Genomic DNA, 56,144 nt, shown 5'->3' with positions numbered 1-56,144 from the left:
GGGGTTCTTGACGGAGACACTTGCGGTGCACGGCTTGGCGGAGCTCGCGGCTTCGGCGGGCGCGGCGTCGGCCACGGAGAGACCCGCGGCCAGGGCGAGTGCGAGGATGGTGGCGGCGACGGAACGGCGCAGGGGCGCGGTGGTGACCATGGTGGGTCCTTTGCAGAGGGGGCGCACTGGGGATTCTGCAGTGCTCGGTGATCGACAGCCCGGCCGATCCGTTCCTGCGCCCGAGGGTGATCAGAACAGCAGGATCGTAGCCCCGCCCACGGCGGACCGTGGGTTCGCGAGTGAAAATTACGCATGATTGCTCATGGAAAAACCTCACGACCCGACCGTGCGGACTGCGGGGGCGTGACAGTGCCCCTGCGACCGCCAGGTGGCGGCCACAGGGGCACGTCGTCTGGGCGAGCTGCTACCGGCCCGCCCGGAACCCGGCGATGGCCGGGTCGTGGTCCGAGGAGGCGGCAGCGTCGGGGCGGTAGTAGTCCAGCGCGGTGGTGCGGTACTGGGCGTACTGCAACAGGGGCGACTGACCGGAGTTGACGTTCCACACGTCCGCGCCCGTGGTGCGCTGCTGCAGGCTTCGCGAGACCAGGAGGTGGTCCAGGGAGCCCACCTGCCCGCCGTACACGTAGGTGTGCTCGGCGGCCGCGGGTGCGGAGACGAAGCCGGCCGAGTAGAGGACCTGCATGGGGTCCTCCTGCGTGTAGGAGTTGAAGTCGCCCAGCAGGGCCACGTCCTCGGATCCGGCGCGGTCCGTGAGCTCCGGGATCCAGTCCACCAGCGCCTCGGCCTGGGCCACCCGGGCCGCGTTCCAGGCACCCTGCCCGTCCCCGGCGTCCGCGTTGGGGCCGTTCTTGGGTCCGGAGCCCTTGGACTTGAAGTGGTTGACCACCACGGTGATCGGGTCGTTGGAGCCGCGACCCTTGCCCTGCGTGGCGGTGAAGGACGCCGCCAGCGGGGTCCGGGCGTTCTCGAAGGCCCCGCCGGCGCCCGCCTCAGTGCCGAGCGCCTGGGCCTCACCCATCAGGCTCGCCTCGGCGGGCTGGTAGATGATCGCGTTGGTGATGAAGTCCTGGTCCGCCACCGGCTGCAGCTGGGAGGCGTCCACGGGGGCGATGGCCCACTTCTCGTAGCCGGCCGCACCGTTGAGCGCGCCCACCAGGGCGGCGAGCGCCTCGTTCGGTTCTTCACCCAGCTTGGCGGAGTTCTCGATCTCCATGAGACCCACCACGGAGGCGTCCAGCTGGTTGATTGCCGCCACGGTCTTGGCCTGCTGGCGCTGGAGGTCCGCCGCGTCGTAGGCGCCGCGGACGTCGCAGCCCTGGGCCACGTTGTAGGTGCCGTCGGTGGAGTAGTTGCCGCCCTTGCACTTCTTCTGCTGTCCCGTGGTGGTGAAGTAGTTCAGCACGTTGAACGAGGCCACGGAGATCTGACCTCCCACGCGCGGGGTCTTGTCGGAGGCGGTGGTGAAGCGGGCGGGCTCAGTGCCCCGGGTGATCTCGGACGTGGGCTGGAACCGCCAGGAGTCGTGCCGATAGTCCACGATCACGGGAGCGGTGATCTTCGCGCGGTCGCCCACTTCCACGGGGTTCTGGGGATCCAGGTACGGGACGGTGCGCGCCTCCTGCTGGGGGCTCGCGGCGAAGCCCCGGTTGGTGCCGTCGTCCAGGGTCACCGAGATGGCGTCGTTGCGCGCGGCCTGCGCCTCCGCTTCGGGGCTGCGGGGCAGGGCGACGTCGGTGGGCTGGGCTGGGAGCGCCGAGCCCGCCGAGAGGCCGAGCTCCCCGTAGCGACCCACACCGTAGGTGTCCGCCACCCGGAAGTTCTCCCGGGGCTGGTACACCATGGACTCCAGGTTCTCCCGGTAGGAGGTGGTGGAGGCCCAGTCGGTGGTGACCGGCTTGACGGGTGCCACCTTCTTGACGACCTTCTTGACGCTCACGTTTCCCGAGAGCTGCGTGAGGCCCTTGTACTCGCCGGCGGTTCCGGTGACCTGCACGGCATCGCCCTTCTGCACGGTCACGGGCGCCTGCCCGGTGTAGACGAACAGCCCGGTGGAGGCCGTGGTCCCGGTGATCGTCCCTCCGGAGCCCGGCGTCTGGATCACGAATCCGCCGAGGGACCCGGGTCCTGGCGGGTACACCGCGGTGACCACCGCGGGTTCCGTGGTGACGGTCTGGCCCGCCAGGGGAGTGCTCTCACCGGTCCCCTGGATGGCGGCAATGCTCGTGGTGCTCGGCGCGGCCAAGGCGGGGGCGGCACCGAGTCCCGTGGTGAGCAGCGCGGCGCTGAGCGAGATGGCCAGCGCGCCACGGCGCACGGCGCTGGCGGGGGTGGCGGAGTGGGGTGTCTGCACGGTGATCTCCTGGGCATGGGCTGTGGAAGTGGTGCCGACGGGGTGAACGATCGAGAGGGGGCGACCGGTTCTTTCGGTCCAGCACTGCTGCCAGCGAGCGTAGGAAGAGCAAGAGACCAGGTCATGACGGGAAAGTGAACTCTCCGTGAGGTGCATCACGCTGCTCCCTGGCTCCCTGGCTCCCTGGCTCCCTGGTTCCCTGGTTCCCAGGGACGGGCTGCCGCGCACGACCGGGGGCACTGGGGGAGCACCCGCTCGGCCCCTGACGCACGGGTATTCTTCGCGCATGGTGGATTCAGCTCTTCCCGTGGCCCGCGCGGCGGTGGTCAGCCTGCCCGGCAGCGGCCGCAGGCGGGGCTTCTTCGCGCAGCCGCTGGCCGGCGTGTTCGAGGTGGCGGAGGCGTTCCACGGCGCCACCCAGGACTGGACCCCGTACTTCGACGCGGCGCGGTTCGCCGAGCACTACGGGCGCGCCCCGGTTCCAGCGGAGATCGGCTGCGCCATCAGCCACGCCCGGGTGATCCGGGACTTCGCCGCCGAGGCTGGTGCGGACTCGGATGTCCTGCTCGTTGCGGAGGACGATGCCAGGTTCACCGAGGACTTCGCGCGTGTGGGGCGCACCCTTCTCCAGTCCCCCCTGGGGCACGACGTCGTGGTGCTCGGTGATGGGTGGACCCGGCACCGGCGCACCGTGGTGCGGCGTCGGATCACGGCCATGTCCCAGGTGTCCTGGCTCTCACGGGTGCTGCGCGGGAAACGGCGGCTCTACCGCGTCGGCCGGTATGCGGGCCACGGGGACTGCGCGGGGCTGTACGCGATCACGCGCCGGGCCGCGAGGGCCTTCGACGACTACGTAAGGTCCCTGCCGGGCGAGAAGCTGGAGCATGTGGCCGATGCCTGGCCCGCGTTCCAGGAGCTGTGCGGGTGGGACGTCGCTCTCACTCGTCCCAGCCTGGTCACCTGGTCCGGCGGCTCCACCATCCTCGCCCCGGAGGACCTGGAACGGGAAGCCGCCGAGCTGGCCGCTGCTCCGCCCCTCACCCTCCGGGACCGGCTGGCACTGCGGGTGGCCGCGCGCTCACGGATCCGCGGCGCACGTCTGGCGCTGAGGGCCACGGTGGACGATCTCGCGTTCCGGCGGACACGGCGCGCCAGCGTGAAAGCGCAGCGGGGGACGAGCCGCAGATCGCCGCGGGAGTGACCTGCGGCGTCGTCGTTCCGCGGGGTGGCCGATGCGCGGTTCTCCCGCAGGCCGGTACGGTCACCGGGCGGGAGCAATGAGCACGGGGCCGGTGGTCTAGGTGGCCGGATTGCGGGAAGCCCCCGCCCCGGCAGCCCGGCCACCAGCCGGAACAGGTCAGTGCTTGCCGGGGACCTTCACGTCTACCCACACGAGGTGGTGGTCGGTGGTCGCTGCGGGGTCGCTCGTGAGCTCCGAACCGGGTTCGCCGAGCTTCGGCCAGAACACCCCGCTCCGGCACGCCTGGAGGTTCTTGGAGGGCAGCACGTAGTCCGTCCGCAGGTTGCCCGGGGCGGGGGTGTCGGAGAAGTCCCCGGTGTCGTACGCGGGATCGGAGACGTGGGTGCGGTTGGCGCCACCCTGCAGAGCGGCCGCCTGCACAGCTCCGGCTGAGGTGGGGCGCGGATCGCGGACCCGGGAGCTGTCCAGGAGCTGGTCGATCGCACCGGGGTAGGAGTCGCCGTCGTTCGGGTCCGAGTTGTAGTCGCCCAGGACCACGAAGCGCTCGCCGGGTGTGAGGCCGCCGCGCGCCCCGGCGTCGTCGTAGATGTAGCGCGACCGGGACGGGGAGCCCACGTAGTCGGACCAGAAGCGAATCTCGTCGTTGTTGCGGCGGCCGTTGCGGTCCTCGGGGCCGTCGAAGCTCGGCGGGGTGGGGTGGGCCGCGAGCACGTGGACGGTCTGGTGCCCCACCCGCACGGGGACGTCCCAGTGGGACTTGGAGGACAGCCGCAGCTTCCTCTGATGCTCCGGAGTGTAGTAGGACGTGGGCATCTCGTTGCCGGGCATGTCCTGCCAGCGGAAGTTCTGGAACGTGCGCACCTGCTCCCGGTCGATCGGGTACTTGGAGTAGACGACCATGCCGTACTGGCCGGGGAACTGGCCGAAGCCCCACGCGTCACCGGGCCCGCCCACGGAGCCGTTCTGGTCCAGGTCCATTCCGGAGGGCACACCCGTGTTCACGGGGGCCGTGTAGTAGTACGGGTAGTCCTGGGGCGCCTTGCCGTTCTGGCTCACGGACAGGTAGTTGTCACGGAACGCCTCGGCGGCCCTTCCGCCCGACACGTAGTCGAACTCGTTGACCAGCACCACGTCCGGCGCGTTGATCTGGATGACCTCCGCGATGTTCTGGGCCTGCTCGTTGTCCGGCGTGCTGAGATCACGGAGCAGCTGCCCCTCCGCGCCGCGGTTCAGGGACGCGTTGTACGTGGCCACGCGCAGCGGCGAGTTCCCCTGCTGGGCCTTCTGCCCCTGCTGGCCGTTCGCGGACGACGCCGCCGCTGTCGCCGCCGCGGCCCCGGAGGTCGCCGCCCCGGAGGTCGCCGCCGTGGCGGACGCCGGCACGGCGGGGGAGGCGAGCGCGGGGGTGGCGCACGCGAGGGGGAGAACGAGGCAGGTGGCTGCCAGGGCGGTGAGTGAGTTCTTCATGACTGCTCCCCGTGTCGGAACTGGTGCGCACGAGAGTAGGAGCTGCATCGGTCCAGGTCATGACCGCAGTGTGAAGTTTCGGTGCGTGTCGAGCGTGAGGTGCCGGGCCCGCCACGAGGCGCAAGCACCTGCGTCGAAAAGTGGCGGCGGGGCGGTTCACCGGGCGCCAGAACGAGTCCCGGGAGGAGCGCCAACGGGAGAGGCCCCCGCACCGGTGTGGTGCGGGGGCCTCTCGTGGGGGCCAGGGATCAGGACACCGCGCTCAGCCGCGGGGGCTGCTGGGGCAGCCGCACGGGGTGCATCTGGGCGTCGAACTGGGCGCCCAGGCCGCGCTGGATGAAGCGGACCGTGGCCATCGTGCGCTCCTGCTGGGCTCGAGAGCTCTCCACGGAGGTGGTGCGGTCCGCGGTGGAGGTCAGGGAGCCGTGCACCAGCTGGGACAGCTCGTGGGTGTCCCCCTCGGGCAGGTAGCCCTCGTCCATGGCGCGCCGCAGGATTCCCGCGAGCACGCCCTGCAGCTTCTGCACGTGCTCGCCGAGCTTGGCGAAGTCCTCGGGGGAGAGCACGGTGCGCATGGCCTGGCCGGGGGGCAGGTGGCGGCGGCTGAGGTCCTCGATCTGGTGCTGGATGTAGACGCCCAGCTGGTCCACGGGGTTCTCGGTGGCCGAGAGATCCCGGTTGAGGTCCGCGACGAAGCGCTCGGTCTTGTCCAGGGCGTAGGCCACGAGCAGCTCACCCATGTCTGCGAAGTAGTTGTAGACCGCGGTGCGGCCCACACCGGCGGTCTTGGCCACGCGGGTCATCGTCAGGTCCGTGAGCCCGTTGCTGTACAGCAGCTCGCCGAACGCGTCGAGGATGGCGCGCTGGGTCCGCTCGCGCTGAGCGGCGTTGCTGGGAGCTGTGATGCGAGGCATGACGACACCTTACCTTGTTCTGTCAGCAAAATCGGGTCTCGCTGACCACTCGTGCGGGTTCGATGTCCATTCCACCCCATGGGATCGGGGAATGCCCCGCAGAACAGGGCATTCCCCGAAGGCTCCCAGGAACCTCGGTGGCGCTGTCCGGCTATGCCTCAGCGGCGTATCCGCCCTGCCACAGGGAGTCGAACGGCAGGTGCGATCCCAGGCGGTGCCGGATGCCAGCGGTGACGAAGCTCTTGGCGGTGCGGGCGGCGTCGAGCGGGGTGGCCCCCTTGGCGAGCTCCGCCGTGACGGCCGCCGCGAGCGAGCAGCCCGCGCCGGACACGGGCACCTCGCCCACCTTGGGCTCGGTGAGGACCTCGAGCGTGGAGCCGTCGTAGAACACGTCCACGGCCTCCGCCCCGGCCAGTCGCACGCCACCCTTGGCGAGCACGGCCGCACCGGAGGAGTCGTGGATGCGCTTGGCGGCCTCCTTGAGGTCCTCCACCGAGTCGATGGACTCCATCCCGGACAGGGACAGGGACTCGAAGTGGTTGGGGGTCACGAACGTGGCCAGCGGCAGCACCTCCGCCTTCAGCGCCTGGTCCGTGTCCAGCGCGGCACCCGGCTCCTGGCCCTTGCAGATCAGCACGGGATCCAGCACCAGATGGCGGGGCTCGAGCTCCTTCATGGCCGTGGCCACGGTGCGGATGGTGTCCGGGTGCCCGAGCATCCCGATCTTCACGGCGTCCAGGTCGTAGGCCGCGGTGATGGTCTGCAGCTGGTTCGCCAGGGTCTGCTGGTCCACGGGGGTCACGCGGTGGCCCCACTCGTTCTCGGGGTCGAACGCGACGATGCACGTCAGCGCGAGGGAGCCGAAGACCCCCAGGGACGTGAAGGTCTTGATGTCGGCCAGGGCGCCAGCGCCGCCGGTGGCCTCGGAGCCCGCGACGGTCATGGCGACGGGCGGTTGGTTGCGTGTGGTTTCGCTCATGTTCCACATTGTGCTCCGAGCGGCACCGGACCCGCGAGTTTCGAACGCCGCACTACACTGGTGCGCGACGTCGGGTGGCAGGCGACGTCCCCTCACCGCACGCGACGACCCCAAGGACACCCGTGTCTTCCCACGCCACCCCGCCCCGCGGCTCCACACACCCCGCACCCGCCGACGCCGCCGCGCGCGCCGCGTCCCCGGCAGCCACCGCGCAGCCGGTCTTCGCCCGCCGCCCCCGCACGTACTTCGACGTGATCCTCGCGGCGTACTGCGTGATCCTGGTGCTCTCCAACATCGGCGCCACCAAGGGTGTGCAGTTCGGTCCGGTCATCACGGACGGCGGGTTCTTCCTGTTCCCCCTGGCCTACGTGCTGGGGGACGTGGTCTCCGAGGTCTACGGCTTCCGCGCGGCCCGCAAGGCGATCCTCACCTCGTTCTTCTTCGGGGCGTTCGCCTCGGTGGTGTTCTGGATCGTGATCATCCTGCCCCCGGCCCCGTTCTACGAGAACCAGGCAGCGTTCGAGGCGGTGCTGGGGCCCGTGCCGCTCATCGTGGTGGCGTCCCTGCTGGGCTACCTGGTGGGCCAGCTGCTCAACGCGTACGTGATGGTCAAGGTCAAGCAGCGCACCCAGGAGAAGCACCTGTGGGCGCGGCTGATCTCCTCCACCATGGTGGGCGAGCTGGTGGACACGGTCATCTTCTGCACGATCGCCGCGCCCATCATCGGCATCAACTCGTGGTCCGGGTTCCTCAACTACGTGCTCGTGGGCTACGTCTACAAGTGCCTCGTGGAGGTGGTGATCATGCCGGTCACCTACGCCGCGATCGCGTGGGTCAAGCGCCGCGAGCCCAGCTACTCGGAGCCCGTCCCGCTGCAGGGCTGAGCGCCCCAGGGAACGGCGCGTGCGGCGTCGTCGTGCGCTGCGCTCAGCGGTTCAGGTAGGCGAGCTGGGCGGCGATCGAGTGCTCGGCCGCGCGGCGCACCCCGGCGGGGACGTCCGCGTAGACGGCGTCCGTGACGGTCTCCACGCTCGCGGAGTCCCCCAGCTCGGCGACGACGCCGCGCACCTGCTCCAGCCGCTCCAGGCGGTGCTCCGCGAGCTCGTCGCACACGTCCTGCAGGTCCGGCAGCGGTGCGCCGTGGGCGGGCAGGCCCATGGCACCCGAGCGCTTGCCGAGCCGTTCGAGGGTGTGCAGGTAGTCGTCCAGGGTGCCGTCCGGGTGGTCGATCATGGTGGTGCCGCGGCCCAGGACGGTGTCGCCGGTGAGGATGGTCTCCGGCTCGTCGTGGTGCAGCAGGAGCGAGACGGAGTCCGAGGTGTGGCCCGGGGTGGCCAGCACGCGGATGCTCACGCCCGCGGCCAGCACGCAGTCCCCGTCCCGCAGGGGCTCGCCGCTGTCCCGGCAGAACTCGGGCAGGGCGGCGCGCACGGGGGCGCCGGTGATCTCGTGCAGGCGGTCGATGCCGTCCGTGTGGTCCCCGTGGCGGTGCGTCACCAGGATCAGCACCACCCTGCCGGTGGCGGCCACGGCCTGCAGATGGTCCTCGTCCAGGGGCCCCGGGTCCACGACGACGACGTCTGGTCCCGGCCACTCACCCCGTCCCTGAGCGGACGGGTGCTGGCCGTAGTCCGGGTGCTCGGGTCCGGTGCCGGGCGCGGAGAGGATCCAGGTGTTGGTGCCGTCCAGGGTCATGGGCCCGGGGTTCGGTGCCAGGATCATCCCGGCGCACGCGCTCACGCGGTGCAGCACGCCGGGGACGGTGAAGTCGGGCTGCGCGCTCATGCTCGGGCGCCCCGTTGCTCGGTCTCCGCGAGAACGACGACGCCGCTGCCGCTGGCTCGCGCGGCCCGGGTCACCGTGCGCGCGGGGCGGCAGAGCGGTCCCGTGGCCGGGATGCGCCTGGTCTCGCTCAACACGTGGGGCCCTCGAACCTGCGGATCCCTGAACCCCCGCCTGTTGCGGCAGAGGACCGGGTGGACCCACCGGGGCCGTGGATCCGCGTGCAGAGGACTCCCGGCGGGTTGAAGAAGTTCACGGCAGTCTAACGCGAGGGAAGGTCGTGCCAGGTCCGGGCGCACCCGCCTCAGCGCCGTACAGGCGGATGCGCCACCGCGAGTGGATCACCGGAGCCGGCCCCGCGGCGTCGTCGTCAGGCGGTGGGCTGGACGGTGCCGTAGTAGGTGCCCAGGAACTCGTCCCGGTACTCGAAGTAGGTGTCCGCCTCGATCGCGGCGCGGGCGCCGGCCACGAGGTCCAGGACGAAGCGCTCGTTGTGGATGGACGCCAGGGTGGCGGCGTTGCGCTCCTTGGACTTGAACAGGTGCCGCAGGTACGCGCGGGTGTAGTGCGTGCACGTGTAGCAGGGGCACGTGTCCGAGATGGGCGTGAAGTCCCTCTTGAAGCGGATGTTCGTGAGGTTGACCCGGCCGGTGGGGGTGTACACCGCGGAGGAGCGGGCCACGCGGGTGGGGGAGACGCAGTCGAAGGTGTCCACGCCGTTGTCGATCGCGGTGAAGATGTCGTCCGGCTCGGAGATGCCCAGCAGGTGCTTGGGGGTGTTCTCCGGCAGCTCCTCGGTGCACCAGCGCACGATCGTGCCCAGCTGCGACTTCTCCAGCGCGCCGCCGATGCCGAAGCCGTCGAAACCCATCTCCGACAGGTCCCGGCACGCCTTCCGCCGCAGGTCCTCGTACTGGGCGCCCTGGATCACGCCGAACAGCGCCTGGTAGGGCTTGTGGGCCCGCTCCTCCGTGAGCCGGCGGTGCTCCGCGACGCAGCGCAGCGCCCACTTGCGGGTGCGCTCCAGAGCGGTCTCCTGGTACTCGCGGGTGTTGTGGAGGGTGGTGAGCTCGTCGAACGCGAACATGATGTCCGCGCCGATGTTGTGCTGCACCCGCATGGAGACCTCCGGGGTGAACCGGTGCAAGTCCCCGTTGAGGTAGGAACGGAACCACACGCCGTCGTCGTCCACGCGCGCCATGCGCTTCTGGCCGGGCGCCATCTGGGAGTCCCCCAGGGGGTTGGCCACGGTGGACATGTCGATCACCTTGCCCAGCCCCGACCCCAGGGACATCACCTGGAACCCGCCGGAGTCCGTGAACGTGGGCCCGGGCCAGTTCATGAACGTGCCCAGCCCACCGGCCTCGTCCAGGACGTCGTCCCCGGGCTCGAGGAAAAGGTGGTACGCGTTGGCCAGCATGGCCTGGGCACCCTCCGCCGCCATCGACTCCGGCAGCACGGCCTTCATGGCGGCCTGGGTGGCCACGGGGATGAACGCGGGCGTCTGGATCTGCCCGTGCGGCGTGGTGATGGTGCCCGTGCGGGCCTGGAACTGTCCGCCGTTCTCGCCCACCCGCTCCTCGGGAAGGGAGGGGCTGTCACGCAGCCGGGTGTGGAGCTCGAAGCTGAACGGGGGTGTGGGATCTGAGATGGGCACCCGACCATTGTGCCGGGTCCGGCGGTTGAACTGTTCCGGAGGTTCCCGGCGGAGCCTCCGGGTGACGCCCGGCAACTGGGCCGTTCCGCCCTGGCCTCCGCTGCCGCATTAGCGCTGCATCATCTATGATGCAATTCATGCGCACTACCGTAGACCTTCCTCCGGCCGTCCACCGGAGGGCCCGGGACCTCGCGGACCAGCAGGGGCAGTCGTTGTCCGCCGTGCTGGCGGACCTCGTGGTGAGAGGTCTCGCGGAGAGGAACGAGCCAGTGACGGTCTCGGTGGATCCCGTGACGGGGCTTCCCTCCCTCTCGCTGGCCCGGACTCTCACGGACGCAGATGTCCGTGAGCTGCTGGACGAGGAGTGAGACCACATCTTCTCGACGCCAACGTGGTCATCGCGCTGGTCGTGACGGAGCACGAACACCACCACCAGGCGCGTACGTGGTTCCAGGACCAGGAGCGGTTGCTGCTGTGCTCGGTGGTTGAGGGCGCGCTCGTACGCATGCTTCTGCGTCTGGGGGAGCGGGGTGAGGCCGTGGAGCAGGTTCTGGTCGCGCTCCACGACCACCAGAGAATCGACTTCCTGGCGGATTCGCCGTCCTACCTGGGCGTGCCGCTCGGAACGCTCACCGGCCACCGTCAGGTCACGGACGAGTACCTCGTCATGCTGGCCAGCCACGCGGGGGCGAGACTCGCCACTTTCGACCGGGCATTGAGCGTCAGGTACCCGGAGCAGGTCACGGCCCTGGCATGACATCGCCGTCCCTCCAGGACGGCGGAGACGCTCAGCGGCCCCAGCCGGCGTGGGCGATCGCCTGGCGGATGAGGTCCTCGCGCCCGCCCTCGAACTCCTCCTGGACGTCCAGGGACAGTGCCTCGTCCGGGGTCATCCATGACAGCTGCAGCGCGTCCTGGCGGGGTTCGCACTCGCCGCGCACGGGGACGATGTAGCTCAGGGCCACGGCGTGCTGGCGGTCGTCGGTCAGCCCGGTCTCGGACGGGGACGGGAAGAACTCGGACACCGCGAACGGCACGGTGGTGGAGGGCATCTGCGGCATAGCCAGCGGGCCCAGGTCCTTCTCCAGGTGGCGCAGCAGCGCGGCGCGCACGGTCTCCCGGTACATCACGCGCCCGGAGACGAACGTGCGGACCATCCGGCCCTCGTCGTTGGCAGTCAGCAGCAGCCCGATCTCAGAGAGGCAGCCCAGGGGGTCCAGGCGCACGGGAATGGCCTGGACGTACACGATGGGCAGCGTGGCGCGGGCTCGGTTGAGGTCGTCCTCGCTGAGCCAACCAGGGTTCGGGTCCGGGGTGCGTACTGAGCTCATGCCTCGTTTCTACCCCCGGCACACCCCCGCGGGCCAGAGTCCTCCCGCGTGGCGGGCCCGGTTCAGCGGTCAGCCGAACGCGCGGCAGCCTCCAGCACCGTCCACGCCTGCACCTGGGTGCTCAGCTCCACGGGGGCACCCGTGCGCTGGGCCTGGTTGGCGTGCTGCGCGGGCTCGGGGGAGAACACGGCCACGGTCTCGCCGCCGCTCGCGCCAGGATTCGAGAAGTCCTCGTCCGGGTCGAACTCGCGGCGCCCGTCCCACAGGGCGTCCGCGGTGTCGCAGACCAGCGCCTTCGCCGTGCGGCGTGCCTCGGCATCCAGCTCGGACGACGACGCCGCCTCGCCCAGGTAGCGCGCCAGGATCCCCGTGAACAGCCCGGCATCCCCACCACCCTGGCCCGTGAGCACGGGTGCGCCGTGCGGGCCGGGGACCGTGAACTGCTGCGCCGCCCCCTGCACGAGCTGGGAGGCGCGGGAGAGCCAGAGCTCGCGCTCGGCGGCGTCGTCCGTCACGCGGGCCAGCTCGATCGCGGCACCCAGCACAGGGCCGCTGTTGTAGGTGTACACGTGCCGATCCACCGCCGTGATCTCCGATCCGGAGCCCGCGGCGACCATGCGGATGCCGTCCAGGAACACGCCCCGCTCGGCGTCGAAGAGGGTGTCGAAGAGCCACGTGAGCAGCGCGCGGGCCTCGTCCACCCGGTGCATCCGCAGGAACGTGAGGGCCACCGGGGCCGTGGACGCGGTGTTCTTGTAGTCGCGGGTCATGTTCCACCACGCGCCACCGCCCAGGTTCCCGTCGCACCCGGACTCGAGCCGCTTGGCCAGCGCCACGCCGTCGTCCTGCACCGTGCGCGTGGTGCGGCCCGTGGCCGCGACGTCCTCGTGGCGCAGCCGGCCCAGGGCGAGGGACAGCCACGCCATGTCGTCGAAGAACACGTTGTTGGTCACCCGGCCGCCGCTGTGCACGGCGATGCCCCGCAGCAGCTGGTGCGCGCGGGAGCGGGAGCGGGCGGCGTCGTCGTGCTGGCCGGCCGCGCGCTCGCGGGCGGCGGCGTCCACGAACGCCTCCATGAGGTGCGCCTGCCACCAGTAGTGCCACGGGCCGCGGCGCGGGTGCGGGAACGCGACGGCGCCCAGGTACGTGCCCGGCACGCGGAACGCGCGGCTGCCGAACAGCCGGTCCACGGAACGGGCGGCCGTGGCGGCGCGGTGGGCGGGGGACTCGGACATGGCGGGGCTCCTGCGGGACGTGGCGGGGTGTGGCAGAAGCCTAACGGGCCGAGTGGGAGGGGCGCGCCGCGACAGATCCGCGGCTACTCGACCGACGGCGTCGCCGTCCCCGTGGAGGGGACGACGCCGCCGTGTGCCGGGTCCGGTGCCCAGGAACCGCTCGTGGGACTACTGCCTCCGTCCGTCCACCAGGCGGGGCAGGCCCAGAGGGTTGGACTCACGCAAGGACTCCGGGAGCAGGTGGTCGGGGAAGCCCTGGTAGGCCACGGGCCGGAGAAACCGCTCGATGGCCGCGGTGCCCACCGAGGTGGTGCCGGGCGCAGTGGTCGCGGGATAGGGCCCACCGTGCTGCTGGGCGTACGTCACGGAGACCCCCGTGGGCCACTCGTTCCACAGCACGCGCCCGGCGGTGCCGGCGAGCACCTCCACCAGATCGGTGACGTCGCAGTCCTGCTCGCCCTGGACCGTGGCCGTGAGCTGGCCCTCGAAGGTTCGGGCGAGCGGGACGAGCTGCTCGGCGTGGTCGTACTCCACCACCAGCGCAGCGGGCCCGAAGCACTCGGTCTCCAGCTCGTGGGGCGCTGCCAGCAGGTCCGCGGCCGTGGTGAGCAGCAGCGTGGGGGAGGGCGGGTCCGCCAGCGGGGCGGGTCCCTGCGCGAGCACGCTCACACGGGAGTGCTCCGAGAGCTCCTGCAGCGTCTGCGTGAACCCGGACTGGATGCGGTCGTTGAGCAGGGGTGCGGCATCCGGGAGAGCTGCGGTGCGGAGCGTCTCCACCATCTCCGACCCGGCCGGCACCACGATGGTGCCGGGTTTCGTGCAGAACTGCCCGGCGCCCATGGTGAAGGAGCCGATGAACTCCTCGGCGATGCTCTCTCCGCGTGCTGCAGCCGCCCCGGGAGTGACGAAGACGGGGTTGTTACTGCCGAGCTCACCGTAGAACGGGATCGGCTCCGGTCGGGAGGCGGCGATGTCGAACAGCGCCCGACCGCCGGGGATCGAGCCGGTGAAGGCGCCGGCCCGGATCCGCGGGTCCTTCAGCGCGGCGGCCCCGGCCTCAGTTCCCCGGATCAGGGCAAACACGCCCCGCGGTGCACCAGCAGTCTCCAGTGCTCCGCGGAGCACATCGGCCGTGCGCTCCGACAGTTCCGGGTGACCCGAGTGCACCTTCAGCACCACCGGGTTGCCTGCGGCCAGGGCGGACGCGGTGTCCCCGCCCGCCACGGAGAACGCGAAGGGGAAGTTGCTGGCGGCGAACACCAGCACGGGACCGATCGGGCGGGCCACACGCCGCAGGTCGGGGCGGGGCGCACCCATGGGCCACTCGGGATCCGCGTGGTCGATCCGGGCGTCCAGGTAGCCGCCGTCCCGGAGGACCTCCCCGAACAGCCGCAGCTGGAAGGTGGTGCGCTTGAGCTCCCCCTCCAGCCGTCCTCGGGTCAGGTGCGTCTCCCTCTCCGCGATCGGGATGAGCTGGTCCGCTGCGGCGTCCAGGGCGTAGGCCGCGTGCTCCAGCACGTCGGCCCGCTGTGCTGGGCGCAGAGCGGCCCACGGCGCGGCGGCCGCGGTCGCCTGCGCGAGGATCTCGTCCAGCTGATGGGTGGAAGTGGTCACGGTGTCTCCTCCGGGATCGGGTGGGTGAAAGCAGGTGTTTCGGGAAGGGGCAGGGGGTCGCGGCTATCATCCAGGGCGGCGAGCCGTCCGAGTGCCACGGGCGCGGCCATGGGGCGTTTGGCGCTGGCGAGCAGGGACCGGTGGATCTGGCTCTCGCTGCCCCCCGCGGTCAGACAGGTGCTGGCGAACCCGCACACGCGGCCCTGGCACCAGCCCATGCCTACGCGGGTCGTGCCCTTGGCGCTCCTGGAGTCCTCTGCTCCGAGGGTCGTGGTGGCTCGTGCGAGAGTTCCACTGGCCACCTCCTCGCAGCGGCACACGAGCGTCTCGTGGGTCAGCCACTGCGCCCACTGCGAGGGCACGGGGTGGGCCGCGTGCATGCTCGCCGCAAAGCGTCGATGCGCTCGCCGTGTCCGCAGCGCGCGGTTCGGAGCGGTTGCCCCCGCGGCCACGGCGCCGGCGATGGCCCCCTCCGCCCCCGCAAGGGCTGCCCCGCCGACCCCGGTGACCTCACCGGCGAGGAACACACCCGGAACGCTCGAACGCTGGTACTGATCCGTGGCCCCCACCAGGGACCCGTCCACGTCCACGCGGGTGGCCACACCGAGGGCGACGGGGAGCTCGAGCTGCGGGGTGAATCCCCAGCCCAGTCCGACGACGTCGACGTCCTCGACCACCCGTTCGGTGCCCGGTCGCACGCGGCCGCAGGAGTCCACGGAGGCAATCCGCACGCCGCTCACACGGTCCTCGCCCAAAACGCGGGTGACGACCGTGCGGGTGCGGTACGGCACACGGTGGCGCAGTAGGGCGGCCGCGTACTCCAGTCCTTCACGGCCCTTGGACGGGACGGAGGCGGCCGCGCCGAGGTGCGGGGCCCATCCCGTCAGCGACGAGGACTCGTACACTGCGGCGACCTCCCCGCCCGCGTCGAGGATGCCCGCCGCCACGGAGAGCAGGAAGGGGCCGGTTCCGGCCACCACCGCCCGCCGTCCTGGCGAGCGGCCGTTGACCTTGATGAACGCCTGCACGCCGCCCGCCGCCATGACCCCGGGCAGTTCCCAGCCCGGGACGGGAAGCTGACGGTCGTACGCGCCCGTGCACAGGATCACGGCCGGAGCGAGCACCGCGTCCGGGGTGCCTGTCGGAGCGTGGCTGCCGTGCAGCAGCTCCGGGGTGGGGGACAGCCGCAGGACGTGCTCACCGCCGGGATGCGGTTCGGCGGACCACACCTGGGTTCCCTGCAGGCGTGTCAGCCGCCCTGTCCGTTCGGCGCGCTCACACCGTGCCCGTAGACCAAGGTAAACGCACCAGTCGTGGTGACCGCGCGGACGGGGGTCCTCTCCCTCCGCCTCGGCGGCGTGACGCCAGTACTGCCCACCGGTCTGAGGAGCCAGGTCCACCACGACGACGCGCCGGCCCGCCTCGCTGGCCGCGGCTGCGGCCGAGAGCCCCGCAGGTCCCGAACCGACGACCACCACGTCTGTGCGCAGGACCTCCTCGCCGGTGCTCATCTTCGAATGCGTCATGCGGAGTCCCCCTCGATCGTCATGCCGTCCTGCACCGTTGCCAGACAGGCTCGCTGCCCGGACTCGCCGTCCACGGTCACGAGACAGTCGAAGCACACACCGATCCCGCAGAACAGCCCGCGCGGTCTTCCCGCACCGCGTGTGGCGCGCCACGACACGATGCCGTGGGACATCAGCGCGGCGCCGATCGTCTGCCCCGCGGCGACGTCCAGAGGGCGACCGTTGAAGGTGATCGTCACGGGTGGCGTGGTGGTCGTTTCGGCTCTCATGCGGCACTCTCCTCGTGCGTTGGTCCGGTGTTCTGGCGGTCGAAGCGCTCGGGGGCGAAGGGGGCCAGGTCCATGTCGGTCTGTTCACCCGCCAGCGCCTGTGCCAGGAGCTTGCCCGTGGCGGCGGAGAGCCCGATCCCGGCTCCCTCGTGACCGCAGGCGTGCCACAGCCCCGGGGCGCGGGGATCCGGGCCGAGCACGGGCAGGTGGTCGGGGCAGTACGGGCGGAAGCCGTGGTAGTGGCGGATGATCCTGGTGCGCTCGAGGAACGGGAAGAGGGCCACCGCGTTGGCGGCGATCAGGCGTAGGGCCTCCACGTTCAAGGACTGGTCGAAACCGACCCGCTCCCGGCTCGATCCGATGAGAATGCTGCCCGCGGGGGTGCCCTCCACCACGGGCGAGGCCTGCAGCCCCTCGTCCGAGCTGCCCACGTTGTCCACGTACTCGGCCGCGTAGACCTTGTGGCGCACCATGGGTGGGAGGGGTTCGGTGACCAGGACGTAGCCCCGTCGCGGGTTCACGGGGACGTTCACGTGTGCCAGCTCCGCCATCCGGGCGGCCCAGGTCCCCGCGGCGTTCACCACGGCGCGGCTGTGGAAGTCGCCCGCGGGCGTGCGCACCCCGGTCACCCGGTCCCCGTTGCGCAGCATGGCGGTGACCTCCGCCCCGGACACGAACTCGGCGCCGCTCTCCTGCGCGAGCCGCAGGAGGTGGGAGGCCAGGAGCATGGGCTGCACCTGGCAGTCCTCGGGATAGAACGCCGCGCCGCGCGCGGTCTGGGTCACGTGCGGTTCCAGCTCCCGCAGACGGGTCGGGTCCAGCTGCTCCACAGCCACGCCGTAGGAGGACTGTGCACTCATCAACCGCGCGAGAGAGGCCATGCTGCTCTCCTGGGACGCCACGATGACCCCGCCCTTGGGCTCGAACTCCCAGAGGTGGCCGTGCTCCGCGAGATCGCCGTGCCAAACGGACAGCGAGTACCGCATCAGCTCCAGCTCTGGACCGAGCTCCTTGTCCGAGACGAGGATGTTCCCCTCGCAGCGGGACGTCGTGCCGCTGCCCGGTGCGCCCCGGTCCAGGACCGTCACGGACAGGCCCCGGAGGGACGCGAAGTAGGCGATCGCGGACCCCACGGCGCCTGCTCCGATCACCAGAACGTCACTCGTGGTGCTCATGTGTCACGATCCCTTCACGGATGCGGGCGGTGCCTCGACGTTCAGGGTGATGCCGGGGACGTGCAGGTCTTCGCTCTGGTCGTTGCCGCTGGCCCACAGCCCGCGGGCGTGACCGATGTGTCGCGCGAGCAGCTGGTGTGTGCCCGCGGCGTCCCCGGCCTCCATGAGGTCCAGCAGCGTGTGGTGCTCCCGGGCAGAGTCGGGGAGCACCCCGCGCTCCACCAGCAGCTTCAGGCCGTACATGCGGGTGCGCGTGCGCAGCCCTGTCGCGAGCTCCACGAGCTGGGAGTTGCCGGCGTAGCTGAGCACCCGGGCGTGGAACTTGCGGTCGCCCACGAGGTAGGCCTTCAGGTCTTTTTCCTCGGCAGCGACGACTGTCTCGTCCGCGAGCGCGCGCATGGCAGGGAAGTCCTTGACCGGGATGCTCCCGACGACGCTGCGGACCACAGGGGGTTCCAGGAGCAGACGGATCTCGGTGATCTCATCCAGGTCACGCTCCTTTACGGCGGTGACCCGGAACCCCTTGTTCTTGACTGTCTCCACAAGACCCTCGCGTGCCAGGTCCATCATGGCCTCGCGCACCGGGGTGGCCGAGACGCCGAAGGCGGCGCCCAGGGAGGGGGCGGAGTACACCACCCCTTCCTGCAGGTCACCCACGATGATGGCCGTCCGCAGGTGCTCCGTGACGGTCTGACGCAGGTTTCGCACGGGGCTGATGGGGGTGAGGGGAAGATCGTTCTCAGAGGACAAGAGGGCTCCTGGTAGATTGTGCCGGGCCTGTGCCTCCCGTGCAGGACGGGGAGCGGCGGCAGTATTCGCATTGTGGTTCATCGACCCGGGTGGGTGCACTGTGCTCAGAGCACGAATCCCTCGGGGAAGGGATCGGTGGGGTCCAGGAAGTACTGGGCCGTCCCTGTCACCCAGGCCCTGCCCGTGACACGGGGGATCACCGCATCTGTGCCGGCCACCGTCGTCCGTCCCACGAGCCGTCCCACGAACCGTGAGCCGATCAGGGACTCGTTCACGAAGTCCTGCTCCAGGGCGAGCTCGCCCCGGGCATGCAGCTGGGCCATGCGAGCGCTGGTGCCGGTGCCGCACGGTGAGCGGTCGAACCACCCCGGGTGGATGGCCATGGCGTGACGCGAGAGCTCTGCGTCCGACCCGGGGGCCTTGAGGTAGACGTGGTGGCACCCACGCACGTCGGGGCGTTCCGGGTGGACGGGTTCGTCGGTGGCGTCCACGGCGGCCATTACCGCGAGCCCTGCCCTGAGTAGCTCGTCCTTGTGCGCCCGGGAGAACGGGATCCCCAGCTGCTCCAGGTCCACGATGGCATAGAAGTTGCCTCCGAAGGCGAGATCGTAGGTGACCTGGCCGTGCCCGGGGACGTCCACCACGGCGTCGAGCCGGTCCACGAAGGAGGGCACATTCTCGATGGTGACGCTCTCGGCGCGCCCAGCCACCACGTGGACCCGGGCCACCACGAGCCCTGCGGGGGTGTCCAGGCGGATGGTCGTGACGGGTTCTTGCACCTCGACCATGCCCGTCTCCACCAGCACGGTGGCCACGCCGATGGTGCCGTGGCCGCACATCGGCAGCAGGCCGGAGACCTCGATGTAGAGCACGCCGAAGTCGGCGTCCTCCCGAGTGGAGGGCTGGAGGATGGCCCCGCTCATGGACGCGTGACCGCGGGGTTCCTGCATGAGCAGCTTGCGCAGTCCGTCCCGGTGCTCCATGAACCAGAGCCGCCGCTCGGCCATGGTGCGGCCGGGAATCGGACCCACCCCACCGGTGACCACCCGCGTGGGCATGCCCTCGGTGTGGGACTCCACGGTGTGAAAGATCCTTGTGGTTCTCATGGTCTCGTGTCTCCGTTCGGGGTGGCGGCCGGGCCGTGCGGGCCCGGCCGCCGGTGGAACTGCAGTGGTGGGGTCGAGGTGCTACAGCGCTCCCGCGAACTCCGGTGCGTAGCCGTTGGCGACGGCGGCCTCGGTGTCCCGGACCACGCGATCCCGGATCTCGGGCGACAGCGGTCCCCGCGGGGGGCGGCACACCCCGCCGTGGCGGCCCACCACGTCCATGGACAGCTTGATCGCCTGGACGAACTCGGTCTTGCTGTCCCACCGCAGGAGGGAGTGGAGCCCGCGGTAGATCTCCCGCGCCCGGTCCAGGTCGTTCAGGTCCCCCGAGGTGGAGAGCTTGTAGAGCTCCACGGTGGAGGTGGGGATGGCGTTCGGGTAGCCGGCCACCCAGCCCACGGCCCCGGCAAGCCCCATCTCCAGGACGGTGTCGTCGGTGCCGATGAGCAGGTCCATCCCGGGGGCGAGCTCCTTGATCTCGTAGGCACGGCGTACGTCGCCGCTGAACTCCTTGACACCGACCATGAGTCCTTCTTCGTGGAGGCGGGCGATCAGGCGGGGGGTGAGATCGACCTTGGTGTCGATGGGGTTGTTGTAGCCCACGATCGGCAGTCCGGCCTTCGCGGCCATCCGGTAGTGCTCCACGACGTCGTCGTCCGTGGCCCGGTAGGAGTTGGGGGGCAGGAGCATGAGGGCCGACGCGCCGGCCTCCGCGGCTTGCTCCGCCCAGCGCTGGGTCTCCATCCCGCCGTAGGCGCCGGCGCCCGGCATCACGGTGAATCCTTCGGGGGCCGCTTCCACGGCCGTCCGGACCACCTGGGCGCGCTCCTGCTCGGTGAGGGTCTGGTACTCCCCGAGCGAGCCGTTGGGCGCCACGCCGTCACAGCCGTGCTCCGCGAGGAAGTGGACGTGCTCGGCGTAGGCGTCGAAGTCGACCGAGAGGTCGTCCTTGAAGGGCAGGGCGGTGGCGACGATCACGCCGTGCCAGGGCTTGCGGGTCTCATTCATGACGGTGTCCTCTTTCAGGGTTGGAGCTGCGGGTGTGAGATGTGCGCCACGGTTAGAACGGTATGTGACATTGCACAAGGGGTCAAAGGGATTTGGGTGCTTCCGTGCGGTCCCCCACGTCGGTGCTCTGCGGGGCGTCCCCGTCCGGTTCGGCGTCGATCCTGGGGAGGAGGCACGTGCGCTGCGACGTCCAGTAGTCGGCGCCGGTGATCCCCAGGCGGGTCGGGTCGAAGTCCGGGTCCAGGCCCTGCCTGCGCTGGGCGTCATAGTCCTTGACGACCTTCCGCACCACCGGGGCAAGCAGCAGGATGCAGATCATGTTCAGCCAGCCCAGGGTGCCGTAGCCGATGTCGCCGATGGCCCAGATGGTGCTCGCGGACTCCACCGACCCGTAGAAGATGATCGCCAGCATTCCCAGCTTGAGGACCCAGGTCAGGGGGCCCCTGTTCTTGCCCGTGAGGTAGGTGAGGTTGGTGTTCGCGATGTAGAAGAACGCGATCAGCGTGGTGAAGGCGAAGAAGAACAGGGCCACGGCCACGAATCCCGGACCGATGCCGGACGAGAGGGAGTTCAGTGCGTTCTGCGTGTAGGCAGGGCCGGCCTCGAGGTCCGGGACGTTGGTCACCAGGGGCGTTCCGTCCGGAGCCACCACGTTGTAGGAACCGGTCATGAGGATCATGATCCCCGTGGCGTGGCAGACGACCACCGTGTCGATGAAGATCGAGAAGGCCTGCACCAGCCCCTGCTTCGCGGGGTGGCTGACCGCCGCCGCGGCCGAGCCGAAGGTGCCCTCGCCCACGCCGGCCACGTTGGAGAACACGGCACGGCGCACACCCCACGCCACGGCTGCTCCGGCAATGCCGCCGAAGACCTGGTGGGTGCCGAAGGCACTAGTCATCACCAGGGAGATGGTGGGGGCGATCAGGTCGGCGTTGAAGGCGATGATCGCCAGGGCTGCCAGGATGTAGCCGATCGCCATGACGGGAACCATGGCCTCCGCAGCGCGGACGATGCGCTTGGTGCCGCCCAGGATGACGAAGGCGAACAGGGCGGTCACACCCACTGCGGAGATCCAGGTGGGCACCTGGAACGCACCCTCGATGCTCGTGGCGATGTTGTTCGACTGCACTCCCGGGAAGACGAAGCCGTAGCCCACGAGAGTGATCACGGCGATGACTGCCGCGAGCCACTTCAGCCGCAGGCCGTGCTCCACGTAGAAGGGGATGCCGCCGCGGTGCTCACCGTCCACCTTGCGTTTGTAGACCTGGGCCAGGGTGGACTCGGCGAACGCGCTGGCCGAGCCCAGCAGTGCGCAGACCACCATCCAGAAGAGGGCTCCGGGTCCGCCGGCCGCGATGGCCGTTCCGACGCCGGCGATGTTGCCCACTCCCACGCGGCTGGCGAGGGTGAGGAGCAGTGCCTGCATGGGGGCGATGCCGCCCTTCTCCTCGCCCTTCTGCACCATGGCGCGGAACATGTCCGGGATGCGGCGGAACTGCACTCCCGCGGTCAGCACCGTGAAGAAGAGCCCCACAGCCAGGGCGAAGTACGCCATGGGGTTCCAGATGAAGTCGTTGATGGTGGTCAGCACTTCCATGAAGTACTCCTTTGCCCGCGGCCCCGAGCGGTTCGGTGGCTGCGACGGTCCGGTCGTCGAGATCGACGGTGATACACATCACTGTAGAGATAGGAATATGACATGTCCAGTGTGACATTGCACAGTTTCGGAAGGATAGCCCGTGGACATGGTCAACCACCACGCATCGCGGCACGGCGCCTGATCTCATCCGGGCCGTGAAGTGCGAGCCCCCGTCAGCCCAGCGCCTCCCGCAGCGCGGCCTCCCGCACCTGGTCCCCGAGCCACGGGCTGAACGCGTAGGGCGCGGACTCCACCGCCGCGATCAGGTCCTGCGGTGCGGTCCAGGCGTACTCGGCCACCTCCGACTCCGCGGGCTGCGGGTCGGCGTCCGTGACGGCCACGAACACGGGGCAGAACTCGTTTTCCACCACGCCGGTGGCGTCCGTGGCGCGGTACTGGAACTCGGGGACCACCACGGTGAGGTTGCGGATCTCCAGTCCCAGCTCCTGGCGGGCGCGGCGGGCGATCGCGTCCTCGAAGGACTCGTCCGGCCCCGGGTGCCCGCAGAAGCTGTTGGACCACACGCCGGGCCACGTGCGCTTGCTCAGCGCCCGGCGGGTCACGAGCACCCGGCCGTCCGGGTTGAGCACGTGGCACGAGAACGCCAGGTGCAGCGGGGTGGCCTCGGTGTGGACCTCGGACTTGAGTGCGGTCCCGGTCGGCTGGTGCTGCTCGTCCAGGAGCACGACGCGCTCCGGGGTGCTGTTCTCGCTCACGGTCCCGCCTCACGGTGGTGTGTTAGGTTCCTGGCCATGGTATCGGCCGGGGCGGACACGCAGTGAGGCGCCGCGTGGCCCCTCCGCTGCCCACCGTTCGCGGGGTGGGCCCCACCCGGGTGCGGATGCCCGGCCCGGGCGCCCCGGACCCCGTCCTGGACTCCCTCCCCGGTCTGCCCGCCACCGCGGTGGCCTACGTCCGGGCCCGTTTTCCCGACGACGCCGCGTGGTTCGCCGAGCAGGTGGCGGCCGGTCGCGTGGTCGGGGACGGCGGCGTCGTCGTGACCCCGGAAACGCCCTACGAACCCGGGGTGTCCGTGTGGTTCCACCGCCCCGTGCCGGACGAGGACGCCCCGCCCGTGATGCTGGACGTGCTCCACGAGGACGAGTGGATCGTGGCCGTGGACAAGCCCCACGGGCTGTGCAGCACACCCAAGGGCGAAAACGTGCGCCGCTCGGTGGTGGTGGCCGCGCGCTGCCAGTTCCGCAACGACGAGATCTCCGCGCTGCACCGCCTGGACCGCTCCACCGGCGGGGTGCTGCTGCTGTGCAAGCGGGCCGAGGACCGGGGCGCGTTCCACCGGATGTTCCAGGCGCGCACGGTGCGCAAGACGTACTGGGCCGTGGCGGGGGTGAACGAGCGCGTGGGGGAGCAGACCGTGCGCGTGGAGTCCCGGATCCGCAAGATCCAGGGCGTGGTGCAGGCGTTCGAGGAGCCCGGGGAGGTCAATGCGGTCACGGACGTCCGCCGCGTGGAGACCTTCACGGACGCGGACGGCGCGTGGGGGCTGTACGAGATCGCCCCGCTGACCGGGCGCACCCACCAGATCCGGGTGCACATGACCTCGCTCGGGCTGCCGCTGCGCGGAGACAGGCTCTACCCCGAGCCGCGCGAGGACTTCGACGTGGAGGACCCGGACAACCCCCTGCAGCTGATCGCCCGCTCCGTCGAGTTCGTCCATCCCCGCACTGGACATGACGTGCGGATCGACTCGCGCCTGACACCGAGCAGCCACGCGGCAGCCACCGGAGCCGTCACGTAACGATTGCGTAACATGTGACGGGTCGCACCCGAGCATGCCCCGCCGGGGTACCGTGGCCCGCGGGTCTTCCCTCCGTTTCCGGGCCCACGCCGGACATGCCGCTCACGGGGCATGAGCGGCACCAGTCGGCGCCTGCCGACGCGAGCTGTCCCCGCAGCGTGCACCGCCCCGCCGCACCCCGCGGCGGGATCCCTGCGCGCCCGAAGACGAAACGACGCCACATGCCTCCTCGCCACCTCGCTGTCCGCACCGGGCAGAGCTCCTTCCAACGTGCCGTCACGGCGCTCACGGCATCCACCGCGGCGGCCGCCGTGGTCCTCGCCGGCGGGCTGTTCACCGCGCCCGCGGCCAACGCCTCCTCCTCGGACATCGTCTCCGTGTCCTCCGGCACCCGGAACGCGGACGCCCAGAAGATGCTCGGGCAGATCAACAGCCACCGGGCCGCCCGCGGTCTCAAGCCCGTGAAGTACTCGCCGTCCCTCTCCGGGATCGCCCAGGGCCAGTCCAACCGGCTGGTGAACCAGGAAGTCATCAGCCACACCAACACGTTCCTCACCGACTCCCGGGCCGCCGGCTACGACGCCGCGGGGGAGATCCACGCGCTGTCCTGGCAGAACAACGTCACGGAGCTCACCACCTGGTGGAAGGGCTCGCCCGCGCACAACAAGGTGCTCACGGATCCTCGCATGGAGGTGGTGGGCATCGGGCTCACCTACGTGGACGGCAGCCTGGGTCGGACGGGGCAGGGCTGGCGGCTGGTCGGCACCGTGACCTCGTACGGCTACCCCGCCGGCCGGGCACCCGCCGACACCCGCACCAGCGTGACGGGTGGCCCGGTGGCGCCGCAGTCCAAGCCGTCCACGGGCGCGGCCGCCGCCAACTACCCCGTCACGGGCGGCATCCGCGCCCGGTACAACGCCCTGGGCGGTGCGGCTGTGATCGGCACCCCGGTGACGCCCGAGCGCGGCGGACTTCCCGGCGGGGGCGTGTACCAGAGCTTCCGCGCCCCCAACGGCGCACAGTGGAAGATCCTGTGGTCCCCCCGCAGCGGCGCGCACGCCGTGAAGGAGACGGGCGCGATCGGCAAGACCTGGAAGGCCCGCGGCTACGAGCGCGGCCTGGGCTATCCCGTCACGGACGAGTACCGCTCCGGCTCCGAGGTGCGCCAGCGCTTCTCCAACGGCTACACCGTGCACTGGTCCCGCACCACCGGCCGCACCTGGATCGCGCGCTGACCCGTCTCTCCACGACGACGCCGCCCCGCGGACTCCCTGCCTCGGCACGGGTCCGCGGGGCGGCGGTGTGTCAGGTCGCGGCCTGGCAGCGGGGGCACCACGCGATGGTGCGCAGGTGCTGCACCGCGGTGCGTGAGGGGGTGGGGTCCACGGTGAGCAGGGCGTCGTCGATCTCCCCGCGCTTGAGCTGCGTCCCGCAGCGGCGGCACGGCTGACCGTCCTTGCCGTACGCCCAGAACAGGGGGCGGCCCTGCGGCGCCTGGCCCACGGTGGAGCGCATGGAGCGGTCCTTGTTCAGGTGCAGCAGCTTGTGGGCGAGCGTGACGATCTCGCGCAGCTTGCCCTCCGGCAGGGAGTCCACGCGGGCCCACGGGTTGGTGCGCGTCATGAACAGGGTCTCCACGCGGTACACGTTGCCGATCCCCGCGAGGTTGCGCTGGTCCATCAGGGCGGTGCCGATCGCGCGGTCCGGCTGGGCGCTCAACCGTTCCAGCGCCTTCTCCAGATCCCAGTCCGGGCCGAGGATGTCCGGGCCCAGGTAGCCCACGAGCTCCGGCTCCTCCAGCCGGGTGGGCACCAGGCGCACGTCCTTGACGTCGAAGCCCACGGCCTCCACGTCCTTGGTGCGCAGGATCGCGCGGATGGTGTGCGAGCCCTGCCCGATGGCCACGTCCGCGCTGATGCGGGTGCGCGCCTCGGCGGCGGAACGTACGCTGCCGCCTCGGCGGGCCTGTCCGCGCGGGCGGTAGGGGCTCGCCCCGGGTCGGCTCCGTCGCCGGCCGGGGCGCGCGGCGGCGTCGTCCTGCTGCCGGTCGAAGACCCGCCAGGTGCCGTCCATCATGAGGTGCGAGTGCAGGGTGAGGGGCTCGGCGCCGGACTTCAGATCCGCCGCGTCCGGGGCGGCCGAGAGCCGGATGAGGATGTGCTTTCCGCGCGGCACCACCGCCACCACGGTGCGCCCGGCGACGTCCGAGGTGGCGAGGGCGGGCACCCGGAAGTCCGAGCTCTCGATCACGGCACCCTCCAGTGCCTCGCGCAGCATCTTGCACTGGCGGTAGACGGAATCACCTTCGGGCACGGGGCCTCCTCGGTTCGCGGTGGGGTGTTCAGCGTATGCCGTGACTGCTCGCGAGTGGCCGAATGGCCATTGTGGACGGTGGCGAACCGTGATGTCGTGGATGGTTCACCCCCACGTGAGGAGAGTCGAATGTCTACTCGGAAGAGCACTGCACTGGGGCGGGAGAAGACCCGCGCGCTGGCCGTGGGCCTGGGGCTCGTGGCGCTCGCCGGTCTCGTGGTCGCATACTTCGCGGCCACGGACAGCACGTTCTACCTGCGGGTGATCGGTTTCCTGGTCTTCGCAGTGGCGGGTCTTGGCTCAAGCGTGACCTTCATCCGCAGTCGCAAAGCACCCGCCGTCGGCCACGATAACGGCGCATGAGGACTGCTGAGACCGCGCGAAATCCCGAGAGCTGGTCCCCGCCTCCCCTGTGGGCGGCCGGTGTCCGGGCACCTGATGATGGGTGCCCTCAAGGTTCCGGTGATCCTCCTCCTGGGTGGTCTGCGGGGCGGTGTGGCGCTGGGCGCCGCGTACGCCGTGGCCACGGCGGGCGAGGTGATCCTGTCGAAGTCCTGGCTGCCCGGTGACACCCAGGCCGAGTTCGATGAGAAATGGCGTCGGACCAAGCAAATGACGCACGAGACGTTCGACGACGACGTGCAAGACCTCAAACGGCAGGCCGGTCAGAAGGCCCGGGACAGCTACTACAAGCGCAAGGGAAACGAGTGACGCAGGAGCAAGCGGGGTCCATGGTCCACACGTAGGCCTACCTCCGCCTGTGCATGTACGGTCCCGCCTATGGTGACGAGATGATCGACATTGAAGCGCTGAGGCAGTCAGCCCGGCGGCGAGCAGCCGCGCGGCCACGGTCACTATTTGACGGCATGATCCGCGATGAGCACGTGGGCGGCATCGCGACGCGGTCCTACACCCCGCACGAGAAGATGACCGATGCCATCGTCTACTTCTCACACGGTGGATACGGGGTGTTCGGTGATCTCGACCTCCAGGACGCCTACTGTCGTCGTCTCGCAACAGTCTTGCGCCGCCGAGTCGTTGCCGTGGACTACCGCCTCGCGCCCGAGAACTCGTTCTTCGATGCAGTCGACGATCTCGAGAGCTGCATTCGGGGCCAGGCAGGGACCACGGGCGTCATTCTCGGTGGAGATTCGGCCGGGGGTGCCGTGAGCGTCGCTGCAGGGGATCGGATCGGAGCCACGGTTCGGGCTTTGATACTCACCAACCCGAATCTTGACCTCACTCTGCAGTCCTTCGACCGTCAGGCTCCCCAGGGCCCGGACTGGGAACTGTTGCACCGGGCTTTCACCCTCTGGTCACGGCCGCTGCCGCTGCAGGAAGCCCCGGAGTTCCACCGACCGGAGAAATCGCCGCCACCCATTTTTCTTGCTGTCGGAAGCGAGGACTCTCTGGTTCCAGAGGCGCGTCTACTGGCAACTATCTGCGCGAGCCGCGGATGGGACTGCGAACTGAATATCGTGAACGGGCGCGGTCACGGTTTCATGAGTGACCCTGACAGCGCGGACCTCGTGATCAGGCGGGCTGACGCTTTCATCCGCAGGCATCTTGCCGTGTCCTGATCACGCACTCCCGCACAGAACAGGGCGAACCTCCACCGAGGTTGCCGCGCCTCCGCAAGGTGCCCCGTGGAAACAGCCCCGGGCCGTCACCCTCTGCCCCCACCCACCGGCGCCCGCATCCGCACACCCTTCGGGGTCTGGTAGAAACCGCCCGCGAGCAGCCCGTCCCGGACCGCGGTGACCAGCTCCTCCGAGGAGAGCACCGAGTCCCCGTTGACCTTCTCCACCACGAGCGAGTCCACGGCTTTGCGCTGCACCAGGCCGGCCACCGCCTCCGCCGCGAGGTGCAGCAGCGCGTGGTCCGAGACGAACGCCAGCGCCGTCTTCCCACCGCGCTCCAGGTACAGGGTCAGCGCGCCGTCCACGAGTACCACCACGGCACCGGCCTTGCGCCCCGGCCGGTGCTTCGTGCTGGACTCCAGCACTACCGCCTCCGGCCAGTCCAGCGCCGCGCCGTACGGGTTCGCGGGGTCCGTGGCCGCAAGGGCGAGGACCTGGGGCTCGGCCTTGCGGGCGGCGTCGTCGTCCGTGAAGCTGCGCAGCACGTCAACCGTTGCCGGTTGCGTGAACTGGGCGGCCCCGAGGCCCTCGATGAAGTAGCCGCGCCGCGCCCGCCCCGCGTCCTCCAGAGCGCGCAGCACCTTGTAGACGGTTGAGAAACCGCCCGGCACGTCCTCCACCGCCACGGGCCCGCGCGTGAGGATCCCGTAGCGGTCCAGCAGCAGCTCCGCCTGGGCCTGCGCGCGCACGGTGGGGTTCAGCGGCTCGGGGCGCAGCACGGACCACCGGCCCGCCGTCGTGCGCTCCTCGCCACCCCCGGAGGCGCGCACCACGCGCGTGCCGGACGGAGCGGCGTCGTCGGAGGAACCCGCGGGGTCGAAGCCGGCCGGACCGCGCCCCACGGCGCGCAGCCGCGCCGCACCCCGGCGCCCCGCGGAGCGGGAACGCCCCGGCCGCTTGGGCGTCTTGTGCGCGGAGTGCCCCCCGGAGATCAGCGCGCGAACCGGGGCGTACGTGTCGTTGGTGATCAGCCCCGCCCACAGCAGGTTCCACAGGGCGGTGCGCAGCTGGGCCATGTCCACGCTCACGCCCGCGGCCGCGAGGGGCTGGATCAGCTGCCACGCGAAGTACGCGCCGCCGCCCTGCAGGACCGTGAGCAGCTCCCGTTCCAGCGCTGAGTCCAGGGCGGCCACGGCGGCGTCCAGCTGGGCGACGGGCGGCAGCGAGAGCTCCGCGGACTCTGCCAGGTGGAACGCCACCCAGCCGTCCTCACCGCCCAGGGACCCGGCGCCGGAGAAGATGACCTCACCCGTGGCCATGAGCTCGTCCAGCATGGCGGGCCGGTAGTCCACCACGCGCTGCGAGAGAACGAGCGGCTCCCACGCGGACGCCGGGATCGGCACCCCCGCGAGCTGGTCGATCACGGTCAGCACCCCGTCCAGCCCCCGCAGCTGGTGCCCCTTCACCGCGTGCTGCCACGCGGGCAGGAACGTGGCGTAGGCCTGCGGGTCCACCGGCTCCACGTCCGCGCGCAGGGCCGCCAGCGAACGACGCCGCAGGGTCCGCAGCACCTCGATGTCGCACCACTCCGAGTCCGACGCCGCCGGGTCACCGCTCGGCCGGAACGCACCCTCGCTCACGCGCCGCTGCTTGGCGAGGGACCGCAGCGCGGACTCCACCACGGCGGGTCCGAGGCTCAGGGCCTGCGCCGCCTCGGCCACGCTGAACGGCCCGTGCGTGCGGGCGTACCGGGAGACGAGGTCCCCCACGGGATCCGCCACCGGTTCCAGGAACGCGAGCGGCACCCCCATGGGCAGGGGCTGACCGAGGGCGTCCCGCATCCGGGCGGCATCCTCCACCGCGCAGTACACCTCGCGCCCGCCCACGCGCAGCACGATCGCGCGGTTGGTGTCCACGAGGGTTTCCAGCAGCTCGCGCGCGGCCTCCGGGGAGATCGCCCGGTACGCGGGGTCCTCGGCCCGCTCCGGGTCCTCCTCGCTGTCAGGACCGCCCGACGCCGCGTCTTCCGCGGCCGCCGACCCCGCCGGAACGGAACCGTCCCCGCGAAGGCGCAGGGCGGCGTCGTCGGCGGTCATGGGTCCGAGCAGGCGCAGCAGGTCCGCCGCGCCCTCCACCCCGCGCAGGCGGCGGTCCGGGGCCAGGCGCTGCAGCTGCAGGACGGTGGTCTCGATGACCTCGGGGTCCAGCAGCTCGCGCAGCTCGGCACGGCCCAGCAGCTCGTTGAGCAGGGCGGGGTCCAGGGACAGAGCGGCGGCCTTGCGCTCGGCCAGCGGGGAGTCGCCCTCGTATAGGAACTGCGCCACGTACCCGAACAGCAGGGTGCGAGCGAAGGGCGAGGGGGAGTCCGTGGTGGTCTCCACCACCCGCAGCTTCCGCCCGGCCAGGTCCCGCTGCAGCTGGAGCAGGGCGGGGACGTCGTACACGTCCTGGAGGCACTCGCGCACCGTCTCCAGAATGATGGGGAACTGCGGGTACTTCCGGGCCACGTCCAGCAGCTGGGCCGAACGCTGGCGCTGCTGCCACAGGGGCGTGCGCTTGCCGGGATCGGCGCGCGGCAGCAGCAGGGCGCGCGCGGCGTTCTCCCGGAACCGGGACGCGAACAGCGCGGAACCGCCCACCTCCTCGGTGACGATCTGCTCCAGCTCCTCCGGCTCGAAGAGGAACAGCTCCGCCCCGGGTGGCTCCTCGTCCGTGGCGGGCACGCGCAGCACGATGCCGTCGTCCGCGGCCTGGGCGCTAGCATCCAGCCCCCAGCGCTCGTCCAGCCGCGCGCGGACGGCCAACGCCCACGGACCGTGCACGGGCGTGCCGAACGGGCTGTGCAGCACCACGCGCCAGTCCCCGAGCTCGTCCCGGAAGCGCTCGACCATGAGCGTGCGGTCGTCCGGCACGTGCTCCGTGGCCTCGCGCTGCTCCGCGAGGTACGCCAGCAGGTTGTCCTGGGCCCACTCGTCCAGCCCGGACACCGCCAGGCGCTCGCGGGCCTCGGCGTTCGCGGCACCGGCCAGCTCGCGGGTGAAGCGCCCGACGGCGCGCCCCAGCTCCACGGGCCGCCCCAGCCCGTCCCCGTGCCAGAACGGCAGCTTGCCCGGAACACCCGGCGCCGGGGCCACGACCACGCGGTTGTGGGTGATCTCCTCGATCCGCCAGCTGGAGGCGCCCAGCGCGATGATGTCCCCCACGCGGGACTCGTAGACCATCTCCTCGTCCAGCTCGCCCACGCGCTTGGGGGACTTGGAGTCCTGCTCGCCCACCAGGAACACGGGGAACAGACCGCGGTCCGGGATGGTGCCGCCGCTCGTGGTCGCCAGGCGCAGCGCACCGGGGCGGGCCTGCAGCGTTCCCGTCTCGCGGTCCCACACCAGGCGCGGGCGCAGCTGCGCGAACTCGTCCGAGGGGTACCGCCCGGCAAGCAGGTCCAGCACGGCGTCGTACGCGGAGCGCGGGAGGGAGCGGAACGGGGCGCTGCGGCGCACGGTGTCGTACCAGGCCTCCACGTCCACGTCCTCCGCGGCCACCGCGGAGACCGTCTGCTGGGCCAGGATGTCCAGGGGATTGGCGGGCACCGAGAGCGGCTCCAGGTTCCCGGCGAGCATCTGCTCCGCGATCACCGCGGCGTCCCGCACGTCCCCGCGGTGCTTGGGGTAGATCCGCCCGATCGACACCTCACCCACCTGGTGCCCGGCACGCCCCACGCGCTGCAGGCCGGAGGCCGCCGAGGGCGGGGACTCGATCTGGACCACCAGGTCCACGTGGCCCATGTCGATGCCCAGCTCCAGGGACGAGGTGGCCACCACGCACCGCAGCCGCCCGGTCTTGAGGTCCTCCTCGATCAGGCTGCGCTGGTCCTTGGACACCGAGCCGTGGTGGGCGCGCGCCAGCACGGGGGAGGCACCCTCGTGCCGGTTGCTCTGCCGGGGGATCGCGGCGGGCTCCCGGTCGTCTGTCGCAGGGCGGGCGACGCCGCCCGGGCCGTCGGGCGCGCCAGTCCCGTCCCCGGGGGCGCCGAACGGCGCTGCGTGGCCGGGCGCTCGCTCGGGGCGGCTAGGACCGTCGGAGGCCGCACCGGGGGTGCCCGGCGTGTCGTCCCCCTCGACCGCGAAACCGTCGGGACCTTCGGGCCCGGCGCCCTCCTCCCCGGCCGCGCGCCGCGCGCTCTCCGCGAAGAGGTGGTTCAGCGCGTCCCCCACGGCCACGGGATCCCCGGAGCGCTCGCCGACCGGGGACTGCTCCGCGGCGTTCTCCATGCGGAACTCGTGGATCTCGTTGAGCCGCGCGGTGAGCTTCTCCGCGAGCCCGCGGGAGTTCGCGAACACGATCGTGGAGCGGTGGGCCTCCACGAGGTCCACGATCCGCTCCTCCACGTGCGGCCAGATGGACGCGGTGGCCTGCCCGGAACCGCCCAGGTCACCGTCCAGGTTCGGGGAGCCGTCCGATGACGGCGACGCCGCCGCACCGCCCAGCACCGTCATGTCCGGGATGGGAACGGAGACGGTGAGGTCCCAGTCCTTCTCGGACGGGGGCCGCACCACGTCCACGGGCTGCGAACCGCCCAGGAAACCGGCCACGGTGTCCACGGGCTCCACGGTGGCGGAGAGTCCGATCCGTTGGGCCGGCTCCTCCAGCAGGTCGTCCAAACGCTCCAGGCTCACCGCCAGGTGCGCGCCGCGTTTGGTGCCGGCCACCGCGTGCACCTCGTCGATGATCACGGTGTTCACGTGGCGCAGGGTCTCCCGCGCCTTGGAGGTGAGCATGAGGTACAGGGACTCGGGCGTGGTGATGAGGATGTCCGGCGGGTGGGCCAGCAGGGAGCGGCGGATCGCCTGGGGGGTGTCGCCCGAGCGGACCCCCACGGAAATCTCCGGGGGCTCACCCCCGGCGGCCTTCGCGGCCTGCGTGATGCCGATCAGCGGCGCCCGCAGGTTGCGCTCCACGTCCACGCCCAGGGCCTTGAGCGGGGAGATGTAGAGCACCGAGGTGCGGTCCTCGGCAGGGGCGGCCGCGGCGTCGTCGTCCCCGGAGGAGCCCGGGGCGGCGGTGCCGCCCCGCGAGCTCCCGTCAGGGGAACCCGCGGGGGACTTGGCCGCGAGCAGCCGGTCGATGGACCACAGGAACGCCGCGAGGGTCTTGCCGGAACCGGTGGGGGCCACCACGAGAGCGTGGTGGCCCGCCGAGATGGCCTCCCACGCGCCGCGCTGGGCCGCCGTGGGCCCGTGGAAGGCGGCGTCGAACCACTGCGCGGTCGCGGGGGAGAAGAGGTTCAGGACCGAGTCAGGATCCAAAGCCCTTGACCTGGAGCTGGGAGACCTTGGGGTTTCCGCAGGCCTGACCCGGGTAGGGGACCACGAGCGACTCGTGGCTGCCCGGCGGGTAGACACGCAGGCCGGTGACGTCGTGCGGGTTGCACACCTGCCCGATCACGCCGGGATTGGTGATGCTCACGCTGGTGCTCGTGGACGCCCCCGGCTGCAGGGTGACCGGCGCCGTGGGGGCCTCCGTGCGGGAGGCGGGGGCGCCCACGATGGCTCCGCCCGCGTCCACGAAGGACACCCCCGGGTAGCCGTTGAGGGTGCACGGCGCGGAGCCGTTGTTGGTCAGCGTGAGGGTCGTGATGGTGTGCCCGGCCGCACCGTTGGAGGGGGCCGCGGAGCCGCTGAGGTTCGACGCATTGCACACGGCACCCGCGGCCTGCTGGTCCGCCTTCTCCTTGTCGAAGGGGCTCGCGGTGGGCATGCCCACCTCCGGAGCCGACGCCATGCGGGTCTCCGTGGGCTGGGGCTTGGAGGCGTCCTCGGCCTGGGTGGTCTCGGTCGAGGCGGTGGGCGGTGCCGGCGTGGGCGTGGCCGATGCGGAACCGTTCGTCGCGCTCGGGGGCGTGGTTGGGCTCGGGGACGCGGACGGGCTCGCCGACGTGCTCGAGCCCGCAGAGCTCGTGTCGCCGGAGGACGGCTCATCGCCGGAGGAACCGCACGCGGACAGCGCCAGCAGGGCGGTCAGGGCAGTGGCGGCGAGCAGCGGACGGGAGTGCCTGTGGGTGCCCCGGGGGTCGGGCGATGAGGTCGTCATGGTGACAGTGTCCTACGTTTCGTCGGCAATGCGGCACACATCACCTCTGCGAGGTGCACCGCGTCGGCCTGCGTGCCCTGGGCGATCTGCGTGCGGCACGAGAAACCGTCCGCCAGCACGATCGCCCCGGGTTCCGCGGCCCGGATCGCGGGGAAGAGGTTGCGCTCGCCGAGTGTCCGCGAGATCTCGTAGTGCCCCGGCTCGAAGCCCCAGTTCCCGGCCAGCCCGCAGCACCCGCCGCCCACCACGGAGGTGTCCACGCCCAGCTTCTCCAGCACGGTGAGCTCTGGGGAGTAGTCCCCCATGGCCTTCTCGTGGCAGTGCACCTGGCACACCGCGCTGCTCGGACCCTGCCGGGTCTCCAGCGGCTCGAACGGCCAGTCCCCGCCGGCCTCCAGGTGGGCCGCCGCGAACTCGCCCAGGGTCCGGGTGAGGCCCTTCACCACGTGGGCCCGGGGGTCATCGGGCAGCAGCTCGGTGATCTCGTGCTGGAGCATCACCGTGCAGGACGGCTCCAGCCCGATCACCGGGTACCCGGCCTCCAGCAGCGGTGCCATCACGTCCAGGGTCTGCCGCAGCACCTTCCGGGTCATGTCCAGCTGACCCGTGGAGTGCCACGTGAGCCCGCAGCACACGTCCCCCATGGGCATCAGCACGCGGTAGCCCATGGCCTCCAGGACCTCCACGGCGGCCTTGCCGGGTCCGTCCGCGGAGTAGGTGGTGAACGTGTCCGGCCACAGCACCACGGACGGGCGCCCGGCGGGATCGGCCCCCGCCATCCCAGTCGCTTGGGCACTGCGGACCGACGACGCCGCACGGCCGCCTCCGCGCGGAGCCGCACCGGCGGCGTCGTTCCCGGCAACGTGGCCCGCGTGCTGGGAGCGCGCGCGGAACCACGCGGTGAACGGGGTGTCGTTGAAGCGGATCATGTCGCGGCGCGGTTCGATGCCGCCGAGCTTCTTGGTGAGTGCCTCTACGGCCGGGATGCGTTCCAGGACGTTGACCGCGCGCAGGGAGCCGGGCACGCGGGCCGCGATCCGCATGAGCCACGGCATCCACCCCATGGTGAGGTGCGCCATGGGCCGGCGGTCCCGGCCGATGAACGAGCGGAGGCCCTGCCGGAAGTGGTGGTGCAGGAACTCGGCCTTGTAGGTGGCCATGTCCACGTTCACGGGGCACTCGGTGGCGCACGCCTTGCAGGACAGGCACAGGTCCAGGGCCTCGTAGGTCTCCTTGGACTTCCAGCCGTCCGTGAGGTGCTCGCCGCGCAGCATCTCCGCGAGTGAGCGCATGCGGCCTCGCGTGGAGTGCACCTCGTCCCCGGTGGCGTGGAAGGAGGGGCACATGGCCCCGGAGTCCGAGCGGCACGCCCCCACCCCCACGCAGCGGTTCACGGCCTGGCCGAACGAGCCGTTGTCGTGGGAGAAGGCGTGCACCGGGGTGAGCTCGAACGTGCGCGCACCCGGTCCGGGGCGGATGCCACGGTCCAGCGGCTCCGGATCCACCAGCACGCCGGAGTTGAACACACCCTCGGGGTCGAAGATCCGCTTGAAGCGCCCGAACGCCGCCAGTGCCTCCGGCGTGTAGATCGTGCTCAGCAGCTCGGAGCGGGCGCGTCCGTCCCCGTGCTCGCCGGAGACCGAGCCGCCGTAGCGGTGCACCAGCTCGGCGGCCCGCTCGATGAACTCCCGGTACCGCGCCACCCCGTGCTCGGAGTTGAAGTCGAAGGAGATGCGGATGTGCACGCAGCCTTCGCCGAAGTGGCCGAACGGGATGCCGCGCAGATCCATCTCCTCCAGCAGGGCGTAGAGGTCCCGCAGGTACTCGCCCAGCCGGGCCGGAGGCACCGCGGAGTCCTCCCACCCGGGCCACGCCTCGCCGCCGTCCGGCAGGCGGGTCACGATGCCCGCTCCGGCCTCACGGATGTGCCACAGGGCCCGGGCCTGCGCAGGGTCGCCGACCACCACCGAGTCCACCACTGTCTCCTCGACCAGCGCGGGGAGTCTCCGGGCGGCGTCGTACGCCTGCTCGGGGGTGTCCCCGGCGACCTCGCAGTACAGCCAGCCGCCCCCGCGCGGGAGCTCGGAACCGGCCTGCTCCTGGCCGGGGCGGGTGCGCAGGGCGGCCAGCAGGTCCGAGCCCATGCCCTCGATGGTGGTGACGCCGGAGACCCGGAGCGCGGGTGCGGCGCTCGCGGCGTCGATCGCGTCCTGGAACCCGAGGACCGCCAGCGCGGTGTGCGCGGGCTTGGCCACGAGCTTGACCGTGAGCTCCGTGATGATCCCGCACGTGCCCTCGGTGCCCGCGAAGGCCTTGGCGGTGTCGAAGCCGTTCTCGCCCAGCAGGTAGTGCAGCCCGTAGCCGGAGACCTGGCGCGGGAACTGGCCCAGCTCGGTGCGCAGCATGGCCAGGTGGTCGTTGCGCAGCCGCTCCAGCTGCGAGGTCAGGGCGGGCTCGGAGGTGCCGCCCGCGTCCAGGGTGACCAGGCGGCCGTCGGCCAGCATGACCGTGACCGAGACCAGGTTCTCCGCACTCGTGCCCCACGCAACCGAGTGGGAGCCGCACGCGTTGTTGGCCACCATGCCGCCCACCGTGCAGCGCGAGTGGGTGGAGGGGTCCGGGCCGTAGGTGAGGCCGAACTCGGAGGCGGCCTCCCGCAGCTGGTCGCAGATGACCCCGGGCTCGATCCGCGCCGTGCAGGCCTGCGGGTCGATCTCCAGGATGCGGCGGAAGTGGCGGGAGGTGTCGATCACCAGGCCCTCGCCGATCGCGTTGCCCGCCACGGACGTGCCGCCGCCGCGGGGGACCACGGACCAGCCGTTCTCCCGCGCGGTGGCGAGCAGCTCGCGGATCTCCGCGACCGAGCTCGGCTCGGCCACCGCGGCGGGGAGCCTGCGGTAGATCGAGGCGTCCGAGACGTACGCCGCGCGCGTGGTCAGATCGTCCCGCAGGACCGTCATGCTGCTCTCTCTTCCTCCGCGCGTGGCCGTGCTCGTCTCAGCGGTGGGCGCTCACCACTCCGGGGCGATCTCGATCTCCGCGCCGTCCAGGTCCTCGGACCACTCCACCTGGCAGGTCAGGCGGGAGTTGTCGTGACGGGTGTCGTCCAGCATCTCCAGGAGGTCTTCCTCCTCCTCGTTGGTGCCGCCCGTCTTCACGAACGTCTCCTGGTCAAGGTACGAGTGGCACGTGGAGCACGAGGCGTTGCCGCCGCACGTGGCCAGGATGGGGAACTTGTTGCGGGTGAGGCACTCCATGAGGGACTCGAAGTCCTTCCACTCCACACCCTCGGTGCGCACACCGTCGCGGTCGGTCACGTTGATCTGGATGCTGCTCACTCGCCTGGACCTCCTGGGGCACTCGCCCCGGCCGAATTGTTCTGGGAACCAGCCGCCATTCTACGAGCGCCCGTCAAACCCCGCGTCATCGCACGACGCCGCCCGGCCGGCTTCCGCACGCGGGTCCCGTGCCGCCCGTGCCACCCGTGCCGCCCGGGGTGCTCGGGGCGCGGCCGGGGGGGGTGCATCGCACCGGGGGCGCCAGCCAGGGGCCTGGACCGCACTGCCGAACCGGCCCGCACCCGCCGGGGCGGGCGGCGTCGTTCGCGCAGCGGGGCTTCAGCCCATGCGGCGGACGGTCAGCGCCTGGGCCACCCGGCCGATCGGGCCCTGCTCGTCGAAGAGCTCCGAGTGGGTCAGGCCCACGCCGTCCCCGCCGAACTCCACGTTGGTGCCCAGGCCCACCCACGCGGAGACCGGGGCGCGGAACATGTGGATGGTGAGGTCCACGTTGGGGAACGCCCACGGGCCGATCTCCACGCGGGGCGCCAGGCCGTTGGCGGCGTCCACCGCGCTGATGAACTGGGCGGTGGGGGAGGACTCCTCGCCCTCCACCACGGCCTTGCTGATCCGCAGCCAGCCCGCGCCGCTGCCCGGGCGGGGCATGCGCGCCACGCGGGCCTCGAGGGAGCCGATGTAGCCGCCGCCCCACTGCTCGTACATGTTCAGCTCCTCGCACTGCTCCAGCGGCGTGAGCGGCTCGATCTCCCCGCCCGCCACGTCCTGGGTGTCCGAGGTCTTCAGCCGCCACATGCTCAGCCGGATGCAGTCCCGCCCGCCGCTGCTCATGGTGGCCTCCACCAGCTCGATGGTCTTGCCCGGGCGCAGCACGCGGGTGTGCACCTCGATCTCGCCGCCGGCGATGAACCCCAGGATGTCGAACGAGAAGCGCACCGGGATCATGTCCTCGCGCGGGTGGTTGCGCTCGATCTCGTGCACCAGCAGCCCGGAGGACGCCGCCATGTGCTGCTCCTGGGGGCTCCATGCACCCTGGGTGAACACGGTGGTGCGGAAACTGTGCTCACCGGTGCGGATGTAGTGGGCGTCCGGGGTGTCCTCGCCGTTCACGCCCAGGTGGCCCACGGGCTGCTCGTCGCTCATGCGCTGATCCTCTTCCTGTCCGGGCCGTGGGCGCGCGGCGCATCCCAGGGGACACCCCCATCCACGGCCAAAGTGTGTGCCGGATTACACCCTAGGGGGAGGGCCGTGTGAACGCCTACCGGCGCGTAGTGCGAGCTCGCGCCTGTCCCGCGGGAGTTCTCGGTGAGCCGAGCTCCTGCCACGGACACCGGGCGGGATCAGGGCAGGGCGAGCCGGAACACCTTGCGCCACGCCTGGAACACCTGGCGGGGCAGCGGACCGGAGGTGTAGCGGATCCCGTACTGCTGGCAGATCTCCCGCACGCGCGGTGCGATCTGGGCCAGCCGGTTGGAGGGCATGTCCGGGAACAGGTGGTGCTCGATCTGGAAGGAGAGGTTGCCGCTCATGAAGTGCATGAGGCGGGAGCCGTCGATGTTCGCGGATCCCATGGCCTGCCGCCGGTACCAGTGCCCCCGCGACTCGTTCTCCACCTCGTCCTCCGTGAAGGTCTCTGCACCGTCCGGGAAGTGGCCGCAGAAGATCACCGCGTGCGCCCAGATGTTGCGGATCACGTTCGCCGCCAGGAAGCCCTTGATCGACGCCTTCCCCGACCCGGTGAGGGACGCCAGCAGGGGCGAGACCACGAAGTCCTTCGCGGACTGCCGCCCGAGCTTCTTCATCACGCGCTTGAAGTCCTCCCAGGTGGCTCGGCCGGACTTGGTCCCGGCGCGGAACTGGTCCAGCTCCACGTCGTAGATGGCGATCCCCCACTCGAAAGCCGGGGCCAGGAGGAGGTTGATCACGGGATTGAGCAGGTTCACCGGCCGCCACGGCTGGTCCGGGTCCATGCGCAGCACGTTGTACCCCACGTCCCGGTCCTTGCCGAGCACGTTGGTCCAGGTGTGGTGGAGATCGTTGTGGGTGCGCTGCCAGCCGACGGACGGTGCCACGAAGTCCCACTCCCACGTGGTGGAGTGGATCTCCTTGTCGTTCATCCAGTCCCACTGACCGTGCAGGACGTTGTGCCCGATCTCCATGTTCTCCAGGATCTTGCCCACGCTCAGGCAGCCCACGCCGCTCCACCACAGGGGCTTGTGCCGGGAGAAGATCATGCACGCGCGCCCCGTCAGCTCCAGGCCGCGCTGCAGGGCCACCACACGGCGGATGTATCGCGCGTCCGACTGCCCGCGCTGGGAGAAGATGTCCTCCCGCACGGCGTCGAGCTGTGCCGCGAGGTCGTCGAGTTCCGCCCGCGTGAGATTCAGGGGATCACCCGGTGGACGCGGCGCTGTTCTGGTGTCCGGGGTGGGGGTGGCTGAGGTGAGCGTCATGGGGGTTCCTTTGTTCAAGGGGTGCAGGCCGGAGGGATCGGTACCGGCGGAGAGGGGAGAGTGGTGGGTGTCAGGCGTCGAATGCGGCGTAGGGGGAGGGCCTCGTCACGCAGGTCTGGATGGGCCCGGGTTCCCGGTGGAGCTCACCGGTGCGGATGTTGGTGACCGCTCCGTCCGTCATGGGAATCAGGCAGCTGTGGCAGATGCCCATCCGGCAGCCGTGGGGCAAGGGGTGCTCGGCGCGTTCGGCGGCCTCCAGGATGGTGTCGCGCTCACCCACCGCCACGGTGAGGCCGCTGCGCTGGAGACGGATCTCTCCCGGGCGCCCGCCGGTGGCTGCGCGCGCCACATCGAACCTCTCCACCACGGGGGCGTGGCCGGAAACCTCCCCCAGTGCCTCCACGGCCGTGACGAAGGAGTCTGGGCCGCACGCGTACGTCGCGCGCGCCCGGTGGTCGGGGCACAGCGCGCCCACCTCACCCGGGTCCGCGGCGTCGAGCCTGCCGCGCTCCTCGGTGAACCAGAGGACCGGGCGGAGGCCGGGGAACTGGTCGGCGAGCTCCAGGATCTCGTCGTGGAAGATGCACGACTCCCGGTTCCTGGCCACGTAGACCAGGACCACGTCGTGATCCGGTCTGCGAGGCATGAGGGTCCGCAGCATGGACATCACCGGGGTGATGCCGGAACCGGCCACCATGAAGAGCAGCTCCGTGGGCATCTCCGGGAGGATGAACTGACCCTCCGGGCGCTCCAGGTACAGCACATCCCCGGGAGCGGCCCGGTGGACGAGGTGCTCGGACACGGTGCCCTGGGCCCTGACGGTGATCGAGGGGTCGCCGTGCTCGGGAGCGCTGAGGGAGTAGGGGCGCCAGATCCGCTTCCCGTCCACCTCCACGCCGATCCGCGCCCACTGGCCCGCGCGGTGCGGGATCCAGCCGTCGCCGGCGGTGAAGAAGGCGGTCACGGTGTCGGGCGTCTCCCGGTGGATGCGGGTGATCCGCCCGCGCGTGTAGTGGGCGCTCGAGAGTGCGCCGAAGAGTTGTGCGAAAGAGCGCGGATCCTGGGGGTAGCTCAGGATGCCGGCTGCTGTGTGGAGGAATCTCACGATCCCGGAGCGGCCCATGCCCAAGTTCTATCCGATTGATAAGCAGGCTGGCAATCCCTGCGGGCCCTTTTCATCCTTCGGGCTTCCTGGAGGCGCTGCGGCGTGGCGCACCCCTGCAACGAAGAACACCCCGAACCTGAGGTTCGGGGTGTTCTCGAAGTCCCTGATCGGGACAGTGGCGGTGACGGTGGGATTTGAACCCACGTTGGCTTTGACACCAAACATCATTTCGAGTGATGCACCTTCGGCCGCTCGGACACGTCACCAGCTCCCAGCACTTTACAGGCCGGGACGCAACCCCTCCAAACCGGAGCCGTGTGCTGGCACGGTCCGCGGCGGCGTCGGGGTGCCTGGCTGTGAGGCGGGGATCGGCCGGTGCGGTGGGAGCTGGCGCGGGCTGGCTACGGAATGCCGGGGCGCCGGAGGGTCGGGGGCGAGGCCGCGCGGGGGCGGCGTCGTGCCGCGGAGCGGTCAGCGGCGCTCAGCGGTGGGTGCGGAAGAACTCGCGCAGCAGGGCGGCGCACTCGCTCTCCCGGACGCCCCCGGTGACCTCCACCCAGTGGTTGAGGCGGGGGTCCCGCACGATGTCGAACACCGAGCCGCACGCCCCGGCCTTCGGGTCCCACGCGCCGAACACCACGGTGGGCACGCGCGCCAGCACGATGGCCCCGGCGCACATGGCGCACGGCTCCAGAGTGACGACGAGGGTGCATCCCTCCAAGCGCCACTCACCGCGCTGTGCGGCCGCCTCGCGCAGGGCCAGCACTTCCGCGTGCGCGGTGGGATCGCCGCACTCCTCGCGACGGTTGCGGCCGGTGCCGATGACCCGGCCGTCCGCGTCCAGGACGACGGCGCCGATGGGCACGTCCCCGGACCCCGCCGTGAGTGCCGCCTCGGAAAGCGCCAGGTCCATCCAGCCCGCGAGCTGGATGGACCTGGCGGTGTGCGGAAGAGACATCAGGGTCAGCGCTGGACCCGGTTCTGGTTGAACCAGGCCGAGGTGGGCGCCTTGTACGCGGTGACGATCCAGAGGATGTCCACGATCAGCTTGGCGACGACCAGCACGATGATGATGATGTTCCACGGCGCGGGGTAGATGCCCAGACCGAACACGCTGAACAGGGACGAGAGGATCGCGATGGCCGCGAACACCGTGCCCAGGATGCGGGCCCAGTTCTTGCCCTTCTTCAGGAACGTGTAGACCAGCAGGTAGAGGGCCGCGGTGACGACGAGACCCACCACTGTGCCTGCGGTGCCTCCGACACCAGCGGCCTGGTCAGCCGCCTTGGTGGCCATCTCCGTGCTCAGGCCCTTGTCTTTGAAGTACTGCAGGTAGTCGACGTTCGCCGAGGCGATCAGACCCACGATGCCGTTGAGCACGTAGATGCCCAGGGAGATCAGGGTCAGCTTCAGCAACCGGTCCACGGTGGAGGGGCGCTCCATCGTGCCGGTGTACTGGCCGGGGTTGTACTCCGCGGTGCCGTACTTCCCGCCGGCCTGACCGTACTGCTGATCGGAGGGCTGGCCGTTGGGGCCACCCTGCGGTGCGCCGTTGACCGCGCCCTGGCCGTAGGGCATGGGCTGGCCGGACTGTCCCGGGCCGGGCTGTCCGAGGGCGCCGGACTGCGGGTTCTGCGGTTCGTTCGGAGTGGTGCTCATGACTGCCGTCCTTTCATCGGGTGGTGCGAGTGGTGGTGCAGGTGTGGGGGGTCACTCGTAGCGCAGGGCGGTGATGGGATCCTGGCGGGCGGCCCGCACGGCGGGGATGGTGCCGGCCAGGAAGGCGATGAACATGACCGAGAGGATGATCAGGGCAATGTTCACGGGGTTGAACAGGAACAGGCTCAGTCCGGGCAGCGAGGACAGCAACCCGTTGGACAGCACCCCGCTGAGGATGCTTCCGGCGGCCACGGCCACGGCCGCCCCGATGGCGGAACCCAGGAAGCCGATGAAGACCGCCTCCAGGGAGAACAGCCCGAAGATCTTGCCGCCGCTCATGCCCAGCGCCTTCATGAGCCCGATCTCCCGGGTGCGCTCCTGCACGGACATCAGCAGGGTGTTCACGATGCCGAAGCCGGCGGCGAGCAGCGCGATGATCGCGAAGGAGTTGAGGATCCACACGATGCCGTTGATGACCGCGCGGAACATGCCCAGCTGGTCCTCCACGGTCTGACCCCGCATCTGCTCGTCGGCGAGCGCGGACTTGATGGAGCCCACCTTGGACATGTCGTCCACGGTGGCCGTGGCGGTGAAGTAGGAGTTCGGCACCTTCCGCGGGCTGCCCGAGGCCTGGTAGTCGTACAGCTTCTTGTTCAGGCCCGCAGAGGGGATGGGGTTGTCGGAGGAGCCGGCCAGGGATGCCTGGGACACGCCCGAGACCTTCGCCGTGAACGTCTTGTCCTGGTCCACGGCGTTGCCGATGGCGATCTTCACGGTCTTGCCCACGGCGTCCTGGTTCGATCCCAGGCCCAGCGGCTCCACCCAGGAGGCCGGGAGCAGGATCTCGTCCTTGGCGCGCTCGGGAACCTCACCGGACTCCAGCTGCAGCCCGTCCGCCTCGGGGGGCGAGCCCAGGCTCAGCTTGAACTTCTTGCCGTCGGCGGACTCCAGGTACTTGGGGGTGACCAGGTACATGGGGTCCACGGAACCCACGCCGTCGATCTTCTCGATCTTGTCGATGTCCGAATCCGTGAGCCCGCTGACGGAGCCGAAGCCCAGCCGCACGTCGGCCTCGTCGGGGTTGTACTCGGTGGGTCCGTCCTCCTCGTTCGAGCCGGGGGTGGACTGCTCGGAGACCTTCTGGACGAACAGGGCGTTCTCGTTGCCGAACGCGGCCACGGTCTTGTCGATGTAGTCGTTGACGCCGGTGCCGATCCCCGAGGTCAGGGTGAGCGTGAACGAGCCGATGAAGATCGCGATCACGGTCAGGACGGTGCGCGCCTTGGACCGGAAGGTGTTGCCGATCGCCGTGCGCAGCAGATCGATGAATTTCACGCGGTGGCTCCTGGCTGGTCGGTGGTGCTGGTGGGGGCCGCGTGCCTGCCGGGGCGCGACGGTTCCTGCGCGGCGCGGGCGATCTCGGCGGCGTCGTCCTCGGTGAGGGTCACGATCGCGCCGGTCGCGGGCTCCGTGACCTGCTGGACCCCGGCGGGCTGCTGGGCCCAGGGGTGCTCCTGCGCCCGGTCCTGCTCGGCGACGCCGCTCGTGTTCTTGCCGGGGTTCGGCACCACCTCACCGTCCACCAGGTAGATCTGACGCGAGCAGCGCTGGGCGAGGTCCTCGTCGTGCGTGACGACCACCAGGGTGATGCCCTGGTCCCGGTTGAGACCGAAGAGGATGTCCTCCACCACCTTGGAGGTGGCGGAGTCCAGGTTGCCCGTGGGCTCGTCCGCGAAGATCACGGACGGGTTGTTGATCAGAGCGCGCGCGATCACCACGCGCTGCTTCTGGCCGCCGGAGAGATCGGTGGCCTTGTTGTCCGCCTTGTCCGCCATCTCCAGCTGCTCGAGCGCCTCCAGTCCCCGGCGCTTGCGCTCGGATGCCGGGACACCGGCGATCTTCAGCGGCAGCGTGACGTTCTCCAGCACGCTCTGGTTGGGGGTCAGGAAGAACTGCTGGAACACGAAGCCGAACGCGGAGTTGCGCAGCTCGTTGAGCTCCTTGGCGCTGAGATCGCCCGTGGGCCTGCCCTCCAGCGCCACCACGCCGTGCGTGGGGCCGTCCAGCAGGGCCAGCAGGTGCATGAGGGTGGACTTGCCCGAACCGGACTTGCCCACCACGGCCACCGACTCGCCCTTGCCGATCTCCAGGTTGATGCCCTTGAGGGCGTCGAACCTGGTGTCGCCCCTGCCGTAGATCTTGACCAGGTTCTCCGTTTCGAGAACGGGAGCCGCCATGTGTGGTGCCCCTTCCGAGGGTTGCCGTGCACGGGATGTCTGTGAAGTCACACTGTGTTCCCCCCGAGAATAGAGCACGGCCTCCCGGCACCGGCGGAGGAGGGTGGGCCCGTGACGACATCGTGACGCCCCGCCGGCGGGGTCCACGGCGCAGGTGGTGTCCGGTGAACCCCCGGGCCAGCGCCTCCGGCCGCCACCTCCGGTCGACGACTCGGGCCGGCACCGCGGCAGGTGTCCCGGTGCGGCGCGACGGGAGGGGCGCCGCGGCGTGGTTCAGGTGCTCGGAGTGGCCCCGCAACCCCGTCCGCGGGGCGCGACTGCTAGATTCTGGGTATGCGAGTCACCGTCTTGGATCACCCGTTGGTCGCCCACAAGCTGAGCGTGTTGCGTGAGAAGGACACGTCCTCCCCCGTGTTCCGCCAGCTGGTGGAGGAGCTGGTCACGCTGCTGGCCTACGAGGCCACCCGCGAGGTGCGCGTGGAGCCGAAGACCATCCAGACCCCGGTGGCCGAGACGCAGGGCACCGCTCTGAGCCGGCCGCGTCCGCTGGTGGTGCCGATCCTGCGCGCGGGCCTGGGGATGCTCGAGGGCATGACCCGCCTGGTCCCCACGGCTGAGGTCGGCTTCCTGGGCATGGCCCGGGACGACACCACCCTGGACATCATCACCTACGCCGAGCGGCTGCCGGACGACCTCACGGGCCGCCAGGTGTACGTGCTGGACCCCATGCTCGCCACGGGTGGCACCCTGAGCGAGGCCATCAAGTTCCTCTACCGCCGCGGCGCGGAGGAGATCACGTGCGTGTGCCTGCTGGCCGCGCCCGAGGGGCTGGAGCGTCTGGAGCGCGAGCTCGGGGACAGCCAGGTCAACGTGGTTCTCGCGTCCGTGGACGAGCGGCTGGACGAGAACGCGTACATTGTCCCGGGCCTGGGGGACGCCGGGGACCGGCTGTACGGCGTGGTGGACTGAGCCCACCCAGTTCTCCACTCGCGGGACGTCCGACCCCATCCGGGCGGGAAAAGCAAGCAGTTTTCCACGGGGAGTAACCGGGGGCGTGTCCCATCTCACGATGCGAGAAAATCGCGCGTATATTACTTGCCAGTGGAGTCGTGTGTCGCCGAACATGGACGATAACGCCGTTTTCCAGTGAATTCACGGGAACGGGGCTCAACGAGGCAGGGGTTGGAATGTCAGGCGCACCGGGTTACGTCCACATCTCGCAGCGGCACCGTGTGCCCGGCGCCCAGCCCGCCGCGCGCACTCGTGGAACCCATCGCGCCCCGATCGGGTCGGAGGACCACCGGCACCTGCGCTCCGTGGCCGCGGACTTCGCGCCCCAGGCCCGCCCCGAGGCGCAGGCGGTGCTCGAGCAGCAGCCCACGGAGGCCCGGGGCTTCGTGCTCTACGTGGGCGTGGACGAGCAGGCCGCGGCGGACCGCGGCATCAACCTGGTCCAGCTGGTGCAGGAGATCCGCCAGCACATCCGCTCCACGGTTCCCGAGTCCGACTCCTACGCGGCCGTGGCCCTCGCCCCGGTGAACGCCGAGGGCACGGACTTGGAGGTCGTGCGCAGCGCACTGGGGGACCCCACCTTCACGGACCCGGTCATCGAGCCCCTGACCCCGCTGCCGGCCTGCGGTGCCGGCAGTCGCATCGACCACCAGCGCGTGGGCGTGCTGATCGACCTGTCCCGCCGCGAGGTGTTCCTGGACGGGGACCTGCTGAACCTCACCCACCGCGAGTTCGAGCTGCTCAACTACCTGGTGGAGAACGGCACCCGCACCGTGGGCCGCACCGAGTTGCTCGACAGCCTCTGGGGGGATGCCGAGGAGATCCCCTCCGAACGCACGATCGACGTCCACGTCCGGCGGCTGCGCTCCAAGCTGGGACGCCTGGCCAACACGGTGCGCACCGTGCGCGGGCAGGGCTACCGGTTCTACGACCACCCCGAAGTGGTCGTGTGGGCCGCCCCCGAGTACTCCATCTGACGGCCTTCCGGCTCATCCGGCCGAGACTCCACGCCCCGCCGGTGCAACCACTGTGCGCACTCAGGACGCCACTGCCCATGCCGCGCGCCGCGCACGACGCCGCCCGCAACGGTGCCCGGTGGCGTCGCCAGCCGGGGTGAGCGGCCCGTGACAGACTGGCACGCATGACGCGCCACGACCTCAAGCAGCTGGTGATCATGCGCCACGGGGAAGCCGACTTCCCGCGGGACGTGCCGGACCACGACCGTCCGCTCGTGCCCCGCGGAGCGCGGGAGGCCGCGGCGGCGGGTGCGTGGCTGGCGGAGAACGCACCGCCCGAGATGATCCTGGTCTCGCCGGCCCTGCGTACCCGACAGACGGTCACGTGGGTGTGCCACGAGCTCGGGGAGAGGGCCCCCACCCCGCAGCTGTGGGACTCGCTGTACAACGGTTCGGACGCGCAGCTGCTGGCCGCGGTCAACCACGTGCCGGAATCCGTGCGCACCCTGCTGGTGGTCGCGCACATGCCCGGTGTCCTGGACGCCGTGCTGCGCCTGGCCTCACGGGACTCGGACCAGGACGCCATGATGGACGCCGCCGCGGGGTTCCCCACCGCGGGAACGGCGGTGCTGGAGGTTGCCGGGGACTGGGCCCTGCTCGACGGTGCCGACGCCCGGCTCACGCGGTTCCACGCCCCGCGGGTGTGAGGGGGCCGGCGCGCTCACTGTGCGCGTTGCTCCACGGCCCGGCGGCGGAATGACGATCTGTGCCACGGGCGGCACCCCTGGGCCTGCGCTTCGGGGGTCCCGCGCCGCGACACCATCGCCGGGCACCCGGGCCGTCCCGGGTCAGTGCCTGGCCTCGCAGGCCACACCGTCCCCGTCCCCGTCCAGACCGGTGCGGTACCCGGGGGAGCCCGCGTACAGGGGTGCCATCCCGGCGGCGCGCGCGTCCACGCACCGGGAGAAGTAGAGGTCCCCGGAGGGGGCGTTGGCGGGTGGTGCCCCGGGTGCCGGTGCGGCGGGTGGTGCCGGCTGCGCGGGGGCCGCGGGCTGGGCAGGAACCTCCGCGACGGGCTCGTCCACGGGCTCGTCCACGGGCGCCGGCCACTGGCGCGCACGCGGCAGCTGCTGGCCGGGGCAGGCCTCCAGCACCCGGACCATCGCGTTCTTCTCCGCGTCCGTGACCCACAGCTCGTAGTTCTTCTTCACCGCGATCTGCGTGGCCACGTACTCGCAGCGCTCACCCGTGGCAGGCGGCAGCCAGGTGGCGGCGTCCCCGTCCGACTTGCGGTTGTTGCTGGGGCCGTCCACGGCCAGCAGGTTGAGGGGGTCGTTGGCGAGCTCGGTGCGCCGGGCGGCGTCGAGCTGCTGGGCGCCCTTCTGCCACGCGTCGGAGAGCGCGACCACGTGGTCGATCTGCACCTCGGAGCTGGTGTCCTGCCCCGCCGTGAAGGCCGTGGCCACCCCGGTGTACGGGCTCAGCAGGGAACCGGCCGCGACCGTGCAGCCGTGCGTCCCGGGCTTCACGTCGATCCCCGTGAGGTCCCGGCGCAGCACGTCGTTGCGGGTGTCGCAGCCATTGTGGTCCGTGTCCGCCCAGCGCGGTCCGAACTCGTCCCGGGAGTAGCCGGTCTTGGGGGCGCGGCCCTTCACTGGTATCTCGTCCAGCGCCGCCAGCGCCGTGCCGGGCGCGGCATCGCGCGTGCGGTCCTCGGCGCGGTGCTCCCCGGCGGACGACGACGCCGCGCTCGGCCCGGGCGCCCCGGTGCGGCTCGCAGGGGCGGCGGGCGTGGTGGAGGGGGCCGGCGGCGTCGTCGTGCTCCGCGCGGTGCCGGAGCCTGTGGAGGACGCAGACGGTGTCGGAGCGCCCGGCGTGCCGCACCCGGTGAGGGCCAGGACGAGGGCGGAGGCGGCGAGGGCGAACCGTGCGGTGGGGGAGGTGCGGGGGGAAGTCAGGGGGATCTCGATCCTGCCGGTGCCGCGGGGGCGGCGTTCAACGCAAGAACCCCGCATCCGGGGGATGCGGGGTTCTGAGGGAGTGCGCCCGGAGGGATTCGAACCCCCAACCTTCTGATCCGTAGTCAGATGCTCTATCCGTTGAGCTACGGGCGCCTCTGTTTCGCAACCACGGGCTGCGCAACGGGTAATAACTTACACCCGAGGGCCCCTGGGGACAAATCGTGGAACGGGCGGCCCGGGGGCACACCGCGCCGTCATGGGGGACGGCGCGCGGCCTCCCCGCGATAGACTCGGCCCACACCCCTGTGCCACCCAGGAGAGCCTGGACCCCGGCGCCGCCCCACAGCGACGTGGAGAGCTCGGACCGGAAGGGTCAGGCCCCAGGGGGCGCGGCACGCACGACGGCCTCAACGAGGAGACATGTCAATGGCTGACAACAGCACGGCAAGCATCGGGACCACGGAACTCAACCAGGAGGTCCGGCAGTCGCTGGAGAATCCCCCCACGGACTACCGCGGGCTGGTGGACTGGGTGCGGGAGATCGCGGAGCTGGCGCAGCCCGACCGCATCCACTGGGCCGACGGCTCGGACGCCGAGTGGACGCAGCTGACTGACCAGATGGTCGAGGCGGGCACCCTGGTGCGGCTGTCCGAGGAGAAGTTCCCCAACTCCTTCGCGGCGTTCTCGGATCCCGAGGACGTGGCGCGTGTGGAGGAGCGCACCTTCATCTGCACCAAGACCCAGAAGGGAGCGGGCCCCACCAACAACTGGGAGGACCCGCAGGTCATGAAGGAGACGCTGAACAAGCGCTTCTCCGGTGCCATGCGCGGGCGCACCATGTACGTGATCCCGTTCGTGATGGGCTCCCTGGACGCGCAGAAGCCCCAGTACGGCGTGGAGATCTCGGACTCCCCCTACGTGGTGTGCTCCATGCGCATCATGGCCACGATCGGCAGCGAGGTCCTGGACAAGATGTCCCGGGACAAGGCTCCGTTCGTGGAGTGCGTCCACTCCCTCGGCGCCCCGTTGGCTCCGGGCGAGCAGGACGTGCCCTGGCCCTGCAACCCCGCCAAGTACATCGTGCAGTTCCCCGAGGACCGCGCCATCTGGTCCTTCGGCTCCGGCTACGGCGGCAACGCCCTGCTGGGCAAGAAGTGCTACGCGCTGCGCATCGCCTCCGCGATCGCCCACGACGAGGGCTGGCTGGCCGAGCACATGCTCATCCTCAAGGTCACCGACCCCGAGGGCGACTCCCGCTTCATCGCCGCGGCCTTCCCGTCCGCGTGCGGCAAGACCAACTTCGCCATGCTCGAGCCCACCGTGCCCGGGTGGAAGGCCGAGATGGTGGGTGACGACATCGCCTGGATCCGCTTCGGCAAGGACCGCACCCCGCGCGTGGTCAACCCCGAGGCCGGGCTGTTCGGTGTGGCGCCGGGAACCGGCTGGTCCACCAACCCGAACGCCATGCACGCGATCGCCCGCGGCAACACCATCTTCACCAACGTGGCCCTCACGGACGACGGCGGCGTGTGGTGGGAGGGCATGACCGACGAGGTCCCCGAGCACCTCACGGACTGGAAGGGCAACGACTGGACCCCGGACGCCGGGCGCCCCGCCGCGCACCCGAACTCCCGGTTCTGCACGCCCATCAAGCAGGTGGACATGCTCGCGCCCGAGTACGACGACCCCGAGGGCGTGCCGCTGTCCGCGATCATCTTCGGTGGCCGCCGCAAGACCACGGTGCCCCTGGTGTCCGAGTCCTTCGGCTGGGAGCACGGCGTGTTCCAGGGTGCCACGCTGTCCTCCGAGACCACCGCCGCCGCCAAGGGCGCGGTGGGTGTGGTCCGTCGCGACCCCATGGCCATGCTCCCGTTCATCGGCTACAACGCCAACGACTACCTGGAGCACTGGCTGGACACCGGCGCCCGCATGGGTGAGGAGAACATGCCGCGGATCTACTACGTGAACTGGTTCCGCCGCACCCCGGACGGCGGCTTCGCGTGGCCCGGCTTCGGTGAGAACTCCCGCGTGGTCAAGTGGATCGTGGAGCGCCTCAAGGGCACCGCGGGCGGTCAGGAGACCCCCGTGGGCATCCTGCCCCGCAAGGAGGACCTGGACCTCACCGGCCTGGACATCTCGGACGAGGAGCTCGACGCCGCCCTGCGCGTGGACAAGGACGAGTGGCTCGCGGAGCTGCCCGGCATCGACGAGTGGTTCGCCCGCCTGCGCGACGTCCCCGAGGTCATCCTCGAGCAGCGCGCCGGCCTGGAGGAGCGCCTGAAGAACAGCTGATGCGGGACCGGCGCCCGCCGGAGCCCACCCCTGCACGAGCACGCCGCGCGGCCGATCCGACCGCGCGGCGTGCTCGTGTCCACCGACGGACGGGTCCCTGAGGAAAGGACGACGATGCGGCTCACGGCCTTCTCCGACATCGCCCTGCGGGTGCTGCTGCTCATGGCCGGGCTGCCGGACGGCACCCGGCTGTCCACACAGCGCATCGCCGAGGGCGTGGGCGCCCCGTACCACCACGTGGCCAAGACCGTGGCGAGACTCCGCGGGATGGGCCTGCTGCGTTCCCAGCGCGGGCGGGCCGGGGGAGTCGTGCTCACCGACGAGGGGCGCGCCGCGAGCGTGGGACAGGTGCTGCGCGTGCTGGAGGCGGACACCGCGATCGTCGAGTGCGAGGCGGACGAGACGGCCTGCCCGCTCAACCACGGGTGCCGGCTGCGCAGCGCGCTCGCGGGCGCGAGGGAGGCCTTCTACCGCGAGCTGGACGCCGTACGCATCGCGGATCTGGTGAACCCGCGACAGGTGGGCCCCATCGCGGTGGAGCTGGGACTGCGTCCGCCCGGCATACGGGAGGGCCCTGTGCACCACGAGGGATCCGTGAGCTCGTGAAGTCCGCTCCTGCGGGGCGGTGTGCGCGCGGCCGGGGCACACGGCTGGGGGCACCGCCCCCGCAATAAATAGCATATGGAATGCTAAATTAGTCTCGTCAGGTCACGACGAGAGGAAACCGCCATGCTGTCCGAGAAGTCCCGCCCGGTCATCGCCCAGACCCTGGGCGTCGTCGCCGAACGGATCCCGCACATCACCCCGGAGTTCTACCGGTCGATGTTCGAGGCCCGCCCGGACCTGCTGGACGGGATGTTCAGCAGGGCGAACCAGAAGAACGGCACCCAGCCGCAGGCGCTCGCGGGATCCATCGCCATGTTCGCCTCCCACCTGCTGAACCACCCGGACTCCTACCCGGACGAGGTGCTCTCCCGCGTGGCGCACAAGCACGCCTCGCTGGGCCTGAAGCCCGAGGAGTACCCCACCGTCCACGAGCACCTGTTCAAGGCCATCGCCGCTGACCTCGGGGACGCGGCCACGCCCGAGGTGGTCGCAGCGTGGGACGAGGTCTACTGGCTCATGGCGGACGCCCTCATCAAGCTGGAGAAGGGCCTCTACGCCTCGCAGGCGAACGACGTGATGTTCGCGCCCTACCGGGTGGTCTCCAAGGACGAGGTCGCGGACGGGGTGCTCGCGTTCGACCTGGAGCCCGCGGACGGCACGCCCATGACCCCGGCCGTTGCGGGCCAGTACGTGTCCGTCCAGGTCACCGTTCCGGACGGGCTGCGCCAGCCCCGCCAGTTCACGCTGGTTCCCAGTGAGCCCGGGCACCGCCGGGTGGTCGTGCGCGAGGACCCGCAGGGGGAGGTCACCCCGGTGCTGCACCGGGACGTCGCCGTGGGGGACGTGCTGGAGGTCTCCAACCCCTACGGGGACGTGGTCCTGGACCCGGACTCCCGCGCGCCGCTGGTGCTGGTCTCGGCGGGGATCGGAGTCACCCCCGTGCTGGCCTTCCTGGAGCAGCTCGTGCGCGAGGACCCCGAGCGGGAGGTGCTGGTGCTGCACGCGGACCGCTCCGAGGCGGCGTGGCCGTGCCGGGAGCAGGTCCGGGAGTACGTCTCCCAGCTTCCGAACGCGCGCCTGGTCTCGTGGCTCGGCACCCCGGGGGAAGGGGACCACGAGGGGCGGATGGACGTCACCCAGGTGGAGATCCCCACCGGCGCCGAGGTCTTCATGTGCGGCCCGCTCCCGTTCATGCAGTCCGTGCGGTCCCAGGTGATCGACTCCGGCGTGCCCGGCCGGGCGGTCCACTACGAGATCTTCGGCCCGGACCTGTGGATGCTGCACGACGAGGCACGCGCCGCCGCCTGATCCTGCAGCGCATTCGACGACGCCGCGCGGCCCAGTGGGCTGCGCGGCGTCGTCGTACCCGCGGTGGGGCGGGGCGGGCGGTGTCCGGGGGCGCTCAGCCCTGGCGCACGATGCCCAGGACGGTGTCCCGGACGGCCTCCATGGCGGCGGTGTCCGGGGCCTCCACGTTGAGCCGCAGGAAGGGCTCGGTGTTGGAGGGGCGCAGGTTGAACCACCAGCCCTGGGTGGGGTGCGTGAACGTGGTGCCGTCCATGTCCTCGACCGTGACCGCGGGATCGGTCGAGGCGAAGTGCGCGCGCACGCGGTCTACCGCGGCGGCCTTGTCCTCGATCTCGGAGTTGATCTCGCCGGAGGCCACGTAGGGGTCGTAGCGGTCCATGAGGTCGCTGAGCGTGCCGTCCTGCTCGCCCAGGGCCGCCAGGACGTGCATGGCCGCGAGCATCCCGGTGTCCGCGTTGAAGAAGTCCTTGAAGTAGTAGTGCGCGGAGTGCTCACCGCCGAAGACCGCGTGCTCGGAGGCCATCACGGCCTTGATGAACGAGTGGCCCACACGGGTCCGCACGGCGCGGCCGCCGTTCGCCTCGATCAGCTCGGGCACGGCCTTCGAGGTGATGAGGTTGTGGATCACCGCGGGCTGCTCCTCGCCCGCGGCCCGGGCCCGGGCGATCTCGCGCTCGGCCACGATCGCGGCCACGGCGGAGGGGGAGACCGGCTCGCCGTCCTGGTCCACCACGAAGCAGCGATCGGCATCCCCGTCGAACGCGAGGCCGATGTCGGCGCCGTGCTCCCGCACGGCCTTCTGCAGGTCCACCAGGTTGGCGGGCTCCAGCGGGTTGGCCGGGTGGTTGGGGAACGTGCCGTCCAGCTCGAAGTACAGGGGCACGATCTCCAGCGGCAGCGCGTCCAGCAGGGCATCCCCCAGAACGGCGGGGGTGGTGAGACCGGCCATGCCGTTGCCGGCGTCCACCACGACCTTCAGGGGGCGGATGCCGCTCAGGTCCACGAGCGAGCGCAGGTAGTGGGCGTAGTCGCCCAGCACGTCCCGGCGCGTCACCTGGCCGCGGCGCTCGGCCGCGGGGATCTCCCCGGCGTCCAGGAAGCCCTGGGCGGTGTCCCGGATCTCGTAGAGCCCGGTGTCCGAGGACACGGGCACCGCGCCCGCCTTCGCCATCTTGATGCCGTTGTACTGGGCGGGGTTGTGGCTCGCGGTGAACGTGGCGCCCGCGCAGTCCAGGGTGCCGCACGCGAAGTACAGCTCGTCCGTGGAGATGCTGCCGATCACCGTGACGTCCGCCCCGCGCCGCGTGGCGCCGTCCGCGAAGGCCTCGATGAACTCCGGGGAGGAGGGACGCATGTCCCCGCCCACCACCACGGAGGAGCCGGTCAGGCCCAGGACGTCCACGAAGGCCGCGCCGGTGGCCCGCACGCTCTCGGCGGTGATGCTCTCGCCCACGATGCCGCGCACGTCGTAGGCCTTGAATGATGAGGAAAGGTCTGTGGTCACGGTGCACGATTCTACGGGAGCCCCGTGAGCGTCCACGGGCCGATCCGCGGTGCCACGGCATCCGTGGGCCGCTGTGGTTACATGAGAGCCATGGCCGAGTTCCTGAGGATGAGCAACCCGATCCAGCACTACGCCTGGGGGTCCTGCTCGGTGCTCGCCGAGATGCAGGGCCGCCCCGGACCCACCGAGCAGCCCGAGGCGGAGCTGTGGATGGGCGCGCACGCCAGTGCGCCGTCCCGTGTGAGTGTGGACGGGCAGCAGCGCGGGCTCGACGAGCTGGCCCCCCACCTGCCGTTCCTGCTCAAGATCCTGGCCATCGACGCGCCCCTGTCCATCCAGGTCCACCCCACGTCCGACCAGGCCCGGGAGGGGTTCGAGCGGGAGAACGCCGCGGGCATCGCCCTGGACGCCCCCCACCGCAACTACAAGGACCCCCACGCCAAGCCCGAGACCGTGGTGGCACTCACGGACATGTGGCTGCTCGCGGGCCAGCAGAGCCGAGCCCAGCTCTCGGCCGTGGCCGAGGACCTCGGCCTCTCGTGGCTCGCCACGGCGGCCGCCTCCCCCTGTCCGCTGCGCCACGCGCTCGAGCTCTCCGACGACGCCGCCGCGGCCGCCGTCCGTGAGAGCGTCAACGCGGCCGCCCCCGCACCCGACACGGCGGCGTCCGCACAAGAGGGGACCGTGTCGCTGTCCCCCGAGCAGGACGCGAACGAGCGCGCGCGCCGGCTCATCCGGCTGCTGACCCACCACTACCCGGAGGACCGGGGGCTGCTCGTGGCGCTGTGCATGAACGCGGTGCACCTCAGCCCGGGGCAGGCGCTGTTCACCCCCGCGCAGCAGGTCCACGCCTACCTCAGCGGAACGGCCGTGGAGATCATGGGCTGCTCGGACAACGTGCTGCGCGCCGGGCTCACCTCCAAGCACGTGGACGTCCCCGAGCTGCTGCGGGTCATGGCCGAGACCCAGCAGCCCGTGGCACCGCTCGAGACCCGCACCGCGGAGGACGGAGCCGTGCGGTACCCCCTGTGGGACCCGGCCGTCACCCTGCTCAGCGCGCGCGTCACTCCGCAGACGCCGCTCGTGCGGGAGATCGCGGACACGTGCCTGGTGCTCGTCACCGAGGGTTCCCTGGAGGTGGACGCCCACCGCCTGGAGGTGGGCGAGGCGGCCGCCGCGCGCACCGGTGCGGGCGGCGTCGTCGACCCGGAGAAGGAAGCTCCGGGAGCGGGGGGTGCCGCACGGACCGGAGCGGGAACCCGCGCCGGTGCGGGGGAGTCGCTCATCCGTCTGGGTGGACCGTGCACCGTGACGGCCACGGGGACCGGTCAGCTGTTCCTCGTGGAGGCCGTCACCGTCGGGCGACCGGAGGACCCCGATCTCACCCTTTAGGTTGTCGCGCATCCTCGCCGCGAGGGGTTGAATAGCTGGGCCCTGGTTTGACGATGTATGGGAGAACAGATGGACCGGCGGATCGAACGCACCCGCGCAGCGGTGGTGGCGGCCACAGTGGCACTGGTGGCCGACCGCGGTGCGCAGGTGGGGATGACCGAGATCGCCGATGCCGCGGGGGTGAGCCGCAAGGCCGTGTACGAGAACTTCGGATCCCGGGACCAGGTGCTGCGCAGCACCACCGAGTCCCTGCTCCACGAGGTGCCCCTGGAGCCGGAGGCGGCCCGGGCAGAGGGTCGCAGCCCCTGGGACGCTGTCCTGCCGCCCATCGCCCGGCACGTGGAGCAGTTCCGCTCCTTCTACCGGGCCGTCCTGTCCGGGCCGGGATGCTTCATGGTGCGTGACGCGGTGGTGGACCACGCCCTCGCCGGGCTGCGGGAGGTGCGCGAGCAGCGGGGGACCGCCGCGGGCGGGGACGAGGGCGAGTGCGACCGCTTCATCGTCCACGGTCTCGTGGGAGTGATCTCCGACAGCCTGGTCCAGCACCTCCAGGCCGACCTGCAGGGCCTGGTCCGGGAGCTGACCTCTGGTCTGGCCGCGTCCGTGAGCT

Annotated in this window: 49 protein-coding genes and 2 tRNA genes (1 of these 51 cut by a window edge); 17 read left to right on the top strand and 34 right to left on the bottom strand. The window is 71.0% G+C overall.

What is annotated here, in order from left to right:
• Positions 1–150, bottom strand: partial view of a hypothetical protein gene (locus HMPREF2833_RS06375; RefSeq protein WP_039101639.1) — the beginning only. The gene continues 246 nt to the left of window position 1, outside the view; 150 of the gene's 396 nt are visible here — the first part of the coding sequence; its start codon is at positions 148–150; its stop codon lies beyond the left edge, outside the window.
• A 265-nt stretch (positions 151–415) separates the two neighbouring features.
• On the bottom strand, positions 416–2,362 hold the full coding sequence (locus tag HMPREF2833_RS06370) for an ExeM/NucH family extracellular endonuclease (RefSeq protein WP_070637005.1): 1,947 nt from the start codon (positions 2,360–2,362) through the stop codon (positions 416–418).
• 286 nt (positions 2,363–2,648) lie between these two features.
• Between HMPREF2833_RS06370 and HMPREF2833_RS06365 the strand changes: the two genes are divergently transcribed.
• Positions 2,649–3,563 carry a glycosyltransferase family 25 protein gene (locus HMPREF2833_RS06365; RefSeq protein WP_082019305.1) on the top strand — a complete coding sequence of 305 codons (915 nt, stop codon included), beginning with the start codon at positions 2,649–2,651 and terminating at the stop codon, positions 3,561–3,563.
• A 156-nt stretch (positions 3,564–3,719) separates the two neighbouring features.
• Here HMPREF2833_RS06365 and HMPREF2833_RS06360 read toward each other — a convergent pair whose 3' ends face one another.
• The 3 genes from HMPREF2833_RS06360 to HMPREF2833_RS06350 all read right to left on the bottom strand — a co-directional run bounded on the left by HMPREF2833_RS06360 (position 3,720) and on the right by HMPREF2833_RS06350 (position 6,923).
• The gene (locus HMPREF2833_RS06360; RefSeq protein ID WP_039101641.1) at positions 3,720–5,030 is read right to left on the bottom strand and encodes an endonuclease/exonuclease/phosphatase family protein; all 1,311 of its coding nucleotides are present in this window, start codon (positions 5,028–5,030) and stop codon (positions 3,720–3,722) included.
• Positions 5,031–5,278: 248 nt separating this feature from the next.
• Complete coding sequence (locus tag HMPREF2833_RS06355; RefSeq protein ID WP_039101642.1) at positions 5,279–5,944, bottom strand: TetR/AcrR family transcriptional regulator; 666 nt, start codon at positions 5,942–5,944, stop codon at positions 5,279–5,281.
• 151 nt (positions 5,945–6,095) lie between these two features.
• Positions 6,096–6,923, bottom strand: a complete 828-nt coding sequence (locus tag HMPREF2833_RS06350; RefSeq protein WP_070637566.1) for a hydroxymethylpyrimidine/phosphomethylpyrimidine kinase — start codon at positions 6,921–6,923, stop codon at positions 6,096–6,098.
• 122 nt (positions 6,924–7,045) lie between these two features.
• Here HMPREF2833_RS06350 and HMPREF2833_RS06345 point away from each other — a divergent pair, with 122 nt between their 5' ends.
• Positions 7,046–7,807: a queuosine precursor transporter gene (locus HMPREF2833_RS06345; protein WP_070637004.1), complete on the top strand. Its 762-nt coding sequence runs from the start codon at positions 7,046–7,048 to the stop codon at positions 7,805–7,807.
• Positions 7,808–7,850: 43 nt separating this feature from the next.
• Here the strand turns inward: HMPREF2833_RS06345 and HMPREF2833_RS06340 are convergent, their stop codons facing one another.
• Both HMPREF2833_RS06340 and tgt read right to left on the bottom strand, forming a co-directional pair.
• A complete protein-coding gene (locus tag HMPREF2833_RS06340; RefSeq protein WP_070637003.1) occupies positions 7,851–8,708 on the bottom strand; it encodes an MBL fold metallo-hydrolase in 858 nt (285 codons plus the stop codon).
• Between the two features lie 367 nt (positions 8,709–9,075).
• Entirely contained in the window at positions 9,076–10,362 is a 1,287-nt protein-coding gene (gene tgt / locus HMPREF2833_RS06335) for a tRNA guanosine(34) transglycosylase Tgt (protein ID WP_070637002.1), read from the bottom strand.
• Positions 10,363–10,499: 137 nt separating this feature from the next.
• On the opposite strand from tgt, the gene HMPREF2833_RS06330 reads away from it, so the two are divergent.
• Together HMPREF2833_RS06330 and HMPREF2833_RS06325 are read left to right on the top strand one after the other, a co-directional pair.
• Positions 10,500–10,730 (top strand): tautomerase family protein, encoded by a 231-nt coding sequence (locus HMPREF2833_RS06330; protein ID WP_019309911.1) that lies wholly within the window; start codon positions 10,500–10,502, stop codon positions 10,728–10,730.
• Entirely contained in the window at positions 10,727–11,119 is a 393-nt protein-coding gene (locus tag HMPREF2833_RS06325) for a PIN domain-containing protein (protein WP_070637001.1), read from the top strand. Before HMPREF2833_RS06330 ends, HMPREF2833_RS06325 begins: the two co-directional genes overlap by 4 nt.
• Before the next feature lie 31 nt (positions 11,120–11,150).
• Here the strand turns inward: HMPREF2833_RS06325 and HMPREF2833_RS06320 are convergent, their stop codons facing one another.
• The 11 genes from HMPREF2833_RS06320 to idi form a co-directional block, all read right to left on the bottom strand.
• On the bottom strand, positions 11,151–11,693 hold the full coding sequence (locus HMPREF2833_RS06320; RefSeq protein WP_070637000.1) for an NUDIX hydrolase family protein: 543 nt from the start codon (positions 11,691–11,693) through the stop codon (positions 11,151–11,153).
• A 62-nt stretch (positions 11,694–11,755) separates the two neighbouring features.
• A complete protein-coding gene (locus HMPREF2833_RS06315) occupies positions 11,756–12,928 on the bottom strand; it encodes a glycoside hydrolase family 76 protein (protein WP_070636999.1) in 1,173 nt (390 codons plus the stop codon).
• Between the two features lie 168 nt (positions 12,929–13,096).
• Positions 13,097–14,542, bottom strand: a complete 1,446-nt coding sequence (locus HMPREF2833_RS06310) for an aldehyde dehydrogenase (NADP(+)) (RefSeq protein ID WP_070636998.1) — start codon at positions 14,540–14,542, stop codon at positions 13,097–13,099.
• Positions 14,539–16,068 carry an FAD-dependent oxidoreductase gene (locus HMPREF2833_RS06305; RefSeq protein ID WP_083310944.1) on the bottom strand — a complete coding sequence of 510 codons (1,530 nt, stop codon included), beginning with the start codon at positions 16,066–16,068 and terminating at the stop codon, positions 14,539–14,541. Before HMPREF2833_RS06305 ends, HMPREF2833_RS06310 begins: the two co-directional genes overlap by 4 nt.
• The gene (locus HMPREF2833_RS06300; RefSeq protein WP_210387053.1) at positions 16,065–16,337 is read right to left on the bottom strand and encodes a (2Fe-2S)-binding protein; all 273 of its coding nucleotides are present in this window, start codon (positions 16,335–16,337) and stop codon (positions 16,065–16,067) included. Before HMPREF2833_RS06300 ends, HMPREF2833_RS06305 begins: the two co-directional genes overlap by 4 nt.
• Complete coding sequence (locus tag HMPREF2833_RS06295) at positions 16,334–17,512, bottom strand: NAD(P)/FAD-dependent oxidoreductase (protein WP_070636996.1); 1,179 nt, start codon at positions 17,510–17,512, stop codon at positions 16,334–16,336. The genes HMPREF2833_RS06300 and HMPREF2833_RS06295 overlap by 4 nt, the downstream gene beginning before the upstream one ends.
• Before the next feature lie 3 nt (positions 17,513–17,515).
• Complete coding sequence (locus HMPREF2833_RS06290) at positions 17,516–18,262, bottom strand: GntR family transcriptional regulator (RefSeq protein ID WP_070636995.1); 747 nt, start codon at positions 18,260–18,262, stop codon at positions 17,516–17,518.
• A gap of 104 nt (positions 18,263–18,366) precedes the next feature.
• Positions 18,367–19,368, bottom strand: a complete 1,002-nt coding sequence (locus HMPREF2833_RS06285) for a proline racemase family protein (RefSeq protein ID WP_070636994.1) — start codon at positions 19,366–19,368, stop codon at positions 18,367–18,369.
• A gap of 81 nt (positions 19,369–19,449) precedes the next feature.
• The gene (locus HMPREF2833_RS06280) at positions 19,450–20,376 is read right to left on the bottom strand and encodes a dihydrodipicolinate synthase family protein (protein WP_070636993.1); all 927 of its coding nucleotides are present in this window, start codon (positions 20,374–20,376) and stop codon (positions 19,450–19,452) included.
• Between the two features lie 82 nt (positions 20,377–20,458).
• Positions 20,459–21,973 (bottom strand): alanine/glycine:cation symporter family protein, encoded by a 1,515-nt coding sequence (locus HMPREF2833_RS06275; protein ID WP_083310943.1) that lies wholly within the window; start codon positions 21,971–21,973, stop codon positions 20,459–20,461.
• A gap of 215 nt (positions 21,974–22,188) precedes the next feature.
• Complete coding sequence (idi, locus tag HMPREF2833_RS06270) at positions 22,189–22,731, bottom strand: isopentenyl-diphosphate Delta-isomerase (protein ID WP_070636992.1); 543 nt, start codon at positions 22,729–22,731, stop codon at positions 22,189–22,191.
• 74 nt (positions 22,732–22,805) lie between these two features.
• Between idi and HMPREF2833_RS06265 the strand changes: the two genes are divergently transcribed.
• A complete protein-coding gene (locus HMPREF2833_RS06265) occupies positions 22,806–23,774 on the top strand; it encodes a pseudouridine synthase (protein WP_083310942.1) in 969 nt (322 codons plus the stop codon).
• Positions 23,775–23,995: 221 nt separating this feature from the next.
• A complete protein-coding gene (locus tag HMPREF2833_RS06260; RefSeq protein WP_070636991.1) occupies positions 23,996–25,009 on the top strand; it encodes a CAP domain-containing protein in 1,014 nt (337 codons plus the stop codon).
• 70 nt (positions 25,010–25,079) lie between these two features.
• Here HMPREF2833_RS06260 and HMPREF2833_RS06255 read toward each other — a convergent pair whose 3' ends face one another.
• Entirely contained in the window at positions 25,080–26,087 is a 1,008-nt protein-coding gene (locus HMPREF2833_RS06255) for a DNA-formamidopyrimidine glycosylase family protein (RefSeq protein ID WP_039101651.1), read from the bottom strand.
• A 129-nt stretch (positions 26,088–26,216) separates the two neighbouring features.
• Here HMPREF2833_RS06255 and HMPREF2833_RS06250 point away from each other — a divergent pair, with 129 nt between their 5' ends.
• The 3 genes from HMPREF2833_RS06250 (at position 26,217) to HMPREF2833_RS06240 (ending at position 27,667) form a co-directional block, all read left to right on the top strand.
• The gene (locus HMPREF2833_RS06250; RefSeq protein WP_039101652.1) at positions 26,217–26,450 is read left to right on the top strand and encodes a hypothetical protein; all 234 of its coding nucleotides are present in this window, start codon (positions 26,217–26,219) and stop codon (positions 26,448–26,450) included.
• Positions 26,451–26,510: 60 nt separating this feature from the next.
• Positions 26,511–26,798 carry a hypothetical protein gene (locus HMPREF2833_RS06245; RefSeq protein ID WP_052239313.1) on the top strand — a complete coding sequence of 96 codons (288 nt, stop codon included), beginning with the start codon at positions 26,511–26,513 and terminating at the stop codon, positions 26,796–26,798.
• A gap of 80 nt (positions 26,799–26,878) precedes the next feature.
• Complete coding sequence (locus tag HMPREF2833_RS06240) at positions 26,879–27,667, top strand: alpha/beta hydrolase (RefSeq protein WP_160119472.1); 789 nt, start codon at positions 26,879–26,881, stop codon at positions 27,665–27,667.
• 86 nt (positions 27,668–27,753) lie between these two features.
• Here HMPREF2833_RS06240 and HMPREF2833_RS06235 read toward each other — a convergent pair whose 3' ends face one another.
• The 12 genes from HMPREF2833_RS06235 to HMPREF2833_RS06180 all read right to left on the bottom strand — a co-directional run bounded on the left by HMPREF2833_RS06235 (position 27,754) and on the right by HMPREF2833_RS06180 (position 44,504).
• Positions 27,754–32,970 carry an Lhr family helicase gene (locus HMPREF2833_RS06235; RefSeq protein ID WP_070636990.1) on the bottom strand — a complete coding sequence of 1,739 codons (5,217 nt, stop codon included), beginning with the start codon at positions 32,968–32,970 and terminating at the stop codon, positions 27,754–27,756.
• Positions 32,960–33,754, bottom strand: a complete 795-nt coding sequence (locus HMPREF2833_RS06230; protein WP_070636989.1) for a DUF4232 domain-containing protein — start codon at positions 33,752–33,754, stop codon at positions 32,960–32,962. Before HMPREF2833_RS06230 ends, HMPREF2833_RS06235 begins: the two co-directional genes overlap by 11 nt.
• Positions 33,751–36,714: an FAD-binding and (Fe-S)-binding domain-containing protein gene (locus HMPREF2833_RS06225; RefSeq protein ID WP_070636988.1), complete on the bottom strand. Its 2,964-nt coding sequence runs from the start codon at positions 36,712–36,714 to the stop codon at positions 33,751–33,753. The genes HMPREF2833_RS06230 and HMPREF2833_RS06225 overlap by 4 nt, the downstream gene beginning before the upstream one ends.
• 51 nt (positions 36,715–36,765) lie before the next feature.
• Positions 36,766–37,092 carry a 2Fe-2S iron-sulfur cluster-binding protein gene (locus HMPREF2833_RS06220; protein ID WP_019309925.1) on the bottom strand — a complete coding sequence of 109 codons (327 nt, stop codon included), beginning with the start codon at positions 37,090–37,092 and terminating at the stop codon, positions 36,766–36,768.
• A gap of 279 nt (positions 37,093–37,371) precedes the next feature.
• Positions 37,372–38,193, bottom strand: a complete 822-nt coding sequence (locus HMPREF2833_RS06215; RefSeq protein WP_070636987.1) for a thioesterase family protein — start codon at positions 38,191–38,193, stop codon at positions 37,372–37,374.
• 197 nt (positions 38,194–38,390) lie between these two features.
• Positions 38,391–39,503, bottom strand: a complete 1,113-nt coding sequence (locus HMPREF2833_RS06210; RefSeq protein WP_070636986.1) for a fatty acid desaturase family protein — start codon at positions 39,501–39,503, stop codon at positions 38,391–38,393.
• A 70-nt stretch (positions 39,504–39,573) separates the two neighbouring features.
• On the bottom strand, positions 39,574–40,626 hold the full coding sequence (locus HMPREF2833_RS06205; RefSeq protein ID WP_059281444.1) for a flavin reductase family protein: 1,053 nt from the start codon (positions 40,624–40,626) through the stop codon (positions 39,574–39,576).
• A 158-nt stretch (positions 40,627–40,784) separates the two neighbouring features.
• A tRNA-Ser gene (locus HMPREF2833_RS06200) sits at positions 40,785–40,874 on the bottom strand.
• Between the two features lie 215 nt (positions 40,875–41,089).
• Complete coding sequence (tadA, locus tag HMPREF2833_RS06195; protein ID WP_059281445.1) at positions 41,090–41,566, bottom strand: tRNA adenosine(34) deaminase TadA; 477 nt, start codon at positions 41,564–41,566, stop codon at positions 41,090–41,092.
• A gap of 5 nt (positions 41,567–41,571) precedes the next feature.
• Positions 41,572–42,267 (bottom strand): hypothetical protein, encoded by a 696-nt coding sequence (locus tag HMPREF2833_RS06190; RefSeq protein WP_059281446.1) that lies wholly within the window; start codon positions 42,265–42,267, stop codon positions 41,572–41,574.
• 51 nt (positions 42,268–42,318) lie between these two features.
• Positions 42,319–43,602, bottom strand: a complete 1,284-nt coding sequence (locus HMPREF2833_RS06185; RefSeq protein WP_059281447.1) for an ABC transporter permease — start codon at positions 43,600–43,602, stop codon at positions 42,319–42,321.
• Positions 43,599–44,504, bottom strand: a complete 906-nt coding sequence (locus tag HMPREF2833_RS06180; protein ID WP_059281448.1) for an ABC transporter ATP-binding protein — start codon at positions 44,502–44,504, stop codon at positions 43,599–43,601. Before HMPREF2833_RS06180 ends, HMPREF2833_RS06185 begins: the two co-directional genes overlap by 4 nt.
• 333 nt (positions 44,505–44,837) lie before the next feature.
• Here HMPREF2833_RS06180 and upp point away from each other — a divergent pair, with 333 nt between their 5' ends.
• From upp to HMPREF2833_RS06165, 3 genes are all read left to right on the top strand, one after another.
• A complete protein-coding gene (upp, locus tag HMPREF2833_RS06175) occupies positions 44,838–45,473 on the top strand; it encodes a uracil phosphoribosyltransferase (RefSeq protein ID WP_019309933.1) in 636 nt (211 codons plus the stop codon).
• 218 nt (positions 45,474–45,691) lie between these two features.
• Positions 45,692–46,492: a winged helix-turn-helix domain-containing protein gene (locus HMPREF2833_RS06170; RefSeq protein WP_070636985.1), complete on the top strand. Its 801-nt coding sequence runs from the start codon at positions 45,692–45,694 to the stop codon at positions 46,490–46,492.
• A gap of 164 nt (positions 46,493–46,656) precedes the next feature.
• On the top strand, positions 46,657–47,178 hold the full coding sequence (locus HMPREF2833_RS06165; protein WP_070636984.1) for a SixA phosphatase family protein: 522 nt from the start codon (positions 46,657–46,659) through the stop codon (positions 47,176–47,178).
• A 141-nt stretch (positions 47,179–47,319) separates the two neighbouring features.
• Here the strand turns inward: HMPREF2833_RS06165 and HMPREF2833_RS06160 are convergent, their stop codons facing one another.
• Positions 47,320–48,486, bottom strand: a complete 1,167-nt coding sequence (locus tag HMPREF2833_RS06160; RefSeq protein ID WP_070636983.1) for a GmrSD restriction endonuclease domain-containing protein — start codon at positions 48,484–48,486, stop codon at positions 47,320–47,322.
• A 26-nt stretch (positions 48,487–48,512) separates the two neighbouring features.
• A tRNA-Arg gene (locus HMPREF2833_RS06155) sits at positions 48,513–48,585 on the bottom strand.
• A 273-nt stretch (positions 48,586–48,858) separates the two neighbouring features.
• Between HMPREF2833_RS06155 and HMPREF2833_RS06150 the strand changes: the two genes are divergently transcribed.
• The 3 genes from HMPREF2833_RS06150 (at position 48,859) to HMPREF2833_RS06140 (ending at position 52,638) form a co-directional block, all read left to right on the top strand.
• Positions 48,859–50,724, top strand: coding sequence for a phosphoenolpyruvate carboxykinase (GTP) (locus HMPREF2833_RS06150; RefSeq protein ID WP_047978551.1), 1,866 nt, complete (start codon positions 48,859–48,861; stop codon positions 50,722–50,724).
• A gap of 114 nt (positions 50,725–50,838) precedes the next feature.
• Complete coding sequence (locus HMPREF2833_RS06145) at positions 50,839–51,330, top strand: RrF2 family transcriptional regulator (RefSeq protein WP_047978550.1); 492 nt, start codon at positions 50,839–50,841, stop codon at positions 51,328–51,330.
• 123 nt (positions 51,331–51,453) lie between these two features.
• On the top strand, positions 51,454–52,638 hold the full coding sequence (locus HMPREF2833_RS06140; protein ID WP_047978549.1) for a globin domain-containing protein: 1,185 nt from the start codon (positions 51,454–51,456) through the stop codon (positions 52,636–52,638).
• A 94-nt stretch (positions 52,639–52,732) separates the two neighbouring features.
• Here the strand turns inward: HMPREF2833_RS06140 and HMPREF2833_RS06135 are convergent, their stop codons facing one another.
• Positions 52,733–54,142 carry a phosphomannomutase/phosphoglucomutase gene (locus HMPREF2833_RS06135; RefSeq protein WP_047978548.1) on the bottom strand — a complete coding sequence of 470 codons (1,410 nt, stop codon included), beginning with the start codon at positions 54,140–54,142 and terminating at the stop codon, positions 52,733–52,735.
• A 90-nt stretch (positions 54,143–54,232) separates the two neighbouring features.
• On the opposite strand from HMPREF2833_RS06135, the gene manA reads away from it, so the two are divergent.
• Positions 54,233–55,534 (top strand): mannose-6-phosphate isomerase, class I, encoded by a 1,302-nt coding sequence (manA, locus tag HMPREF2833_RS06130; RefSeq protein WP_059280775.1) that lies wholly within the window; start codon positions 54,233–54,235, stop codon positions 55,532–55,534.
• A 57-nt stretch (positions 55,535–55,591) separates the two neighbouring features.
• The coding region (locus tag HMPREF2833_RS06125; RefSeq protein ID WP_047978547.1) for a TetR/AcrR family transcriptional regulator at positions 55,592–56,144 on the top strand (553 nt) is incomplete at its 3' end.

Origin of the sequence: Kocuria sp. HMSC066H03 (assembly GCF_001812045.1) — a bacterium.
GTDB lineage: Bacteria > Actinomycetota > Actinomycetes > Actinomycetales > Micrococcaceae > Kocuria > Kocuria rhizophila.
The sequence above is the reverse complement of the archived record's forward strand: the minus strand, read 5'-3'. Positions and strand labels throughout refer to the sequence as shown.

What these genes read in the sequence shown, in the direction of transcription:
- HMPREF2833_RS06140 (WP_047978549.1), top strand. Translation starts at nt 51,454, where the DNA reads ATGCTGTCCGAGAAGTCCCGCCCGGTCATCGCCCAGACCCTGGGCGTC.
- HMPREF2833_RS06165 (WP_070636984.1), top strand. Translation starts at nt 46,657, where the DNA reads ATGACGCGCCACGACCTCAAGCAGCTGGTGATCATGCGCCACGGGGAA.
- HMPREF2833_RS06315 (WP_070636999.1), bottom strand. Translation starts at nt 12,928, where the DNA reads ATGTCCGAGTCCCCCGCCCACCGCGCCGCCACGGCCGCCCGTTCCGTG.
- tadA (WP_059281445.1), bottom strand. Translation starts at nt 41,566, where the DNA reads ATGTCTCTTCCGCACACCGCCAGGTCCATCCAGCTCGCGGGCTGGATG.
- HMPREF2833_RS06180 (WP_059281448.1), bottom strand. Translation starts at nt 44,504, where the DNA reads ATGGCGGCTCCCGTTCTCGAAACGGAGAACCTGGTCAAGATCTACGGC.
- manA (WP_059280775.1), top strand. Translation starts at nt 54,233, where the DNA reads ATGGCCGAGTTCCTGAGGATGAGCAACCCGATCCAGCACTACGCCTGG.
- HMPREF2833_RS06190 (WP_059281446.1), bottom strand. Translation starts at nt 42,267, where the DNA reads ATGAGCACCACTCCGAACGAACCGCAGAACCCGCAGTCCGGCGCCCTC.
- HMPREF2833_RS06280 (WP_070636993.1), bottom strand. Translation starts at nt 20,376, where the DNA reads ATGAATGAGACCCGCAAGCCCTGGCACGGCGTGATCGTCGCCACCGCC.
- HMPREF2833_RS06250 (WP_039101652.1), top strand. Translation starts at nt 26,217, where the DNA reads ATGTCTACTCGGAAGAGCACTGCACTGGGGCGGGAGAAGACCCGCGCG.
- HMPREF2833_RS06275 (WP_083310943.1), bottom strand. Translation starts at nt 21,973, where the DNA reads ATGGAAGTGCTGACCACCATCAACGACTTCATCTGGAACCCCATGGCG.
- HMPREF2833_RS06350 (WP_070637566.1), bottom strand. Translation starts at nt 6,923, where the DNA reads ATGAGCGAAACCACACGCAACCAACCGCCCGTCGCCATGACCGTCGCG.
- HMPREF2833_RS06295 (WP_070636996.1), bottom strand. Translation starts at nt 17,512, where the DNA reads ATGAGCACCACGAGTGACGTTCTGGTGATCGGAGCAGGCGCCGTGGGG.
- HMPREF2833_RS06340 (WP_070637003.1), bottom strand. Translation starts at nt 8,708, where the DNA reads ATGAGCGCGCAGCCCGACTTCACCGTCCCCGGCGTGCTGCACCGCGTG.
- HMPREF2833_RS06240 (WP_160119472.1), top strand. Translation starts at nt 26,879, where the DNA reads ATGATCGACATTGAAGCGCTGAGGCAGTCAGCCCGGCGGCGAGCAGCC.
- HMPREF2833_RS06285 (WP_070636994.1), bottom strand. Translation starts at nt 19,368, where the DNA reads ATGAGAACCACAAGGATCTTTCACACCGTGGAGTCCCACACCGAGGGC.
- HMPREF2833_RS06230 (WP_070636989.1), bottom strand. Translation starts at nt 33,754, where the DNA reads ATGACGACCTCATCGCCCGACCCCCGGGGCACCCACAGGCACTCCCGT.
- HMPREF2833_RS06170 (WP_070636985.1), top strand. Translation starts at nt 45,692, where the DNA reads ATGTCAGGCGCACCGGGTTACGTCCACATCTCGCAGCGGCACCGTGTG.
- HMPREF2833_RS06210 (WP_070636986.1), bottom strand. Translation starts at nt 39,503, where the DNA reads ATGACGCTCACCTCAGCCACCCCCACCCCGGACACCAGAACAGCGCCG.
- HMPREF2833_RS06160 (WP_070636983.1), bottom strand. Translation starts at nt 48,486, where the DNA reads ATGCGGGGTTCTTGCGTTGAACGCCGCCCCCGCGGCACCGGCAGGATC.
- HMPREF2833_RS06260 (WP_070636991.1), top strand. Translation starts at nt 23,996, where the DNA reads ATGCCTCCTCGCCACCTCGCTGTCCGCACCGGGCAGAGCTCCTTCCAA.
- HMPREF2833_RS06215 (WP_070636987.1), bottom strand. Translation starts at nt 38,193, where the DNA reads ATGAGCGACGAGCAGCCCGTGGGCCACCTGGGCGTGAACGGCGAGGAC.
- HMPREF2833_RS06365 (WP_082019305.1), top strand. Translation starts at nt 2,649, where the DNA reads ATGGTGGATTCAGCTCTTCCCGTGGCCCGCGCGGCGGTGGTCAGCCTG.
- HMPREF2833_RS06360 (WP_039101641.1), bottom strand. Translation starts at nt 5,030, where the DNA reads ATGAAGAACTCACTCACCGCCCTGGCAGCCACCTGCCTCGTTCTCCCC.
- HMPREF2833_RS06330 (WP_019309911.1), top strand. Translation starts at nt 10,500, where the DNA reads ATGCGCACTACCGTAGACCTTCCTCCGGCCGTCCACCGGAGGGCCCGG.
- HMPREF2833_RS06205 (WP_059281444.1), bottom strand. Translation starts at nt 40,626, where the DNA reads ATGGGCCGCTCCGGGATCGTGAGATTCCTCCACACAGCAGCCGGCATC.
- HMPREF2833_RS06320 (WP_070637000.1), bottom strand. Translation starts at nt 11,693, where the DNA reads ATGAGCTCAGTACGCACCCCGGACCCGAACCCTGGTTGGCTCAGCGAG.
- HMPREF2833_RS06150 (WP_047978551.1), top strand. Translation starts at nt 48,859, where the DNA reads ATGGCTGACAACAGCACGGCAAGCATCGGGACCACGGAACTCAACCAG.
- HMPREF2833_RS06145 (WP_047978550.1), top strand. Translation starts at nt 50,839, where the DNA reads ATGCGGCTCACGGCCTTCTCCGACATCGCCCTGCGGGTGCTGCTGCTC.
- HMPREF2833_RS06300 (WP_210387053.1), bottom strand. Translation starts at nt 16,337, where the DNA reads ATGAGAGCCGAAACGACCACCACGCCACCCGTGACGATCACCTTCAAC.
- HMPREF2833_RS06225 (WP_070636988.1), bottom strand. Translation starts at nt 36,714, where the DNA reads ATGACGGTCCTGCGGGACGATCTGACCACGCGCGCGGCGTACGTCTCG.
- HMPREF2833_RS06305 (WP_083310944.1), bottom strand. Translation starts at nt 16,068, where the DNA reads ATGACGCATTCGAAGATGAGCACCGGCGAGGAGGTCCTGCGCACAGAC.
- HMPREF2833_RS06355 (WP_039101642.1), bottom strand. Translation starts at nt 5,944, where the DNA reads ATGCCTCGCATCACAGCTCCCAGCAACGCCGCTCAGCGCGAGCGGACC.
- upp (WP_019309933.1), top strand. Translation starts at nt 44,838, where the DNA reads ATGCGAGTCACCGTCTTGGATCACCCGTTGGTCGCCCACAAGCTGAGC.